The sequence below is a fragment of the Amycolatopsis vancoresmycina genome (assembly GCF_000716785.1).
GTDB classification, from domain to species: domain Bacteria; phylum Actinomycetota; class Actinomycetes; order Mycobacteriales; family Pseudonocardiaceae; genus Amycolatopsis; species Amycolatopsis vancoresmycina.
The window spans coordinates 393,089-440,492 of sequence record NZ_JNYY01000014.1 but is presented as its reverse complement, the minus strand read 5'-3'; the positions used below and the strand labels follow the sequence as shown (position 1 = coordinate 440,492).

The 47,404-nt window shown below is 71.5% G+C and carries 47 protein-coding genes and 1 rRNA gene (1 of these 48 only partly in view); 17 read left to right on the top strand and 31 right to left on the bottom strand.

Going from position 1 to position 47,404, the window contains the following annotated elements:
* From OO60_RS47515 to OO60_RS31240, 3 genes are all read right to left on the bottom strand, one after another.
* Nucleotides 1–76: ribosomal RNA gene (locus OO60_RS47515) — 16S ribosomal RNA — on the bottom strand; the annotation flags it as partial.
* Between the two features lie 346 nt (nt 77–422).
* Nucleotides 423–1,697, bottom strand: coding sequence for a tyrosine--tRNA ligase (tyrS, locus tag OO60_RS31245; RefSeq protein ID WP_003099613.1), 1,275 nt, complete (start codon nt 1,695–1,697; stop codon nt 423–425).
* Between the two features lie 32 nt (nt 1,698–1,729).
* A complete protein-coding gene (locus OO60_RS31240; protein ID WP_003099610.1) occupies nt 1,730–2,368 on the bottom strand; it encodes a DNA-3-methyladenine glycosylase in 639 nt (212 codons plus the stop codon).
* A 112-nt stretch (nt 2,369–2,480) separates the two neighbouring features.
* Here OO60_RS31240 and OO60_RS31235 point away from each other — a divergent pair, with 112 nt between their 5' ends.
* Both OO60_RS31235 and OO60_RS31230 read left to right on the top strand, forming a co-directional pair.
* A complete protein-coding gene (locus OO60_RS31235; protein ID WP_003099607.1) occupies nt 2,481–3,026 on the top strand; it encodes a hypothetical protein in 546 nt (181 codons plus the stop codon).
* Between the two features lie 79 nt (nt 3,027–3,105).
* Entirely contained in the window at nt 3,106–3,756 is a 651-nt protein-coding gene (locus tag OO60_RS31230) for a TetR/AcrR family transcriptional regulator (RefSeq protein WP_003099597.1), read from the top strand.
* Here the strand turns inward: OO60_RS31230 and argH are convergent.
* From argH to argC, 8 genes are read right to left on the bottom strand one after another with little or no spacing between them, the layout of a single operon-like run.
* On the bottom strand, nt 3,749–5,164 hold the full coding sequence (gene argH / locus OO60_RS31225; protein ID WP_003099595.1) for an argininosuccinate lyase: 1,416 nt from the start codon (nt 5,162–5,164) through the stop codon (nt 3,749–3,751). The two genes, OO60_RS31230 and argH, sit on opposite strands and share 8 nt — an antisense overlap.
* A 30-nt stretch (nt 5,165–5,194) precedes the next feature.
* Nucleotides 5,195–5,452, bottom strand: coding sequence for an argininosuccinate synthase (locus tag OO60_RS44710; protein ID WP_003099593.1), 258 nt, complete (start codon nt 5,450–5,452; stop codon nt 5,195–5,197).
* Complete coding sequence (locus OO60_RS31215) at nt 5,449–5,949, bottom strand: arginine repressor (RefSeq protein WP_003099591.1); 501 nt, start codon at nt 5,947–5,949, stop codon at nt 5,449–5,451. Before OO60_RS31215 ends, OO60_RS44710 begins: the two co-directional genes overlap by 4 nt.
* Nucleotides 5,946–6,872 carry an ornithine carbamoyltransferase gene (gene argF / locus OO60_RS31210; protein WP_003099588.1) on the bottom strand — a complete coding sequence of 309 codons (927 nt, stop codon included), beginning with the start codon at nt 6,870–6,872 and terminating at the stop codon, nt 5,946–5,948. The genes OO60_RS31215 and argF overlap by 4 nt, the downstream gene beginning before the upstream one ends.
* On the bottom strand, nt 6,872–8,074 hold the full coding sequence (locus tag OO60_RS31205) for an acetylornithine transaminase (RefSeq protein WP_003099586.1): 1,203 nt from the start codon (nt 8,072–8,074) through the stop codon (nt 6,872–6,874). Before OO60_RS31205 ends, argF begins: the two co-directional genes overlap by 1 nt.
* Nucleotides 8,071–8,988 carry an acetylglutamate kinase gene (gene argB / locus OO60_RS31200; RefSeq protein ID WP_003099583.1) on the bottom strand — a complete coding sequence of 306 codons (918 nt, stop codon included), beginning with the start codon at nt 8,986–8,988 and terminating at the stop codon, nt 8,071–8,073. The genes OO60_RS31205 and argB overlap by 4 nt, the downstream gene beginning before the upstream one ends.
* Entirely contained in the window at nt 8,985–10,145 is a 1,161-nt protein-coding gene (argJ, locus tag OO60_RS31195) for a bifunctional glutamate N-acetyltransferase/amino-acid acetyltransferase ArgJ (RefSeq protein WP_003099580.1), read from the bottom strand. Before argJ ends, argB begins: the two co-directional genes overlap by 4 nt.
* Nucleotides 10,142–11,170 carry an N-acetyl-gamma-glutamyl-phosphate reductase gene (gene argC / locus OO60_RS31190; protein WP_003099576.1) on the bottom strand — a complete coding sequence of 343 codons (1,029 nt, stop codon included), beginning with the start codon at nt 11,168–11,170 and terminating at the stop codon, nt 10,142–10,144. Before argC ends, argJ begins: the two co-directional genes overlap by 4 nt.
* An 83-nt stretch (nt 11,171–11,253) precedes the next feature.
* On the opposite strand from argC, the gene OO60_RS31185 reads away from it, so the two are divergent.
* Nucleotides 11,254–12,228, top strand: coding sequence for a helix-turn-helix transcriptional regulator (locus OO60_RS31185; RefSeq protein ID WP_003099574.1), 975 nt, complete (start codon nt 11,254–11,256; stop codon nt 12,226–12,228).
* A 367-nt stretch (nt 12,229–12,595) separates the two neighbouring features.
* On the opposite strand, the gene OO60_RS31180 is transcribed toward OO60_RS31185, so the two are convergent.
* Nucleotides 12,596–13,093: a hypothetical protein gene (locus OO60_RS31180; protein ID WP_003099571.1), complete on the bottom strand. Its 498-nt coding sequence runs from the start codon at nt 13,091–13,093 to the stop codon at nt 12,596–12,598.
* A 203-nt stretch (nt 13,094–13,296) separates the two neighbouring features.
* Nucleotides 13,297–14,880, bottom strand: a complete 1,584-nt coding sequence (locus OO60_RS31175; protein ID WP_003099565.1) for an alpha/beta hydrolase — start codon at nt 14,878–14,880, stop codon at nt 13,297–13,299.
* Nucleotides 14,881–15,073: 193 nt separating this feature from the next.
* Between OO60_RS31175 and OO60_RS31170 the strand changes: the two genes are divergently transcribed.
* Entirely contained in the window at nt 15,074–15,763 is a 690-nt protein-coding gene (locus OO60_RS31170) for a DNA alkylation repair protein (protein WP_003099562.1), read from the top strand.
* A gap of 408 nt (nt 15,764–16,171) precedes the next feature.
* Here OO60_RS31170 and pheT read toward each other — a convergent pair whose 3' ends face one another.
* From pheT to infC, 7 genes are all read right to left on the bottom strand, one after another.
* Nucleotides 16,172–18,736 (bottom strand): phenylalanine--tRNA ligase subunit beta, encoded by a 2,565-nt coding sequence (gene pheT, locus OO60_RS31165; RefSeq protein ID WP_033262653.1) that lies wholly within the window; start codon nt 18,734–18,736, stop codon nt 16,172–16,174.
* Nucleotides 18,736–19,797, bottom strand: a complete 1,062-nt coding sequence (gene pheS / locus OO60_RS31160) for a phenylalanine--tRNA ligase subunit alpha (RefSeq protein ID WP_004559053.1) — start codon at nt 19,795–19,797, stop codon at nt 18,736–18,738. The genes pheT and pheS overlap by 1 nt, the downstream gene beginning before the upstream one ends.
* 133 nt (nt 19,798–19,930) lie before the next feature.
* On the bottom strand, nt 19,931–20,761 hold the full coding sequence (locus OO60_RS31155; RefSeq protein ID WP_033262652.1) for a DUF6159 family protein: 831 nt from the start codon (nt 20,759–20,761) through the stop codon (nt 19,931–19,933).
* 49 nt (nt 20,762–20,810) lie between these two features.
* On the bottom strand, nt 20,811–21,626 hold the full coding sequence (locus OO60_RS31150; RefSeq protein WP_276204625.1) for a TrmH family RNA methyltransferase: 816 nt from the start codon (nt 21,624–21,626) through the stop codon (nt 20,811–20,813).
* On the bottom strand, nt 21,623–22,000 hold the full coding sequence (gene rplT / locus OO60_RS31145) for a 50S ribosomal protein L20 (RefSeq protein WP_004559056.1): 378 nt from the start codon (nt 21,998–22,000) through the stop codon (nt 21,623–21,625). Before rplT ends, OO60_RS31150 begins: the two co-directional genes overlap by 4 nt.
* 69 nt (nt 22,001–22,069) lie before the next feature.
* Nucleotides 22,070–22,264 carry a 50S ribosomal protein L35 gene (rpmI, locus tag OO60_RS31140; RefSeq protein ID WP_004559057.1) on the bottom strand — a complete coding sequence of 65 codons (195 nt, stop codon included), beginning with the start codon at nt 22,262–22,264 and terminating at the stop codon, nt 22,070–22,072.
* A 69-nt stretch (nt 22,265–22,333) separates the two neighbouring features.
* The gene (gene infC / locus OO60_RS31135; protein ID WP_063749428.1) at nt 22,334–22,942 is read right to left on the bottom strand and encodes a translation initiation factor IF-3; all 609 of its coding nucleotides are present in this window, start codon (nt 22,940–22,942) and stop codon (nt 22,334–22,336) included.
* Nucleotides 22,943–23,140: 198 nt separating this feature from the next.
* On the opposite strand from infC, the gene OO60_RS31130 reads away from it, so the two are divergent.
* The 3 genes from OO60_RS31130 (at nt 23,141) to OO60_RS31120 (ending at nt 25,367) form a co-directional block, all read left to right on the top strand.
* The gene (locus OO60_RS31130; RefSeq protein WP_039912127.1) at nt 23,141–23,500 is read left to right on the top strand and encodes a DUF1844 domain-containing protein; all 360 of its coding nucleotides are present in this window, start codon (nt 23,141–23,143) and stop codon (nt 23,498–23,500) included.
* Between the two features lie 239 nt (nt 23,501–23,739).
* Nucleotides 23,740–24,375, top strand: coding sequence for a GntR family transcriptional regulator (locus tag OO60_RS31125; protein ID WP_004558800.1), 636 nt, complete (start codon nt 23,740–23,742; stop codon nt 24,373–24,375).
* The gene (locus tag OO60_RS31120) at nt 24,372–25,367 is read left to right on the top strand and encodes a 1-aminocyclopropane-1-carboxylate deaminase (protein ID WP_004558799.1); all 996 of its coding nucleotides are present in this window, start codon (nt 24,372–24,374) and stop codon (nt 25,365–25,367) included. Before OO60_RS31125 ends, OO60_RS31120 begins: the two co-directional genes overlap by 4 nt.
* Nucleotides 25,368–25,382: 15 nt before the next feature.
* Here the strand turns inward: OO60_RS31120 and OO60_RS31115 are convergent, their stop codons facing one another.
* The 3 genes from OO60_RS31115 to OO60_RS31105 are packed head-to-tail and all read right to left on the bottom strand — an operon-like array spanning nt 25,383 to nt 27,456.
* A complete protein-coding gene (locus OO60_RS31115) occupies nt 25,383–25,766 on the bottom strand; it encodes a RidA family protein (protein WP_004558798.1) in 384 nt (127 codons plus the stop codon).
* Nucleotides 25,766–26,524, bottom strand: coding sequence for an IclR family transcriptional regulator (locus OO60_RS31110; RefSeq protein WP_004558797.1), 759 nt, complete (start codon nt 26,522–26,524; stop codon nt 25,766–25,768). Before OO60_RS31110 ends, OO60_RS31115 begins: the two co-directional genes overlap by 1 nt.
* Nucleotides 26,521–27,456 (bottom strand): sugar kinase, encoded by a 936-nt coding sequence (locus OO60_RS31105; RefSeq protein ID WP_240490820.1) that lies wholly within the window; start codon nt 27,454–27,456, stop codon nt 26,521–26,523. Before OO60_RS31105 ends, OO60_RS31110 begins: the two co-directional genes overlap by 4 nt.
* A gap of 151 nt (nt 27,457–27,607) precedes the next feature.
* Between OO60_RS31105 and OO60_RS31100 the strand changes: the two genes are divergently transcribed.
* From OO60_RS31100 to OO60_RS31065, 8 genes are read left to right on the top strand one after another with little or no spacing between them, the layout of a single operon-like run.
* The gene (locus OO60_RS31100; RefSeq protein WP_033262651.1) at nt 27,608–28,906 is read left to right on the top strand and encodes an amino acid deaminase; all 1,299 of its coding nucleotides are present in this window, start codon (nt 27,608–27,610) and stop codon (nt 28,904–28,906) included.
* Nucleotides 28,906–30,501 carry an N-acyl-D-amino-acid deacylase family protein gene (locus OO60_RS31095; RefSeq protein WP_033262650.1) on the top strand — a complete coding sequence of 532 codons (1,596 nt, stop codon included), beginning with the start codon at nt 28,906–28,908 and terminating at the stop codon, nt 30,499–30,501. Before OO60_RS31100 ends, OO60_RS31095 begins: the two co-directional genes overlap by 1 nt.
* A complete protein-coding gene (locus tag OO60_RS31090) occupies nt 30,498–31,886 on the top strand; it encodes a GntP family permease (RefSeq protein ID WP_004558792.1) in 1,389 nt (462 codons plus the stop codon). Before OO60_RS31095 ends, OO60_RS31090 begins: the two co-directional genes overlap by 4 nt.
* A 48-nt stretch (nt 31,887–31,934) precedes the next feature.
* A complete protein-coding gene (locus tag OO60_RS31085; RefSeq protein WP_004558791.1) occupies nt 31,935–33,059 on the top strand; it encodes a lactonase family protein in 1,125 nt (374 codons plus the stop codon).
* 59 nt (nt 33,060–33,118) lie between these two features.
* A complete protein-coding gene (locus OO60_RS31080) occupies nt 33,119–34,402 on the top strand; it encodes an extracellular solute-binding protein (protein ID WP_004558790.1) in 1,284 nt (427 codons plus the stop codon).
* Nucleotides 34,402–35,334 (top strand): carbohydrate ABC transporter permease, encoded by a 933-nt coding sequence (locus tag OO60_RS31075; protein WP_004558789.1) that lies wholly within the window; start codon nt 34,402–34,404, stop codon nt 35,332–35,334. The genes OO60_RS31080 and OO60_RS31075 overlap by 1 nt, the downstream gene beginning before the upstream one ends.
* A complete protein-coding gene (locus tag OO60_RS31070) occupies nt 35,325–36,173 on the top strand; it encodes a carbohydrate ABC transporter permease (RefSeq protein WP_081655997.1) in 849 nt (282 codons plus the stop codon). Before OO60_RS31075 ends, OO60_RS31070 begins: the two co-directional genes overlap by 10 nt.
* Nucleotide 36,174: 1 nt before the next feature.
* On the top strand, nt 36,175–37,542 hold the full coding sequence (locus OO60_RS31065) for a beta-N-acetylhexosaminidase (protein ID WP_081655996.1): 1,368 nt from the start codon (nt 36,175–36,177) through the stop codon (nt 37,540–37,542).
* On the opposite strand, the gene OO60_RS31060 is transcribed toward OO60_RS31065, so the two are convergent.
* From OO60_RS31060 to OO60_RS31050, 3 genes are all read right to left on the bottom strand, one after another.
* Nucleotides 37,543–39,285, bottom strand: coding sequence for a M64 family metallopeptidase (locus OO60_RS31060; RefSeq protein WP_033262683.1), 1,743 nt, complete (start codon nt 39,283–39,285; stop codon nt 37,543–37,545).
* 93 nt (nt 39,286–39,378) lie between these two features.
* Entirely contained in the window at nt 39,379–40,047 is a 669-nt protein-coding gene (locus OO60_RS31055; protein ID WP_004558785.1) for a response regulator, read from the bottom strand.
* Nucleotides 40,044–41,684, bottom strand: coding sequence for an ATP-binding protein (locus tag OO60_RS31050; protein WP_004558784.1), 1,641 nt, complete (start codon nt 41,682–41,684; stop codon nt 40,044–40,046). The genes OO60_RS31055 and OO60_RS31050 overlap by 4 nt, the downstream gene beginning before the upstream one ends.
* Before the next feature lie 89 nt (nt 41,685–41,773).
* On the opposite strand from OO60_RS31050, the gene OO60_RS31045 reads away from it, so the two are divergent.
* Nucleotides 41,774–43,117 (top strand): C4-dicarboxylate transporter DctA, encoded by a 1,344-nt coding sequence (locus tag OO60_RS31045; RefSeq protein WP_004558783.1) that lies wholly within the window; start codon nt 41,774–41,776, stop codon nt 43,115–43,117.
* A 100-nt stretch (nt 43,118–43,217) separates the two neighbouring features.
* On the opposite strand, the gene OO60_RS31040 is transcribed toward OO60_RS31045, so the two are convergent.
* Nucleotides 43,218–43,613: a winged helix-turn-helix transcriptional regulator gene (locus OO60_RS31040; protein ID WP_004558782.1), complete on the bottom strand. Its 396-nt coding sequence runs from the start codon at nt 43,611–43,613 to the stop codon at nt 43,218–43,220.
* A gap of 103 nt (nt 43,614–43,716) precedes the next feature.
* Here OO60_RS31040 and OO60_RS31035 point away from each other — a divergent pair, with 103 nt between their 5' ends.
* Nucleotides 43,717–45,150 carry a DHA2 family efflux MFS transporter permease subunit gene (locus OO60_RS31035; protein ID WP_004558781.1) on the top strand — a complete coding sequence of 478 codons (1,434 nt, stop codon included), beginning with the start codon at nt 43,717–43,719 and terminating at the stop codon, nt 45,148–45,150.
* Here OO60_RS31035 and OO60_RS31030 read toward each other — a convergent pair.
* The 4 genes from OO60_RS31030 to OO60_RS31015 form a co-directional block, all read right to left on the bottom strand.
* Nucleotides 45,138–45,581 (bottom strand): SRPBCC family protein, encoded by a 444-nt coding sequence (locus OO60_RS31030; RefSeq protein WP_004558780.1) that lies wholly within the window; start codon nt 45,579–45,581, stop codon nt 45,138–45,140. The genes OO60_RS31035 and OO60_RS31030 overlap by 13 nt on opposite strands.
* Nucleotide 45,582: 1 nt before the next feature.
* Complete coding sequence (locus OO60_RS31025) at nt 45,583–46,299, bottom strand: anti-sigma factor family protein (RefSeq protein WP_004558779.1); 717 nt, start codon at nt 46,297–46,299, stop codon at nt 45,583–45,585.
* Nucleotides 46,296–46,847: a sigma-70 family RNA polymerase sigma factor gene (locus tag OO60_RS31020; RefSeq protein ID WP_026469270.1), complete on the bottom strand. Its 552-nt coding sequence runs from the start codon at nt 46,845–46,847 to the stop codon at nt 46,296–46,298. The genes OO60_RS31025 and OO60_RS31020 overlap by 4 nt, the downstream gene beginning before the upstream one ends.
* A gap of 145 nt (nt 46,848–46,992) precedes the next feature.
* Nucleotides 46,993–47,404 carry the 3' portion of a lipoprotein gene (locus OO60_RS31015; protein ID WP_004558777.1) on the bottom strand. The gene runs 92 nt beyond the window's last position, so the window shows 412 of its 504 coding nt (coding positions 93–504); its start codon lies off the right edge, out of view — the gene reads right to left on this strand; it ends in the stop codon at nt 46,993–46,995.

The window sequence follows — 47,404 nt, the reverse complement described above, 5'->3', positions numbered from 1 at the left end:
CGCCACTCATCCCCACTTGCATGTGTTAAGCACGCCGCCAGCGTTCGTCCTGAGCCAGGATCAAACTCTCCAACAATGAACAGTTTAATCGAGGCAAATGTATTGCTCTCAAAGCAAACCCCGACGAGGGGGTTTCATATAAGCTCTACTGGCTTAGTTCACTAGCACACTGTTGAGTTCTCAAGCAACACACCCCGAGTTCACCGCACTCAAGCGGCTCGCTCGAAGCGAGTCATTCCTAGCAGTTTTTGGTGGGACACCCACTCAATCGCGATCCGCGAGAGCTTGGTTCGTGTCCCGGTGGCCACCCGGTTTCCCTGGCGACTTGGAGAACTTTACACCCCCGGAGGAGGCCCGAAACAGGGGGGTCCCTTAACCGCGTTCCCGCAGGTCAGGGCCCTGTTTCGGGCCGTCGGAGCCGCTCAGCCGCCGAGCGCGACGCCGGCGACGTTGCGCTTGCCCTTGCGGACGACGAGCCACTTGCCGTGGAGGGCGTCCTCGCGGGCCGGCTTCCATTCCTCGTCCGCGATCTTCACGTTGTTGACGTACGCGCCGCCCTCCTTGAGGGTGCGCCGCGCGGCGCCCTTGCTGTCCACCAGTCCCCCGGCGAGCAGCAGGTCGACGATCGTCGGCTCGCCCGCCGGGTCGACCTTGCCGTTCGGCACCTCGGCCATCGCCGCGTCGAGGGTGCGTTCGTCCAGTTCGCCGAGCTCGCCGCGGCCGAACAGCGCCTGGCTGGCGTTGATCACCTGCCGCGTCTGCTCCTCGCCGTGCACCAGCGTGGTGAACTCCTCCGCCAGCCGCTTCTGCGCGGCCCGCAGGTGGGGACGCTGTTCGGTGTCCTCCGCCAGCGCGGCGATCTCCTCCTGGTCGAGGAAGGTGAACATCCGCAGGTAACGGACCACGTCGGCGTCACCCACATTGACGAAGTACTGGTACCAGGCGTACGGCGAGGTCATCTCCGGGTCGAGCCAGAGGTTGCCGCCGCCGGTGGACTTGCCGAACTTGCGCCCCTCGGCGTCGGTGACCAGCGGCGCGGTCAGCGCGTGCACGCTCGCGCCCTCGGTCCGGCGGATCAGGTCGACCCCGCCGACGAGGTTGCCCCACTGGTCGGACCCGCCGACCTGCAGCTTGCAGCCGTACTGCCGGTAGAGCTGCTGGTAGTCCTGCGACTGCAGCAGCAGGTAGCTGAACTCGGTGTACGACATGCCGTCGCCCTCGAGCCGTCGCTTCACCGTCTCCCGGTTCAGCATGACGTTGATCGAGAAGTGCTTCCCGACGTCGCGCAGGAACTCCAGCGCGGTCTGCTGCCCGGTCCAGTTGAGGTTGTTCTCCACGATCGCGCCGGTCGGCGAGTCGTCGAAGTCGACGAACCGTTCGAGCTGGCCGCGGATGCGCCCGGCCCACTCGGCGACGACGTCGAGGGTGTTCAGCGTGCGTTCCCCGGTGTCGCGCGGGTCGCCGATCATCCCGGTCGCGCCGCCGGCCAGCACGATCGGCCGGTGCCCGGCGCGCTGGAAGCGCTTGAGCATGAGCAGCGGGACGAGGTTGCCGGCGTGCAGGCTGGGCGCGGTGGGGTCGAAACCGCAATAGAGCGTCACGGGACCCTGGTCGAGCTCGCGCCGGAGGGCGTCGATGTCGGTGGACTGCGCGATCAGGCCGCGCCAGGACAGCTCGTCGAGGATGTGTTCGCTCACGCCTGTAGATCCTCCCGCACCTGGTCAACCGACTAACTGGCGGGTCGGACCCGCCGCTTCCCACCGCGGCGGTAGGTCGACACGGCCGCGGACGCGCCGTCCCAGAAGCGCCAGGGCGTGTCCATGGCCATCGCGACGCCGACGCGGGGCCCGGAGCGGATCCGCTCCACCGGCACGCGCTCGCCGGCGCGCAGCCGGACCGGTGAGGCGGGGTCGGTGAGGTCGACGCCGTTCTGCGCGCGGTCGATGCGCAGCACCGACGTCAGGATGGCCGGGCCCTTCGCGAGCTCGCCGGTCCCCCGCGCGGACGGCCGCCGCTTGCGGACGACGTCGAGGCCTTCGACGACTTCGCCGGCGCGCAGCAGCACCGCGCCGGCCACGCCGTCGTGCGAGCCGACGATGTTCGCGCAGAAGTGCATGCCGTAGACGAAGTAGACGTACAGGTGCCCCGCCGGCCCCCACATGACGGCGTTGCGCGGGGTCCGGCCGCGGTAGCAGTGCGACGCCGGGTCGTCCTCGCCGCGGTAGGCCTCGACCTCGACCAGCCGGACGCCGACCGTGCCGTCGGGCCCGTCGGCCTCCAGGACCGAGCCGAGCAGCAGGTGGGCCAGGTCGACCGGGTCCAGTGCGAGTTCGTCGCGGGTGAACAACCGGCCTGCGTCGCCGCTCAAACGGGGTCCTCTCTTCGGCTGTCTGGCGCGACCACCCTAACCCTTGAGCGATCGCTCAAACATCTCTACAGTCTTTTTGAGCAGTCGCTCAAACCTCGGAGGGGAGCCGGAGATGCGACCGAAGGCGCTCTACGTCGAGACCGTGATCCGCACGGACCTCGACACGCTGTGGCGGCACACCCAGGACCCGGCCCTGCACCAGCGCTGGGACCTGCGGTTGGCCGGGATCACCCCGGTCGACGGCCACTTCCGCTACACCTCGCGGTTCCTGGGTGTCACGGTCGACGGGGTCGGGGTGCGGGCGGCGTCACGGGACTGGCCGGACGGCTCCCGCACGTCGGTGCTGCGGTTCGCCTCCGCCGACCCGCTGTCGCTGATCAGCGCGGGCGCGGGGTTCTGCCGCTGCACCCCGGTCCCCGGCGGCGTCCGCCTCGTCACCGGCTTCGACTACGGCACCCGGTGGGGCCGCTTCGGACGACTGGCCGACCGGGTGTTCCGGCCGGTGTTCGGCTGGATGACGGCGTGGTCGTTCGACCGGCTGCGGCTCTGGCTGGAGACCGGCGTGGCGCCGGAGGACCAGCCGCTGACCGCGCCTTCGGCCGCCCGCTGCGGCCGGACGCGGCTACGCGACCAAGTGGCTGCCGGAACGTCTTCGTGACCGGCGTCTTCGGCGCGGGGCGCCGGCTCGCCGTGTCGGTCCGGCTCGACAGCGGGCTTCGTGAGAAGGTCATGGCCTGATGGGCACCGGCCGGAACTCCAGTTCGCAGGACACGAAGCAGCGGCTCGTGGACGGCGTGCTGGAAGTCGTCCGGCGGCAGGGCATCACCGCCGTCTCCGCGCGGTCGGTCGCCACGGCCGCGGGCGCGAACCAGGCGCTGGTCTTCTACCACTTCGGCAGCGTCGAAGAGCTCGTCGCGCAGGCGTGCATCTCCGCGACGGAGTCCCGCGTCGCCCTTTACCGGGACCGGTTCGCCGCCGTGACCACGGTCGGCGAGCTGCTGTCGCTCGGCCGGGAGATCCGGACCGCGGAACGCGCGGAAGGCAACCTGGCCCTGCTGGCCCAGACGCTGGCTGGAGCGCAGGGCAGCGAACGGCTCGCCGAAGCGACCCGCGAGGGCCTCGACAAGTGGATCACCGAGGTCCGGACGGCCCTCGAGCGCGTGCTCGCCGGTTCGCCGCTGGCCGAGCTCGCCGACCCCGACGGACTGGCCCACGCCGTCTCCACCGGGTTCCTCGGCCTGACCCTGTTCGACACGGTCGACCCCGACGGCGCCGAACAGGCCGTGGCCGCACTGGAGCAGCTGGCCGTGCTGGTCGACGTGCTGGACGGGCTCGGCCCGGTGGCCACCCGGGCCGTCCGGGCCAAGCTCCGCAAGTCCCTCAGTTGAGCCACTGGCGCGCCGCGGTGACGCGCTCCTCGAGCCGCGCGCGCTGCTCGGCCACGCGCGCCGGCGCCGTGCCGCCCCGCCCGTCGCGGGACTGCACCGAGCCTTCGACGGTGAGGACTTCGCGCACCGCCGGGGTGAGCGCCGGGTTGATCTTCTCGAACTCCTCGTCGGTCAGCTCGTCCAGGCCGACGCCGCGGGCCTCGGCGACGCGGACGCTTTCGCCCGCCGCCTCGTGCGCGACGCGGAACGGGACGCCCTGGCGGACCAGCCACTCCGCGATGTCGGTGGCCAGGGTGAAGCCGGCCGGAGCCAGCTCGGCGAGCCGGTCGGTGTGGAAGGTCAGCGTGGCGAGCATGCCGGCGATCGCCGGGAACAGGAGCTCGAGCTGCTCGACCGAGTCGAACACCGGCTCCTTGTCCTCCTGCAGGTCGCGGTTGTAGGCCAGCGGCTGCGCCTTGAGGGTGGCCAGCAGGCCGGTGAGGTTGCCGATCAGCCGGCCCGCCTTGCCGCGCGTCAGCTCCGCGACGTCCGGGTTCTTCTTCTGCGGCATGATCGAGCTGCCGGTGGCCCAGGCGTCGTCCAGCGTCACGTAGCCGAACTCGGCGGTGTTCCAGATGATCACCTCTTCGGCGATCCGGGACAGGTTCACCGCGAGCATCGCGACGGCGAAGGCGAACTCGGCGACGAAGTCACGCGAAGCGGTGCCGTCGATGGAGTTCTCGACGCTGGTGGCGAAGCCCAGCTCCTCGGCGACGGCCTCGGGGTCGAGACCCAGCGACGAGCCGGCGAGCGCGCCCGAGCCGTACGGCGACTCGGCCGTGCGGGCGTCCCAGTCCTGCAGGCGCGAGACGTCCCGCAGGAGCGCCTGGCCGTGGGCCATCAGGTGGTGGGCGAGCAGCACCGGCTGCGCGTGCTGCAGGTGTGTGCGGCCGGGCAGGATCGCGTCCGGGTGCCGCTTCGCCTGCGACACCAGCGCGTCGACGACCTCCAGGGTGCCCGCGACGACCCGGCGGGCGGCGTCGCGCAGCCACATCCGGAACAGCGTGGCCACCTGGTCGTTGCGGGACCGGCCGGCACGCAGCTTGCCGCCGAGTTCCGTGCCCGCGCGCTCGAGGAGGCCGCGTTCGAGGGCCGTGTGCACGTCTTCGTCGGCGACCGTCGGGGTGAACTCCCCCGACGCGACGTCCTGGGCGAGCGCGTCCAGGGCGGCCAGCATGCCGGTCAGCTCGTCGTCGGTGAGCAGCCCCGCCTTGCGCAGCACGCGGGCGTGCGCGCGCGACCCGGCGATGTCGTAGGGCGCCAGTCGCCAGTCGAAGTGCGTCGACGCGCTCAGCGCGGCCATGGCCTCCGCCGGACCGCCGGCGAACCGGCCGCCCCAGAGCTGCACCGGCTGCTCGTTCCCGCTCACTGTTCTCGCTTCTCCTCGGTGTTCGTGTGTTCAGGCGACCGTGATCCGGCCGTCGTACAGGACCAGGCGGACACTGGCACATCCGCGGCCGGTCCGCCGTTCGAGTGCGGCGCACGCTTCGCCGCGCCCGATTCTCTGCGCTTCGCCACGCGCGCTCAACATCCGGCGCGCTTCGGCGACGGAGACGGTCTCGCCGTCGATCGCCACCGGGATCCCGTGGTCGAAGGTGATCACGACCTCGTCCGGCGCCAGGAACTCGCCCTCGGCCGGGAAGATGTCGGCGATCATGGCGATCCTTCGTCCGCCGATCGCTGCGCGAGGGTGGCGAAGCGCTCCGCCAGTTCCTTGCCCGTCAACGGTTCCCGGGCGATCACGGCGACGGTGTCGTCCCCGGCGATCGAGCCGACGACCTCTTCGAGCGCGGCCCGGTCGATCGCGCTGGCGAGGAACTGCGCCGCGCCCGGCGGCGTCCGCAGCACCATCAGGTTGCCCGACGAGTCGGCCGAGACCATCAGCTCCGCGAGCAGCCGGGAGAGCCGGGACGTGCCACCCTGCACCCCGCGGACGGGACTGCCGTCCTCGGGGATGACGTAGACCGGCGCCCCCGAGTCCGGGCCGCGCAGCTTGACCGCGCCCAGCTCGTCGAGGTCGCGAGACAGCGTCGCCTGCGTGACCTCGATGCCTTCGGCGGCCAGCAGCTTGGCCAGCTCGGTCTGGCTGCGGATCGTCATGGTCGACACCAGCTCGGTGATCCGCGCCTGCCGCCCCACCCGGCTGCCGGTCATCGCCTGCTCTCCTCGAACAGCCAGACCAGCAGGGCCTTCTGCGCGTGCAGGCGGTTCTCGGCCTCGTCCCACACCGCGCTGGCCGGGCCGTCGAGTACCTCGTCGGTGATTTCCCAGCCGCGGTGGGCGGGCAGGCAGTGCAGCACGATCGCGTCGTCCGCGGCCTTCTTCAGCAGCTCGGCGTTGACCTGGAGGGCGCGGAACGGGCCCACCCGGTCGAGGCCGTCGTTCTCCTGGCCCATCGACGTCCACGTGTCGGTGACGAGCACGTCCGCGCCGTCGACCGCCGCGTACGGGTCGGTGTAGGCGGTGGCGCTGCCCCCGGTGTCGGTCGCGCGCTTCTTCGCGTCCAGCATGACGCCCTGGTCCGGCTGGAAGCCGACCGGCGAGACGACCCGGACGTGCATCCCCGCGGTGACCCCGCCGAGCAGCAGCGAGTGCGCCATGTTGTTGGCGCCGTCGCCGAGGTAGACGAGAGTCAGCCCTTCGAGCTTGCCCTTGCGCTCGCGGATCGTCATCAGGTCGGTGAGCACCTGGCACGGGTGGAACTCGTCGGTGAGCGCGTTGACCACCGGGATCGACGCGGCCGAAGCCATCGCCTCGATGCGCTTCTGCGCGAACGTGCGCCACACGATCCCGTCGACGTACCGCGACAGGACCCGCGAAGTGTCCTCGATGGTCTCTTCGCGGCCGAGCTGCATCGAACGGCCGTCGACGATCACCGGGTGGCCGCCGAGCTGGCTGATCCCGACCTCGAACGAGAACCGCGTCCGCGTCGAGTTCTTCTCGAAGATCGCCGTGATGGACTTGCCGGCGAGGATCTTGTTGCCCAGCGGATCGGCCTTGAGCGCGTCGGCGAGGTCGAGGATGGCCTTCTGCTCGGCCGGACTGACGTCGTCGTCGCGGAGGAAGTGGCGCAGCATCAGTCGGAGTCCTTCGTGGTGGAGTCGAGCGCGTTCGGGAGGGCGGCCAGGAAGCCTTCGGCCTGCTCGGCGTCGAGCACGAGCGGCGGCGCGAGCCGGACGGTGTCCGGAGCGACCGGGTTGACGAGGTAGCCGGCCGCCTGGGCGGCTTGGGCGACCGCCGCCGAGACGGGCTTCTTCAAGGCGATGCCGAGCAGCAGCCCGGTCCCGCGCACCCCGGCGACGAGCGGGTGGCCCAGCGCCTCGACCCCCGCCGCGATGTCCTTGCCCAGCGTGGCGACGTGGTCGAGGAGACCGTCGGCGGCGATGGTCTTCAGCACGGCCAGGCCGGCCGCGCAGCAGACCGGGTTGCCGCCGAAGGTGGTGCCGTGCTGGCCGGGCTTGAGCAGGTCGCCCGCCGCGCCGACGCCGATCACCGCACCCAGCGGCAGCCCGCCGCCGAGGCCCTTGGCCAGGGTGATGACGTCCGGCACGATGCCGGCCTGCTGGTAGCCGAACCAGGTGCCGAGCCGGCCGAGACCGGTCTGCACCTCGTCGAGCACCAGCAGCGTGCCGGTGGCCTTGGTGATCTCCCGGGCGGCGTGCAGGTAGCCGTCCGGCGCCGGGAACACCCCGGCCTCGCCGAGCACCGGCTCCAGGAAGACCGCCGCGGTGTCGGTGTCGACGGCGGCTTTCAGCGCCTCGACGTCCCCGAACGGCACGTGCTCCACGCCGGGCACCAGCGGCTTGAACGGGTCGCGCTTGCCGGGCTGGCCGGTGAGCGTCAGCGCGCCCATGGTCCGGCCGTGGAACGCGCCTTCGACCGCGACCACCTTGGTGCGCCCGGTCAGCCGGCTGATCTTCAGCGCGGCTTCGTTGGCCTCGGCGCCGGAGTTGACGAACAGCACCTTGCCGTGGCCGGTGAGGCCGGCGACGTCCAGCAGCGCCTCGGCGAGTTCGACCGCGACCGGGTTGACGTACAGGTTCGACGTGTGGCCGAGCTGCTTGATCTGCGCGGTGACGGCTTCGACGACCGCCGGGTGCGCGTGGCCGAGCGCGTTGACGGCGATGCCGCCGACCAGGTCAAGGTACTCCCGGCCGCCGGCGTCCCACACCTTCGCGCCCTCGCCGCGGACGAGCGTCAGCTTGGGCGTGCCGTAGTTGTCCATCAGGGCGGACTGCCAGTGCTGCTGGCCGTCCTCATTGGACTGCAGGTCGGTCACGGGAGCTCCGTTTCGGGGAAGACCATGGTGCCGATGCCGCGCGAGGTGAAGACCTCCAGCAGCACCGAATGGGCGAGACGGCCGTCGATCACGTGCGCCCGGCGCACGCCGCCGCGGATGGCGCGCACGCACGCCTCCATCTTCGGGATCATGCCGCTGGCCAGGGTGGGCAGCATCGGCTCGAGGTGGTCGACGCGGATGCGATCGATCAGCGACGACCGGTCGGGCCACTTCGCGTAGAGCCCTTCGACGTCGGTGAGCACCACGAGCTTCTCGGCGCCCAGCGCGGCCGCGAGCGCCCCCGCGGCCGTGTCGGCGTTGACGTTGTGCACCACGCCGTCGACGTCCGGGGCGACGGTGGACACGACCGGGATGCGCCCGGCGTTGACGATGTCGAGCACCGCGTCCGGGTTGACCTCGGCGACCTCGCCGACCAGCCCGATGTCGACCGCCTCACCGTCCACAGTGGCCTGTTTGCGCTCGGCGGTGAAGAGGCGGGCGTCCTCGCCGGAGATGCCGACCGCGTACGGCCCGTGTGCGTTGATCAGCCCGACGAGTTCCCGGCTGACCTGGCCGACGAGCACCATCCGGACGATGTCCATCGTCTCCGGCGTGGTGACCCGCAGGCCGCCCTTGAACTCGCCCTCGACGCCCAGCCGGTTGAGCATCGCGGTGATCTGCGGGCCGCCGCCGTGCACGACCACCGGGCGCAGGCCGGCCAGCCGGAGGAACACCATGTCCTCGGCGAAGGCCGCCTTCAGCTCGTCGTCGATCATGGCGTTGCCGCCGTACTTCACCACCACCGTGGCACCGTGGAACCGCTGCAGCCAGGGCAGCGCCTCGATGAGCACTCCGGCCTTCTCGGCCGCCGTCGCGAGTCGTTCGTCCGCGGAAATCAGAGCCTCCTGGGTCATGAGGAGTACGCGCTGTTCTCTTCGACGTAACCGTGCGATAGATCCGTGGTGTAGATGGTCGCCGCGCCCGCGCCGACACCGAGGTCGACGACGATTTCGATGGCCCGGCCGGTGAGGTCCGCTTCCGACCGGTCCGCGGCCGGCACGCCGCGGGCGAACAAGGTGACGCCGTTGATCGCGATCGACACCGTCTCCGGGTCGATGCGGGCGGGGACGCGGCCGAGCGCCATGGCGATCCGGCCCCAGTTCGGGTCCGAGCCGAACAGCGCCGTCTTGACCAGGTTGTCCTCGGCGATCGTGCGGGCGACGGCGATCGCGTCGGCTTCGGTGTCCGCGCCCCGCACGGTGACGTCGACGTCCTTGGTGGCGCCCTCGGAGTCCGCGCGCAGCTGGAGCACCAGGTCGTGGCTCACCGCGGTGAGCAGTTCGGTGAGCTCGGCCTCGGTCGGCTCGACCCCGCTCGCGCCGGACGCCAAGACCAGGACGGTGTCATTGGTGGACGTGCCGCCGTCGACGTCGAGCCGGTCGAAGGTCACGCGGGTCGCCGCGCGCAGGGCGCGGTCGAGCGTTTCCTTGTCCACCACCGCGTCGGTGGTCAGGACCGAGAGCATGGTGGCGAGGTTCGGCGCGAGCATGCCCGCGCCCTTGGCGAAGCCGCCGGCGCTCCAGCCGCTGTCGTGCTTCGCGAAGGCCTGCTTCGGTTGGGTGTCGGTGGTCATCACGCCCTTGGCGGCGTTGAGGCTCGCCTCGGGGCTTGCGTCGAGCGCCTTGAAGGCGGTGTCCACTCCGGACAGGACCGCGTCCATCGGGAGCCGCTCGCCGATCAGGCCGGTGGAGCAGACGGCGACCTCGATCGCGCCCGCCTGCAGGACTTCGGCGACCTTTTCGGCCGTGGCGTGGGTGTCCTGGAAGCCGCCGGGGCCGGTGGCCGCGTTGGCGCCGCCGGAGTTGAGGACGACGGCCTTCAGCCGCTGCTGCTTCAGCACCTCCTGCGACCACAGCACCGGCGCGGCCTTGATGACGTTGCGGGTGAACACGCCGGCGGCGACGTCGAGCGGGCCGTCGTTGACGACCAGGGTGAGGTCGAGCGCGCCGGAGGCCTTGATCCCGGCGGCGACGCCGGCGGCGCGGAAGCCCTGGGGGCCGGTGACGGTCACGGTGCCACTCCTGTGGTGGGAAGCCCGGTGGTTTCCGGGAGGCCGAGGGCCAGGTTCATCGACTGGACGGCACCGCCGGCGGTGCCCTTCGTGAGGTTGTCGATCGCGGTGACGACGACCAGGCGCCGCGCGCCCTCGTCGACCGCGACCTGCAGCTGGGTGTTGTTCGAGCCGAGCGTCGACGCGGTCGTCGGCCAGGCGCCCGCGGGCAGCAGCTGGACGAACGGTTCGGCGTCGTAGGCCTTTTCGTAGGCCGCCCGGGCGGCGGCCTCGTCGACGCCGTCCTTCAGCGGGGCGCTCGCGGTGGTCAGGATGCCGCGGGGCATCGGCGCGAGCACGGGCGTGAAGGACACGGTGACCTTCTCTCCCGCGACGGCCGAGAGGTTCTGCGCGAATTCGGGGGTGTGCCGGTGGGCGCCGCCGACGCCGTACGCGCTCGCCGAGCCCATCACTTCCGAGCCGAGCAGGTGCGGTTTGAGGCTCTTGCCGGCGCCGGAGGTCCCGGTGACCGCGACGACCGTGACGTCGGGCTCGACCAGCCCGGCGGCGAACGCCGGGGCCAGGGCCAGCGACCCGCCGGTCGGGAAGCAGCCGGGCACGGCGATGCGCTTGGTGCCGGCGAGCTTCTCGCGAGCGCCGGGTAGCTCGGGCAGGCCGTACGGCCATTGGCCGGCGTGGTCGCCGCCGTACCAGCGCTGCCAGTCGCCCGCGTTGGCCAGCCGGTGGTCGGCGCCGAGGTCGACCACCAGGACGTCCGGGCCGAGCTGGGCCGCGATCGCCGCGGAGTGCCCGTGGGGCAGCGCGAGGAAGACGACGTCGTGGCCGGCGAGGGTCTCCGGCGTCGTCTCGGCCAGCACACGGTCGGCGAGCGGGACGAGGTGGGGCTGGTGGACGCCGAGCTTCGTGCCCGCGCTGCTGGCGGCCGTGAGCGCGCCGATCTCGACCTCGGGATGGGTCAGGAGCAGGCGCAGCAGCTCACCGCCCGCGTACCCGCTGGCTCCGGCCACCGCGATGTTCACCGTCATACGCATGATTATGCACGCCCTTGCAAGTCTAAACAAACAGGTTTGCCGGGAAGTGGCGGCCGCCACCTTGGGATGCTGGGCGGATGACGGACACCCCGGCCCGGCTGCTCGGCCTGCTCTCGCTGCTCCAGACGCCCCGGGAGTGGCCGGGCAGCGAGCTCGCCGGACGGCTGGGGGTCAGCCCGCGCACGATCCGCCGCGACATCGACCGGCTGCGCGACCTCGGTTACCCGGTCGAGGCCAGCCGCGGCGTCGCGGGCGGGTACCGGCTGGTCGCCGGCACCGCGATGCCGCCCCTGGTCCTCGACGACGAAGAAGCCGTCGCGATCGCCGTGGGGCTGCGGACGGCCGCGGGGCAGTCCGTGTCCGGGATCGAGGAGGCGTCGGTGCGGGCGCTGGCCAAGCTGGAGCAGGTCCTGCCGGCCCGGCTGCGCCGCCGGGTGGGCACGATCGGCACGGCGACGGTCGCCGTGCCGGCCACCGGGCCGGTGGTCGACCCGGCGCAGCTGACGGTGTTCGCGGGCGCGATCGCCAACCACGAAACGGTCCGGTTCCGCTACCGCGCGAACGACGGCACCGAGACCCGGCGCCGCGCCGAGCCGCTCCGCCTGGTCGCGGCCGGCCGCCGCTGGTACCTGGTGGCCTACGACCTCGACCGGGCGGACTGGCGCACGTTCCGCGCCGACCGCATCCACGACGCCCAGGCCACCGGCGGCCGGGCCGTGCGCCGCGAGCCGCCCGCCACGGACCTGGCGGCCTACGTCATCGACCGGATCTACGACCTGATGCCGACGTACCGCGCGGTGGCCGTGCTCGCGGAACCGGCAGCGGAGGTGGCCCCGCGACTCGGCGCGGCCGCAGGTGAGCTGACCGACCTCGGCGGCGGCCGGTGCCGGTGGTCCAGCCACGCGGACACGCTGGACTGGCTGGCGTTCCGGCTGCTCGGGCTCGGGTGTGCGTTCACGGTCGAGGAGCCTCCGGAGCTGGTGGCGCACCTCAAGGTGCTCGCGGCTCGCGCCGGCGCCGCGGCCGGGGATCGGCCGGTCGCCGGGTCCTGAGGCCGGCGGGTCACCGGGAACCCGGCCGAGCGGTGCGGCCGGTGGCCGATACCTGACACGACCCGGCCGGAGAAACGAGCGCCACCCCGCCCCGCCGAACGGTTCAGCCCGCGGCCGACACCGGACACGACCCAGCCCGAGAAACGAGCGCCACCCCGCCCCGCCGAGCAGTTCAGCCCGCCGCCGACACCGGACACGACCCAGCAACCCCACCCGGCCGCGGGCCACCGCGGCAGGCACCGCACGCGCCTGCCGCACAAGAACGATGAGTAGCCGACCCATGGCTGCCCCCTCCTGGTTGTTCACCCGATCGTCGAGATCCGGCGGCGGCAGGCCGGTCCACTGTGGACCGGCCTGCCGCCGTCACTCAGGTGGGTTCGCCCTCGTCCAGGTCCGTCCGCCTGCTCGGCGGGACCGGCAGGTAGCAGCCCGGGTTCTCCGGGTCGCAGCCCACGCGCGGGAGGCGGGCGCGGATGCCGCCGGGGGTGCGCTCGAAGTGCGCCGCGATCTGCGCGACGCTCTCCCCCGCGATCCACCGGTGCTCCAGCTCCGCGTCCATCTCCTCGCTCCACGGGCGGCCCTGCTGCGCAGGACGGCCCGCGGATCTTCGCCGCGGCGCCCGGCCCTCGCCGGTTGCGGAGAGCAACTCCTCCGCGACGAGATCGGCGACCGTGGCCGCCACCGCCACGTCCAGGTCGAGGCTGCCCTCGGCGACCGCTTCGCCGTCGGGGCCGCCGGCTTCCAGGGTGATCATCACCCGGGGCGTGGGTTCGGCGCGGTCGACGTCCGTCCTGGTCGCGACCACGATGTTGTAGGTGTTCTCCTGTGCCCGGAGCTCGGTCCGGCGCTGTTCGATGATCGACATGCCACGAAGGTAGCGCGCACCCCCGACAATTTTCGGGCACGCGCTGCTCACGGCCGGTTTCGCTCCGAAATTGTCGGACCCCTCCTCTAACGTCCCCGACGACCACGAACCGTCACGAGGAGGCGACGATGGAACACCGGCGGACAAGACGCTGCCCCGGTCCGGGCGAGCCGGGCCGGGGCAGCGCTATGAGGCTGTTCCGCTCAGAAGTGCAGCAGCTGGGCCAGCGTGCTCTGCTTCTCCTGGGCGGCCTTCGCGGAGTTGTCCGACTTCTGCGCCGCGGCGCCGTCGGGCACCGGCGGCGGCACCGGGCTGCACTGGACGTCCGAGTGGTTGCCGGGCTGGCGCTTCGGCAGGGCGCCGGTGGCCAGGTAGTCGGCGATCTTGTCGTCCACACAGGACACCCCGGACAGCGAACCGGCGTGCGTGGTCCCGCCCGGCGCGCTGATCAGGCTGGAGTTCGGGAACCGCTTCCGGACCTCGAGGCTGCCGGCGTACGGCGTGGCCGCGTCGAGCTCCTCGCTGATCAGCAGGGCGCCGGCGACCTTGCGGCCGTCGATGTCCACCGGCTTGCCCGCCTTCGCCGGCCAGTACACGCAGGGCGCGTTGAACCAGGCGTTGCCCCAGGTTTCGAACGGGGCCTTGAAGTAGGTCAGCCAGTTGTCGACTCGCCACTTGTTCCAGCTGGTCGGCCACTGCACGTCGGTGCACTGCACGCCCAGGTACACGGCGAAGCCGTTGTCGTTGCCCGGCGGGTTCGAGGCGTCGTAGAGGTCCTTCAGCGTCTGCCAGTCACCCTTGTGCACGTAGCCGTCGAAGGCCTTGGCCATGTCGACCCAGCCGAAGACGTAGTAGCCGGCCTGCAGGAAGATGTCGGTCCACTCGTCGCCGCCGATGACGCCGCCCGCGGGGTCCTTGGCGAGCTTGCGCTGGGTGTCGTACCAGAGCTTCTCGACGGCGTCGCCGGTCTTGCCCAGGTGGTAGACGTCGTCGTACTTGGCCAGCCAGGCGAAGTAGATCTTGATGTTCTTGTCGAAGGCGACGTCCTGGTCGAGGTTGGCCTCGTACCAGACCTTCCGCGGGTCGACGTTGCCGTCGAGCACCATCCGCCGGACGTTCTTCGGGTACAGCGTGCTGTACACCTGGCCGAGGTAGGTGCCGTAGGAGAAGCCGTAGTAGTTGATCTGCTTCTCGCCGAGGGCCTTGCGCAGGCTGTCCATGTCCTGCGCGACGTCGGTCGTCTTGAGGTGGTCGAGGATCGCGCCGTTCTTGCGGCACGCGTCGGCGTAGCCCTTCGAGCGGGCGAGCCAGGTCTTCTCCAGCTGCACCGTGGTCGGCACGTAGGCGGGCCGGTTGTAGCTGAAGTAGTTCCCGTCGCAGCTGATCGCGGGCTTGCTGGACCCGACGCCCCGCGGGTCGAAGCCGATCCAGTCGTAGTTGTCACCCGCGTGGTTCGGCACGTACTTGCCGAGCACCGACAGGCCGAGGCCGGAGCCACCGGGGCCGCCCGGGTTCACCAGCATGATGCCCTGGGACTGCGCGGTCTTGTGCTTGATCCGCGACACCGCGACGGAGACCTTCGCCCCGCCCGGCTTCGCGTAGTCCATCGGCACTTCGAGGAAGCCGCACTCGGCGCCGTTGGCCTTGAGGCTCGCCGACGCGCAGGGGCCCCAGGCGATCGGCGCGGGGCTGAACTGCGCCCCGGGATCCGCCGACGCGGCGGGCGCGGCGGCCATCAACCCGGCCGCGAGCCCCGCGGCGGCAACGGCGGCAACGATTCTTTTCACAGTCGTCCTTTTCGTCCGCATTCGACAGCGTTCGCCAGATTTCGACGAAACTACCGGCAACCCTGGACAATCTCGCTGACCGACGCGGCTTCCGCCATCCGCCTTTCGTCGGTACCTGCGCGGTCGGCCGCGCACCGGAACTGTCGGTGGCCGGAAGTACGCTGCGGACCGCCGGTGGCCGACGGGAGGACGGATGAGCGCGGACGAAAAGCTGGTCAGGGCGATCCGCGACGGGCTCGCGGAGCTGGCGGACGCGGCGAAGGCGCCGGCGATGCAGGCGTACATGAAGTCGGCCATGCCCTTCCGCGGAGTGCCGAAACCGCAGCGCAGCGCACTCCTCAAGCAGGTGCTGGCCGACCACATACTGCCCGATCGGGTGACATATTCGGCAACGGTCCTGGAGCTGTGGCGGACCGCCGAATATCGGGAGGAACGCTACGCGGCGATCGACCTTTCCGGATACCGGGCGTACCGGCGGTGGCAGGATCCGGAGCTGCTCGCGATGTACGAGGAAATGCTCGTCACCGGGGCGTGGTGGGACTACGTGGACGAGCTCGCGATCCGCCGCATCGGGCCGATCCTGCGCGCCGACCGGGCACGGGTGACACCGGGCATGCGGGCATGGGCAGCCGACACCGACCTCTGGCGCCGGCGCACGGCGATCATCTGCCAGGTCGGGGCGCGGGAGGAAACGGACACGGACCTGCTCCGCCACGCGATCGAGCCAGCAATCGCGGAACCGGAATTCTTCCTGCGGAAGGGGATCGGCTGGGCGCTACGGGACTACGCGAAGACGGCGCCGGATTGGGTTCGGTCGTTCGTGGACGAGCACCCCGGGTTGTCCGGGTTGTCGAGGAGGGAGGCGCTCAAGCACATCGGCTGAGGCGGAGGTCCGGGGCGCGGCTGGCTGGCCGGGCTGGAGCCTGGACGGTCGGGGCGCGGCCCCGAACGGCGGGGCCGAGTACCTCGGCGGTCGGCTGGCGTACCGGGAGGGTCGGCTCGCGCACCCAGGCGGTCGGGCCGCGTTCCTCGGCGGTCGGCTGGCGTACCGGGAGGGTCGGCTCACGCACCCAAACGGTCGGGCGGCGTACCTAGAGACAGTCGGGTCGCGCACCTCGACAGTCGGGGCGCGTGCCTGGACGGTCGGGGCGCGCACCCAGAGGGTCGGGCGGCGTACCTCAGCGGTCGGCTCGGGCGGCCAGGCCGTCGTCGGGTCGTGGACCTGGTGGGGCGGGTGGGCTCCGGTGAGGGGCCGGTTGCCCGGCCCCTCACCCAGCGTCTTGCCGGGGCGTCAGGCGCGCAGCGTTGCGCCGAAGCGCTCGCCGGCCGCGGCCACTGCTGCGTCGCGGGCCTTGGTGGCCTCGTCGACCGTCAGCGTCCGGTCCGGGGCTCGGAAACGGAGCTTGTACGCCAGCGATCGCTTGCCTTCGCCCACCTGCTCGCCCGCGTACACGTCGAACAGGGTGATCTCCTCCAGGAGCTCGCCTGCGCCCGTGCGCAGGACCTCGGCCAGGTCTGCCGACGGGACGTCCGCCGCGGCCACCAGGGCCACGTCCAGGAGCACCGGCGGGTAGCCCGACACGCTCGGGGCCGGGCGGGTGTCCGGGAGCGGGATCGCGTCCAGGTCCAGCTCCATCGCCACCGTGCGCGGCGGCAGGCCCAGGGCCTCGACCACCTTCGGGTGCAACTCGCCCGCGTGGCCGACCGGCCAGTCGCCCACCCGGAGCTGGGCGCAGCGGCCCGGGTGCCACGGCGGCAGGTCGGTCGCCTGGACCGTCAGCTCGACGCCCGCCGCCTCCGCGACCGTGCGGGCCGCCTGGACCGCGTCGGCCCAGTTCGCCTGCTCGCCTTCGCCCCACCAGCCCGCTCGGCGCCGGTTGCCCGCCAGGACCACCGCCACGTGCAGCGGCTGCTGGGGCACCGCCGCCTCCAGCAGGGCCAGCTCCTCGTCCGTCGGGCGCCGGTCGACGCCGAGGTCCGGGATCTTCAGGGGGTTCGGGGCCGGGAGGACCACCTGGCCGATGTGGTACAGCGAGACGTCCTTCATCCCGCGCGACACGTTGCGCTGCAGCGTGTCCAGCAGGCCCGGCAGCAACGTCGTCGCCAGGCGGTTGCGGTCGGCCTCCAGCGGGTTGCGGACCACCACCGTGTTGCGGCGGATGTCGTCGGCCGGCAGGCCGAACGCGTCCCACACCGCGTCGCCGACGAACGGGAACGGCCGCACCTCGACGTAGCCCGCCTCGGCCAGCGCCCGGGCCACACCGCGGACCCGCCGCTGCGCGTCGGTCAGGCCGCGGCCGGCCGGGGCCGCCGGCAGCGTCGACGGGATGCTGTCGTAACCCTCCAGGCGCAGCACCTCTTCGACCAGGTCCGCCGGCTGGCGGAGGTCGCCGCGCCAGGACGGCGGGATCGCCGTGACCAGGCCCGTTCCGTCGTCGCCCGTGCTGACCGCGACCTTGCAGCCGATCTGGGTCAGGCGCCGGACCGTCACGCCGCGCTGGTAGCTCACGCCCGCGACCTTGTCCGGCAGGTTGATCGGCATCACGACCGGCGGGTTCGGCTCGACCGTGCCCTCGTCGGTGCGGCCGGGCTGGATCGCGGCGTCGCCGTACTGGCGCAGCAGCCGGGCCGCCAGCTCGACCGCGGCCGCGCACAGCTGCGGGTCGGTGAAACGCTCGAACCGCTTGGCCGCTTCGGAGAACAGCTTGTGCCGGCGGGCCGTGCGGCTGATCGCCGCCGGGTTCCAGTGCGCCGCCTCGAGCAGGACGTCGGTGCTCTCCGCCGTGATCTCGGTGCTCGCGCCGCCCATCGTGCCCGCCAGCGAGATGGCCCCGCTGTCGTCGGCGATGACGATGTCGTCCGGGTCGAGCGCGCGCTCGACGTCGTCCAAAGTGGTCAGCTTCTCGCCCGGCTTCGCCCGGCGCACCACCAGGTCGCCCTGGATGGCCTTGGTGGCGAACGCGTGCAGCGGGTGCCCGAGCTCGAGCATCACGTAGTTCGTGACGTCCACGGCCAGGGAGATCGACCGGATGCCGGCCAGCATCAGCCGCCGCCGCATCCACCACGGGGTCGGCGCCGTCGCGTCCAGGCCGGTGACCCGGCGCAGCACGAACCGCGGGCAGCCGTCGGTGTCCTCGACGTGGACCGGCCAGGCGTCGCCCTCGGCCGCCGGGACCTCCAGCAGGGCCGGGTCGCCGAAGGGCACGTCGAGCGCGTTCGACAGCTCGCGGGCCAGCCCGCGGATCGACAGCGCGTAGCCGCGGTCCGGGGTCGGCGCCAGCTCGATCACCGAGTCGTTCAGGCCGAGCAGCTCGCTCGCGTCGTCGCCCGGGCTGGCCGTGCCCGGCGGCAGCACCAGGATGCCGGTGTGGTCGTCGCCGAGGCCCAGCTCGCGCGCCGAGCAGATCATGCCGTCGCTGATCCGGCCGTAGGTCTTGCGGGCGGCGATGGCGAAGTCGCCCGGCAGGACGGCGCCGGGCAGCGCGACGACGACCAGGTCGCCCTCGGCGAAGTTGCGCGCGCCGCAGATGATGCCGCGGGTCCTGATGCCGTGCGGGCCCTCGTCGAGCTCGCCGGATTCGTCGTCCTCGTCGTCGAGTTCCTCGTCGTCGAGCTCGTCGGCTTCGTCGGCGGGCTCGCCGACGTCGACGCGGCAGAAGCGCACCGGCTTCTTGAACTCGGTGAGCTCCTCGACCTCGGCGACCCGGCCGACGACCAGCGGGCCGGTCACGGGGCCGAGCTCGCTCAGGTCGTCGACCTCGATGCCGATCCGGACGAACGCGTCGGCCAGGTCCTGCGGCGTGACCTCGTCCGCGAGATCGAGGTGTTCGGTCAGCCAGCTGACTGGGACTCGCACTACGCCTCCGTTCCGAAGGGAAGGGTGAAGCGGACGTCGCCCTCCACCATGTCGCGCATGTCCGGGATCCCGTTGCGGAACTGCAGGGTGCGCTCGATGCCCATGCCGAAGGCGAAGCCCGAGTACACCTCGGGGTCGACGCCGCAGGCGCGCAGCACGTTCGGGTTGACCATGCCGCAGCCGCCCCACTCGACCCAGCCGGGGCCGCCCTTCTTCTCCTCGAACCAGACGTCCACCTCCGCGGACGGCTCGGTGAACGGGAAGAAGTGCGGGCGCAGGCGCGTCTTCGAGTTCTCGCCGAACATCGCGCGGGCGAAGGCGTCCAGCGTGCCCTTGAGGTGCGCCATGGTGATGCCCTTGTCCACCGCCAGGCCCTCGACCTGGGTGAACACCGGGGTGTGGGTCGAGTCGAGCTCGTCGGTGCGGTACGTCCGGCCGGGGCACACGACGTACACCGGCAGGTCGCGGTGCAGCAGCGTGCGCGCCTGGACCGGCGAGGTGTGCGTGCGCAGCACCAGGCCGGAGTCCTCCTCGCCGACGTAGAAGGTGTCCTGCAGCTGGCGGGCCGGGTGGTCCTTGCCGAAGTTCAGCGCGTCGAAGTTGAACCACTCGGCTTCGAGCTCCGGCCCCTCGGCGACCTCGTAGCCCATCGCGACGAACGCGTCCGCGACGCGCTCGGAGATGGTGCTGATCGGGTGCCGGGCACCACGCGGGACACGGTCCCACGGAAGGGTGACGTCGACCGCCTCTTCGCGCAGCACGCGCTCGTCGCGCTCCACCTGCAGCTCCGCGCGGCGGTTGTCGAAGGCCGCCTGGATGGCCTGGCGGGCCTCGTTGACGCGCTTGCCGGCCTCGGCCTTCTCCTGCTTGGGCAGGGCGCCGATCGCCCGGCGGGCCAGGCCCACCGGCGACTGGTCGCCGAGGTGCGCCGGCTTGACCTCGGCCAGCGCTTCGAGCCCGGTCGCGGCGGCGAACGCCGCCTGGGCGGCCTCGACCGCCGCCTGCAGCGTCTCGGGGGCGAGTACCGCGCCCTGGGCTTCCTTCTCCGTGGCTCCGGACATAACTCCTCGGCGTCCGCTGGGACTGGTCGTTCGCGCTCCGCCGCACACGGCGCGCGAGAGGTCAAAGGCGGGAAAAGTCTATGGGATCGGGTCCGCGCGCCCCCGGTCGCCCCGGGACCGTGCGGACGCACGGTCAGCGGGCGCGGAACGCCTCCGCGAAGTCGACCGACGCGAACTCGCCGGGCACCACGCCGTCGGCCGCGTAGCGGTACAGCGCCGTCTGGTAGATGCCCGAAAGCGTCGAGGTGAAGACGGCGACGAGCACCGACCACACGATCGCCAGTGCGATGCAGACGAACAGGGTGGCCGTCCCGCCGAGCAGGAGGCCGGCGAGCAGCAGCACGGCGTAGCCGGCAAGGCTGAGCACCATGCCGACGAGGCCGATCCCGGCGCCGCCGGCGACGTTCTCGCCCCAGGTCCGGCGGAACAGGTCGACCGACCGCTTGACGCCGTCCTTCACCCCGGCGCCCTCCAGCAGGACGACCGGCAGCACCAGGAACGTCGTGAGCTGCCAGGCCAGGCCGACCAGCGAGCCGACGAGCCTGCCGAGGAACCCGAGCCGCTCTTCGATCGCCCGGAGGACGAGCCCGACCGACGCGGAAACCGCGGCCCAGCCGAGCAGCGCCGGCCACCGGCGCGCGGCCGCGGCCAGGCCCGCGCCGACTTCCGGGGTGCCGCCGCGCAGGGCGACGTCGGCCTGGGAGATCAGCGCGGCGTTGAAGAAGATCGAGACGAACGCCGCGACGAGGTAGAAGGCCGCGAGCAGCACCCACGAAATCGCGGTGATCCGGCCGTCGCGGGTGATCTCGGCGTGCGAGGCGAAGAACGCGGGCGTCAGGAACGCCCCCGCGACGAGGAGCCCGGCGACGCCCGCCAGCACGGTGAACCAGGTCAGGCCCTTGTGGGCGCGCAATACCTTGAACGAAGCGACGAACAACGCATAGGAACGAGCAAGCCTGCCCACGGATCCCCCCAAGTGGCCACAATGGATACCGCGGGAGCCTACTCGCAGGTCAGCGCCGCGCCGCCATCGCACTCGTGTAGACGCAGACGGCGGCCGCGGTGGCCAGGTTGAGGCTTTCCGCCCGGCCGTACAGGGGGATGCGGACGGCGAGGTCGGTCCGGTCGAGGACATCGGCGGGCAGGCCGTGGGCCTCGTTGCCGAACACCCACGCGGTCGGCTCGGTGAGATCCACCCGATCGAGTTCGGCGTCGGCGTAGCCGTGGGCGGCGAACGTCCGCAGGCCCGCGGCCGAGCAGGCTGCCAGCGCGTCCGTGACGTCGCGGACGCGCGCGATCGGCAGGTGGAACAGGCTGCCGGCGGCCGCGCGGACGCACTTGCCGTTGTGCGGGTCGACCGTGTCGCCCGCCAGGACCACCGCGTCGGCACCGGCCGCGTCGGCGACGCGGATGACCGTGCCCGCGTTGCCGGGGTCGGCGACGTCGACCAGCACCACCACGAGCTTGGCGACCGGGGTCACGGCCTCGCCGAGGGGCCGGTCCAGCAGCGCGCAGACGGCCACGATGCCCTGCGGTGTCACGGTTTCCGACAGCCCGTCGGCGGCGCGGTCGGTGATCGGCGAAACCGGGACGCCCGCCGCACGGGCGGCGTCGACCAGGCCGGGGTGCTGCGCGGCCGCCCGCGAGGTGACGAACAGCTCGTGCACCGTGCCCTCCGCCAGCGCGGCTTCGACGGCGTTGGCGCCTTCGGCCAGGAACCGGCCGGTCTTGTCGCGTTCCGCGCGCCGCGTCAGCTTGCGCGCAGCAACGACCCGGGGGGTCCGTTCGGTGAACGGATCCGCCCCGGGTCGGGGAAAGCTGCCGGTCAGGCCGACTTCGCTTCGCCGGTGTTCACGTTGGCCTTGGCGAGCTCGGCCAGCGCGGTGAAGGCGGCGGCGTCGTTGACGGCCAGGTCCGCGAGGATCTTGCGGTCGACCTCGACACCCGCGGCCTTGATGCCCTGGATGAACCGGTTGTAGGTCACGCCGTTGGCACGGGCGGCCGCGTTGATGCGGGTGATCCACAGCTGGCGGAAGTCACCCTTGCGGGCACGGCGGTCCCGGTAGGCGTAGTTGAGCGAGTGAAGCGTCTGCTCCTTGGCCTTGCGGTACAGCCGCGAACGCTGGCCGCGGTAGCCGCTGGCCAGTTCGAGAGTTGCGCGACGCTTCTTCTGGGCGTTGACCGCCCGCTTGACGCGTGCCACGGGTCCATCCTGTCGATCTCAGGGGGCGAAGGGGAGACGCCCCGGGTGGTTACTGCAAGTTCTGCGGGATCAGATGCCGAGCAGGCGCTTGACGCGGCCGGCCTCGGTCTTCGACACCTCGGTGGTGCCCTCGAGACGGCGGGTCACGCGGCTGGACTTCTTCTCCATGCGGTGGCGCCGGCCGGTCATCTGGCGGCGCAGCTTGCCCGTACCCGTCTTGCGGATGCGCTTGGACGTCCCGCTGTGGGTCTTCATCTTCGGCATTGGTGTCCTCTTTCGTGCGGCGGCTCACCGGAGATTCCGGTGAGCCGCTGGACTCGTGCTGGTCGGCGCTTACGCCTCGGGGGCCGTCTCGGCCTTCGCCTTCGGCTTCACGTTCTTGTGCGGGGCCAGCACCATGATCATGTTGCGACCGTCCTGCTTGGGCGACGACTCCACGAAGCCCAGCTCGGTCACGTCGTCGGCGAGCTTCTGCAGCAGCCGGAAGCCGAGCTCCGGCCGGGACTGCTCGCGACCACGGAACATGATCGTGACCTTGACCTTGTTGCCGGCCGCCAGGAAGCGCGACACGTGACCCTTCTTGGTCTCGTAGTCGTGCTGGTCGATCTTGGGGCGCAGCTTCTGTTCCTTGATGACGGTCAGCTGCTGGTTGCGGCGGGACTCGCGGGCCTTCTGCGCGCTCTCGTACTTGTACTTGCCGAAGTCCATGAGCTTGCAGACCGGCGGGCGGGCCTGCGGCGCGACCTCGACGAGGTCGAGGTCGTTCTCCTGCGCCAGGCGCAGCGCATCCTCGATCCGGACGATGCCGACCTGTTCGCCGGCGGGGCCGACGAGCCGGACCTCCGGCACCCGGATTCGGTCGTTGATGCGTGTCTCGGAGCTGATGGGGCCTCCTTGGTCCGAGGAATGTTTCCTGTTCTCGTTTCGACCTGGTGCCCACATAGCGAAGGCCCCGACACCGTTTCGGTGCGCGGGGCCCACTCTGTTTCCGATCGTGCCCCGGAGGGCACTGCTTCGCTTCGGACTTGCGTCCTGGCGAGACCGGACCCGGCCACCTGTACGGTGACGCGGGTGGGAGCGGGGCTCCACTTGCCGCCCCCGATCACTCGGGGGCTGGTCGCTCGTGGAAGGGTACCAGACGTGTCAGAACAACCCTCCGAACAGGCCCCCTATTCCCCGGACGACCGCCACCTGGCCGAGATCCCCAGCGTGGAGGTGATCAGCCGGGCGGCGGTGATGCTGCTGTCGGCCGGCGCCGAGCGGCTCGGGCTCGCCGACGCCGACCCCGCGACGTCCCCGCACCGCGACCTCGACGAAGCCCGCCGGCTGATCACCGCGCTCGCCGGCCTGGTGACGGCCTCCGCGGAGTACCTGGGCCTGCACGCGGGTCCGTTGCGCGATGGCCTGCAGTCGCTGCAGAAGGCGTTCCGGGAGGCTTCGGCCGTGCCGGACGCGCCCGGCCAGGGCCCGGGCGAGAAGTACACCGGCCCGGTTTACTGACCCGGCGGCTCGGACGGCGGCCGGGCGGCGCGACGCGCGCTGATCGGTCCGGTCGCCGGACCGGCCTGCCGGGCTCGCGACGCTCGGCCACGCCGGGATCGGCCCGGCGGCCGGGTCACCCTCTGCTCACGGCGCCCGTGACCACCGGCCGCGACGCGGTTCTGCCGGCCCGGCACACCACCCGGAAGTGACATCGCACCATCTTGCCGAGCCACCATCCGACATCTAACATGTTAGATGTGAGTCTCTCAAAGGTCGCCCGTCCGCTGCTCCGCGACGAGGCCTACGACCGCATCCGGCGCGCCATCGTCGACGGCACCCTGCCCCCCGGCGCCCCGCTGCGCGACGCCGACCTCGCGGACCAGCTCGGCCTGTCCAAGGCCCCCGTGCGCCAAGCCCTGCTGCGCCTGGCCGACGACGGCCTGGTCGACTCCAAGCCGCAGAGCTACACGCGGGTCTCCGAAGTCATGTCCCCCGACGTCCTCGACGCCCGCGAGATCGTCCGCCTGCTGCACGAGTTCGCCGTCCGCCAGGCCGCCGCGAGGTGCCGCCTGGCCGACATCGCCGCCATGCGCGCCGCCAACGACCGGTTCGCCGAAGCCATCAAAGCCCGGGACATCGCGGCCGCCGTGCAGGCGGACGACGAACTGCACGACGTCCCCGTACGCCTGGCCGGCAACGCCGCGGTCGCCGCGACCCTCGACCGTTACACACCACTGCTGCGCCGCCTCGAACACGCCCGGTTCAGCTCGGCACTGGCCTGGAACTCCGTCGAGCGCCACACGAGGCTCATCGACGCGCTCGAGAAACACGACGCCGACGAAGCCGTTTCCGTGATTTCCACCATCTGGACCGACCTCCTGGAGGACCGATGACCCTCGCCGCCTTCCCGCGCTTCCCGCTGCTGTTCGGGCCGTCGCCGGTGCACCCGCTCGACCGGCTCACCGAACACCTCGGCGGCGCGAAGGTCTGGGCCAAGCGCGAGGACGTCAACTCCGGCCTCGCGTTCGGCGGCAACAAGACCCGCAAGCTGGAGTACCTCGTCGCCGACGCGCTCGCCCAGGGCGCCGACACGCTCGTCTCCATCGGCGGCGTCCAGTCCAACCACACCCGCCAGGTCGCCGCGGCCGCCGCGCGGGCCGGGCTCAAGGCCGTGCTGGTGCAGGAAAGCTGGGTCGACTGGCACGATCCGCTCTACGACCAGGTCGGCAACATCCAGCTGTCGCGGATCCTCGGCGCGGACGTCCGGCTCGTCGAGGCCGGCTTCGGCATCGGTTTCAAGGAGGCGTGGGAAAACGCCGTCGCCGAGGTCGAAGCGCAAGGCGGGAAGCCGTACGCCATCCCCGCCGGCGCGTCGGACCACCGGCTCGGCGGGCTCGGCTTCGCGAACTGGATCGTCGAACTGGAGGAACAAGAGGAAGAACTGGGCGTCTTCTTCGACACCGTGATCGTCTGCTCGGTCACCGGCAGCACCCAGGGCGGGATGGTCGCGGGGACGACCATCGGCAAGAACCGGCGCATCCTGGGCATCGACGCCTCGGCGAAGCCGGCCGAGACCCGCGAGCAGGTCACGCGCATCGCGCGGAACACCGCGGAGCTGATCGGCGGCGGCGAGCTGCCCGACGTCGAGCTGGACGACCGCTACCACGCCGGGATCTACGGCGTCCCGGACAAGTCCACTGTGGACGCGATCGAGACGTGCGCCCGGCTGGAGGGGATGATCACCGACCCGGTGTACGAGGGCAAGTCGATGGCGGGACTCATCGACCTCGTCGGCCGCGGCGAGATCGCCCGCGACTCGAACGTCCTCTACGCCCACCTGGGCGGGCAGCCAGCCCTGAACGGCTACACGAGCGTCCTGGGCTGACCGCCCGGCTCCGGGTCAGTCCAGCACGCAGAGGACGTCGATCTCGACGAGCAGCTCGCCCGGCAGCCCGACGTACACCGTCGTGCGCGCCGCGTGCGGGGCGTCGCCGATCAGCTCGTTGTAGACCTCGTTGAACGGCGCGAAGTGCGCGGTGTCGGTCAGGTACACCCGGACCATGATCGCGTCCGCGAGGCTCGCGCCCGCCTCCGCCAGCACGGCCTCGATGTTCTTGAACGTCTGCCGGGTCTGGCCCACGACGTCGTCGCCGACGATCTCGTTCGTCGCCGGGTCGAACGCGACCTGGCCGGCGACCTGCAGCAGGTTCCCCTTGCGGACGGCCTGCGAGAACTTCGCCGGCGGCTTCGGCGCGTTCTCGGTGGAAACTGCCGTCTTGCTCATCAGTGCCCCTTTCCGTTCTCCGTCCATCCACTGTGGACGGAAGCTTCCCTGGTGGCGGCCCGCAGTTCGGGCACCAGCGCGAGCAGTCCTTCGTAGTCGAGCAGCACCTTCGGCACCGACATCGACGCGGCGGCCAGCACCTCGCCGCCGGTCCCCCGCACCGGTGCCGCGATGCAGTGGATGAAGTCCTCGTGTTCGGCGTTGTCGACCGCGTACCCGCGCTCGGCCACGCGCTCCAGCTCCGCCAGGTACTCCGCGGGTGTGGTGATCGTGTTCGGTGTCCGCACCGGGTACTCGATCGACCGCGCGATCTCCTCGCGGCGGGCCACGGGCATCGCCGCGACGAGCACCTTCCCCACCGCGGTGCAGTGCAGCGGCGCGCGTTTGCCGATGCGCGAGTACATCCGGACCGAGTGCCGGCCCTCGAACTTGTCGATGTAGACGACTTCGCCGTCCTCGTAGCTGGCCAGGTGCACGGTGTGCCCGGTGCGCGCGTTGAGCGCGGCGAGCGCGGGCTGGGCGCTGCGCCGGACGTCGAAGGAGTCCAGAGCCTGGTTGGCCAGGTCGAACATGGCGCTGCCGAGCCGGTAGTGGCGGGCACCTTCGCGGCGGACGAAGTGGTGCTGCTCCAGGGTGCGCAGCAGGCGCAGCACGGTCGACTTGTGCACGCCGATCTCGTCGGCGAGGTCGTCGAGGGTCCGCGCGTCCTGCGCGATCGAGGTCAGCAGCGTCAGCGCGCGGTCCAAGCTCTGGCTCATGTGAGCACCACGCCCTCTCCGGTCAGCCGCGCCGAACGCCACTCGTCCGGATCCGCGTGCAGCAGGGTATCCACGACCTCCGGTGGCAGCGGCACGCCGACGTCGTCGTGGGTGAGCAGGGTGACGGCGGCCTGCAGGTGCCCCTGCCGGAGCCGCTCCAGCGGGGTGGCGCCGCGCAGGGTCGCGGCGAGGAACCCGGCGGCGAAGGCGTCACCGGCGCCGACCGGCTCGACGACGTCGACCGCCAGTGCGGGCGCGAACAGCGGTTCGCCCTCGACCAGCGTCGCGCCGCGCTCGCCGTGCTTGACCACGAGCGTGCGCGGCCCCGGCAGGAGCGCCCGCAGCTCGGCCGGGTCACCGGTCCCCCACACGTGCCGGGCCTCGTCGTCGCCGGTCAGGACGATGTCGGCCTGTCCGGCCAGTTCGGCGAGCAGGCCGGGGTCGCGGCCCGTCCAGAGCGCGGGCCGCAGGTTGACGTCGAACGAGACCAGCCGGTCGCCGCGCGGCAACTCCAGCAGCGCGCGCACCAGCGCGAGACAGCTGTCGGAGAGCGCGGGCGTGATCCCCGACAGGTGCAGCACGCGGACGCCGCCGAGGTCCAGCCGGTCCAGCAGCGACGGCCCCATCCCGGACGCGGCCGAGCCCGACCGGTAGTAGCGCACCGGACTGCCACCGGCGCCGCTTTCCTTGACGTAGAGCCCGGTCGGGCGCGTCGGGTCGATGACGCAGGCACTGACGTCGACACCGTGGGACGCGACCTCGCGCAGCATGGCGCGCCCGAACGGGTCGTCGCCGACCGCGCTCACCCAGCCGCTGCGCACGCCCAGCGTCGGCAGGTTGCAGGCCACGTTCGACTCGGCGCCGCCGATGGTGCGCACCCAGCGCTTCACCTCGTCCGGCGGGCCGGGTTCGGCGGGCACGAACAGCGCCATCGTCTCGCCCACGCACAACACCTCGGGCCCGCTCGTCACTTTCCGTCTCCCTGCCCTTCACCCCGTTGACCTGTGGCGACCCGGATGCTACACCTATGGCACTCAAAATGCGCAACAGTCGTTGCAACATACGCAACAGAGGTCGCCGCCGATGAAGCCTTGCACGATGGATGCCGCCGCGCTCGCCGCTCTCCGCCAGGAGCGGATCGACTGGCGCTTCCGCTCCGCTGCCCCCGCACTGAGCGGGCTCACGCTGGAAGAAGCCGCGGACCGCCGGCTCAACCTGTTCACCGACGGGTTCTTCGCGCCCTTCGTCGTCCTGGACGAGGAGGCGCTCGAACACAACCTGCGGACGATGGCCGCCTGGTGCGCCGCCCGCGGCGTCGTGCTCGCCCCGCACGGCAAGACCACCATGGCGCCGCAGCTGTTCACCCGCCAGATCGAGCACGGCGCGTGGGGCGTGACCTGCGCGAACGCCGGTCACCTCCGGATCTACCGCGCGTTCGGCGTGTCCCGGATCCTGCTGGCCAACCAGCTGCTCGACCCGGCCGGCCTGCGCTGGCTGGCCGCCGAACTGGCCGCCGACCCGGACTTCGAGTTCGTCTGCTGGGCCGACTCGGTGCGCGGGGTCGAGCTGATGACCACGGCCCTCGAAGGCGCCGAGCGGCCGGTGGACGTCCTGGTCGAGGTGGGCGCCGACGGCGGCCGCACCGGGGTCCGCGACACCGCGACCGCACTGGCGGTCGCCGAAGCGGTCCACGCCAGCCCGGTGCTGCGGCTGCGCGGCACCGGCGGCTACGAAGGCGCGCTGTCCCACGGCACCGACGAAGCCGCGTTGCACAAGATCAGCTCCTATGTGGACGATCTGCGCGACCTGGCGATCTCGCTGGCGGACAAGGGACTCCTCGACGGGCAGATCATCGTCACCGCCGGCGGCAGCGCGTACTTCGACCAGGTCGCGAACGAGCTGACGAAGCCGTGGCCGGACGGCCTCGACGTGCTGCCGGTGCTGCGCAGCGGCGCCTACGTCACCCACGACGACGGCTTCTACCGCGAGATCTCCCCGCTGGGCGATCACCCGCGCATCGACGGTGTCGACTCCTTCCGGCCCGCGCTGCGGGCGTGGGCGCAGGTGACGTCGAAGCCGTCGGACGAGCTCGCGCTGCTCACCATCGGCAAGCGGGACGCCTCCTTCGACGAAGGCCTGCCGGAACCGCAGCTGCGGCGGACCCCGGACGGCCCCGCCGAACCCCTCGACGGCCACACGATCACCAAGCTGAACGACCAGCACGCCTTCCTCGCGCTGCCGCCGGGTTCCCCGGTCGAGGTCGGCGACTGGATCGGGCTCGGGATGTCCCACCCGTGCACGGTGTTCGACAAGTGGCCGCTGCTGCCGGTGACCGCGGCCGACGGCGAAACCGTCGTCGGCTACGTCCGGACGTGGTTCTGATGGACGTCGTCATCAGGGACGCGCTGGTCGCCGACGGCACCGGCGATCCGCTGTCCCGCCACGACGTCGGCATCGCCGGCGGGAAGATCGCGGAGGTCGCCGACGCCGGTTCGCTGACCGGCGGCCGGATCATCGACGCCGGCGGCCTGGTGCTCGCGCCCGGGTTCATCGACATGCATTCGCACTCCGACCTGCAGCTGCTGGTCAATCCGGACCACCCGGCCAAGATCACCCAGGGCGTGACGACCGAGGTGCTCGGGCAGGACGGCCTGTCGTACGCGCCGGTCGACGACACCGTGCTCGAACCGCTGCGGCAGCAGCTGGCGGGCTGGAACGACGACCCGGCCGGGTTCGACTGGAACTGGCGCTCGGTCGGCGAGTACCTCGACCGCCTGGACCGCGGCATCGCTGTCAACGCGGCTTACCTCGTGCCGCAGGGCACGGTCCGGATGCTCGCCGTCGGCTGGGACGACCGCCCGGCCACCGAGGCCGAGCTGAACCGGATGAAGGAGCTGGTCGCCACCGGGCTGGCCGAGGGCGCGATGGGGATGTCGTCCGGCCTCACCTACACGCCCGGGATGTACGCGGAAACCAGCGAGCTGGTCGAGCTGTGCCGGGTGGTCGGCGAGCACGGCGGGTTCTACAGCCCGCACCACCGCAGCTACGGCAAGGGCGCGCTGGACGCCTTCGCCGAGATGATCGACGTCTCGCGGCGGTCGGGCTGCCCGCTGCACCTCGCCCACGCCACGATGAACTTCTCGGTCAACAAGGGCAAGGCGCCCGACCTGCTGAAGCTGCTCGACGACGCCCTCGACGACGGCTGCGACATCTCCCTGGACACCTACCCGTACCTCCCGGGCGCGACCTACCTGAGCGCGCTGCTGCCGAGCTGGGCCACCGAAGGCGGGCTGGACGCCACCCTCGCCCGGCTGTCCGATGTGGACGAACGCGAGCGGATCCGCGCCGAGATCGAAGAGTCCGGTTCGGACGGTGCCCACGGCGTCCCGATCGACTGGGACGCCATCGAAATCAACGGTGTCCGCAACGAGCGCAACGCCCACCTGGTCGGGCACAGCGTGGCCGCGTCGGCGTCGAAACAAGGCACCGAGCCGGCGAAGCTGTACTTCGACACCCTCCTCGACGAGCGGCTCGGGACGTCGTGCCTGATGCACGTCGGGCACGAGGAGAACGTCCAGGCCATCATGCGGCACCGGACGCACACCGGCGGCAGCGACGGCCTCCTCGTCGGCGCCCGGCCGCACCCGCGCGCGTGGGGCACGTTCCCGCGCTACCTCGCCCGGTACGTCCGCGAGCTCGGCGTGCTGGACCTCGCCGAGTGCGTCGCCCACCTGACCGGGCGGGCCGCGCGGCGGCTGCGGCTGGCCGACCGCGGCCTGATCCGCGCCGGGTACGCCGCCGACCTGGTGCTGTTCGACCCCGAGGCGGTCACCGACACCGCCACCTTCGACGATCCCCGGCAGGCCGCCGCCGGGATCACCCACGTCTTCGTCAACGGCGTCGCCGCCCTCGACGACGGAACCCCCACCGGCGCCCTCGCCGGCCACTCCCTGCGCAACCCCCGGAGAGCCCGATGATCCACTGGCTGCAACACACCACGGGCGGGCTGCTGACGCTCGCCGCCGTCTCGATCGCCGTCCTGCTGGTGCTGATCATCAAGCTCAAGCTGGAACCGTTCATCGCGCTGATCGTCGTCGGCCTGCTGACGGCACTGGCCGCGGGCCTGCCGGTCGGCACGATCGTCGGGTCGGCCCAGAAGGCGTCGGATTCCCTGCTGGAAAAGGGGTTCGGCAGCATCCTCGGGCACATCACGGCGATCATCGGCCTCGGCACGATCCTCGGTTCGATCCTGGAACGCTCGGGTGGCGCGAAGGTGCTGACGGGCGCGCTGCTGCGGTCGTTCGGCGAGAAGCGGGCGCCGCTGGCGATGGGGGTCGCCGGGTTCGTCTTCGGCATCCCGGTGTTCTTCGACATCGGCATCTTCGTGCTGGCGCCGCTGGTCTACGTCGCCGCGCGCCAGGGCGGCCGGTCGCTGGTGCTGTACGCGATGCCGCTGCTGGCCGGCCTGTCGATCACGCACGCCTTCCTGCCGCCGCACCCGGGTCCGGTGGCCGCGGCCGGCCTGCTGCACGTCGAGCTCGGCTGGATCATCCTGATGGGCCTGGCCTGCGGGATCCCGGCGTTCCTGATCGGCGGCGTGCTGTACTCGACGTGGATCGGCAAGCGCATCACCGTCGACGTCCCCGAGGACATGGTGTTCGCCGAAGAAGACGGCGAGCGCGAGGAGAACCCGCCGTCGCTGGGGCTGGTCGCCGCGATCATCGCGGTGCCGCTGGTGCTGATCCTGGCCGGCACGTTCGGCAGCATCTGGCTGCCGAAGGGGTCCGCGCTCGCCGGGGTCGCCGCGTTCATCGGGACGCCCGCGGTCGCGCTGACCGTCGCCGTGCTCCTCGCGTCCTGGCTGCTGGGCCTGCGGCGCGGGTTCACCGGCAAGGACCTCAACGAGCTGGCCGCGAAGTCGCTGCGGCCGGTCGCGATGATCCTGCTGGTCGTCGGGGCGGGCGCGTTCTTCGGCGCGGTGCTCTCGGCCACCGGGATCGGCAAGGCCGTGGCCGACTCGCTGCACGACGCCGGGCTGCCGGTGCTGCTCGCGGCGTACGTGATCAGCTGTGGCATGCGGATCGCGCAGGGTTCGGCGACCGTGGCCATCGTGACCACGAGCGGGATCATCGCGCCGACCGTGGCCCAGCTCGGGTACACGCAGATCCAGCTGGCGCTGCTGGTGATGGCGATTTCGGCGGGCTCGATCATCGCTTCGCACGTCAACGACGGCGGCTTCTGGATCGTTTCGCGGTACTTCAACCTGACCGTGCCGCAGACGCTGAAGTCCTGGACCGCGCTGGAAACCGTGCTTTCCCTGTCCGGTTTCGGGGTTTCGGCATTGCTCATGGCCGTGGTCTAGACCATACTGGAGTCCGTCACCGCCGAAACCCGTTGGGAGACAAAGACGATGACCGGACTCACCCGTCGCACGTTCCTCGGCGCCGCGGCCGGCGCGGGCGCCGCCACCGTTCTCGGCAGCCGGCTCGCTTCGGCGGCCACCACGCCGAAAGGCTGTTTCGCCGGAGGAACCGTGTACCTCGGCAGTTACACCAGCGGGGCGACCGGACACGGGCTCGACGTCACGACCCGGTCCGGCGCCACGCTGAACCCCGTCCGCACGGTGCCGGGCATCACCGACACGTCGTGGTTCGACCGCAGCGCCGACGGCAAGACGCTGTACGTCACCAACGAAGGCGACCCGAACGGGTACGTCTCGGCACTGAACATCGCCGATCCCGCGAACCCGAAGCTGCTCAACAAGGTTTCGTCGAAGGGCGGTGCGCCGACGCACCTTTCGGTGCACTCGAGCGAGAAGTACGTGCTGGCCGCCAACTACAGCTCGGGCAGCGTCGTCGTGCTGCCGATCCTGGCCGGCGGCAAGCTCGGCGCGGCCACCGACCTGGTGACCCACCACGCCGACTCCGGGCAGGCGCACGCCCACCAGGTCGTCAACGACCCGACCGGCCGCTGGGTGCTGTCGGTCGACCTCGGCGCGGACTCGGTGTACGTCTACGGCTTCTCGGCCGGGAAGCTTTCGCTGCACCAGCAGCTGAAGCTGCCCGCCGGGGCCGGGCCGCGGCACCTCGCGTTCGACCGCACCGGGCAGTTCGCCTACATCCTGCAGGAACTGCGGCCGGAGGTGACGGTGGCGAGCTGGGACGCGGCCACCGGAACGCTGAAAGCGCTCTCGGTCGTCCCGGCCGTGCCCGCCGGGAGCACCGGCGAGCTGTACCCGGGCGAGATCGTCCTGTCGCGGGACGGGAAGTTCGCCTACGCCACCGTCCGCGGCCCCAACACGCTGGCCACCTTCTCCGTTTCCGGCGCCACGCTGAAGCTCGTGTCGACAGTGCCCACGGGTGGCAACTGGCCGCGGCACGTGGCCCTCGACCCGGCCGAAAACTGGTTCTACGTTTCGAACCAGCGCTCCGGCACCGTCACCTGGCTGCCGCGCGACCCGGCCACCGGCCTGCCCGGCGCGCCCGCCGGTTCGCTCGCCGTCGGCAGCGTCAACTCCGTCTACTTCGCCTCGTGAGTGGTAAGGCGAGTTCTAACTCGCCTTACCACTCACGACGGCCCCACGGGAGGTTCACCATGAGACTGCGCCGCACCCTGCCCGTCGTCGCCGGTTTGGCCCTGCTGGCCGGCTGCGCGCCCACCCAGTCCGCGCCCGCGGGCGGCGGCGGGGACGACAAGACCGGCACCGTCCGCGTCTGGCTGTTCGACGAAGCCAACCGCGCCCCGAAGGAAGCCGCGGTCAAGGAAGCGATCACCGAGTTCAAGGCCGCGCACTCCGGCGCCGAGGTCGACGTCCAGTGGGTGCCGGTCGAAGGCCGCGCCGACAAGTTCTCCGGTGCCTTCAACGACCCCGCCAACGCCCCCGACGTCGCCGAGTTCGGCAACACCGACGTCTCCAGCTACGCCGCCACCGGCGCGCTCGCCGACCTGACCGGCGACCTCGCGGCGTGGAGCGAGGGCAAAGACCTCATCCCGACCGTGCTGGACACCGCGAAGTCCGGCGGCAAGACCTACGGCCTGCCCTGGTACACCGGCATCCGCGCGTTGTACTACCGCACGGACGTGTTCACCGAACTCGGCCTGAAGCCGCCGGCCACGCTCGCCGAGCTGACCGACACCGCCCGCCGGATCCGCGCCGCCAAGCCGGACCTCTACGGCATCGCCGTCGGCGGCAAGTACACCTACGCGATGCTGCCGTTCCTGTGGGCCAACGGCGGCGAACTCGCGAAGGACGACGGCGGCAAGTGGACGTCGACCGTCACCGGTGACCAAGCCAAGGCGGGCGTGACCCAGTACGCGAGCCTGCTCAAGGACGACGTCTGCCCGCCCGCCCAGTGCGCGAACCTGACCGGCACGCAGAGCGTGACGGCGTTCGCCGGTGGCAAGGCCGGGATGACGATCGGCGGCGACTTCAACCGCAAGGCCGTCGAGCAGGGCGCGGTGAAGGGCAAGTACGCCGTCGTGCCGATCCCGGGTGCCACCGCGGGCACCATCGCGCCCGCGTTCGCCGGCGGGAACCTCCTGGGCGTGTTCAACGCGAGCAAGCACCGCAGCCTCGCGCTGGAGTTCGTCGAGCTCCTGGGCGGCGCGAAGTACCAGGAGAAGATGTACACCGCGATGGGCAACCTGCCCACGCTGAGCACGGTGCAGCAGAAGCTCGCGGCGAACGACCCGTTCCTCAAGCCGTTCGTCGACACGCTCAAGTCCGGCACCAAGTTCGTCCCGGCGACGCCGGCGTGGTCGAAGATCGACAGCCAGAACGTGCTGCCGACCGCCGTCCAGCAGATCGCGACCGGCGGGAAGGACCCGGCGGCGGCGCTCGCCGACGCGGCCGCCGCGATGAACAAGGCCTTCGGGTAGTGGTGGCCCAGGAAGTCCGTCCCGTCGCCCGGAAGGCGCGGCGGCGGGACGGCCGGGCCGCCGCGCTCTACCTCGCCCCGGCCGGGATCCTGCTCGCCGCGCTGCTGGCCTACCCGATCTACCAGCTGGTCCTGATCTCGTTCTACGATTACGGCCAGCCGCAGGCCGCGGGCAACGCACCCCTGGTGTTCCTCGGCTTCGCGAACTACGCCGACCTGCTGTCCCAGGCGCAGTTCTGGACCGTGCTGGGCAAGACGGTCGGGTTCGCCGCGGCCTGCGTCGCCGGCTCGCTCGTCGTCGGCACCGGGCTCGCCGTGCTGGCCGGCCGGGTGCGTTCGCTGCCGCGGATGCTGCTGTTCCTGGCCGCGCTGGGCGCGTGGTCGACGCCGGCGATCGCGGGCTCCTACGTCTGGCTGTTCCTCTTCGACACCGACTTCGGGCTGGTCAACGAGGTGCTGACCGGCCTCGGGCTGCCGTTCGAGCACCACTCGTGGACCTTCGGCACGCTCGGCGCGTTCGGGCTGGTCGCGGCCGAGGTCATCTGGTGCTCGTTCCCGTTCGTGCTGGTCACGATGTACGCCGGGATCAAGGGCGTGCCGGACGAGGTCCTGGAGGCCGCGTCGCTCGACGGCGCGTCGGCGTGGCGCACGACGTGGACCATCGTGCTGCCGATGGTGCGGCCGCTGCTGATGATCGCGACCGTCCAGTCGATCATCTGGGACTTCAAGGTGTTCACCCAGATCTACGTGATGACCAACGGCGGCGGCGTGGCCGGGCGCAACCTCGTGCTCAACGTCTACGCCTACCAGCAAGCCTTCGCCGGGCAGGAGTACGGCCTCGGCTCGGCGATCGGAGTCGTGATGACGCTGTTGCTGCTGTCGGTCACCGGGCTGTACGTCCGGTCGCAACGCCGGAGCGCGGCATGGCTGTGAAACGTCCGGGGCGGCTGCTCGCCGAGGTCGTCACCGTGGTGATCGCCGGGGTGGTCGCGTTCCCGCTGTACTGGATGCTGCTGTCGGCGGTGAAACCGCCGGGCGAAATCCAGTCGGCGAACCCGAAGCCGTGGACGTTCAGCCCGTCGTTCGACAGCTTCTCGCGCGTGCTCACGGTGTCGGGCTTCGGGCGGTACTTCGTCAACAGCCTGGTCGTGGCCCTGGTCGTCGTGGCCCTGTCGCTGCTGCTGTCGTTCCTCTCGGCGGTGGCGCTGACGCGGTTCTCCTTCAAGGGCCGGACCGTGCTGCTGGTGATGACGCTGGTCGCCCAGATGGTGCCGGTGGAGGCGCTGACCATCCCGCTGTTCTTCCTGATGCGCCAGCTCGGCGGGGTCGTACCGGCTTTCGGCTTGAACGAGCTGGGTTCGCTGGTGCTGGTGCACCTGGCGTTCAGCCTGCCGTTCGCGATCTGGATGCTGCGGGGGTTCGTCGCCGCGGTGCCGGTGGAACTCGAAGAGGCCGCCAAGCTCGACGGTGCGTCGCGGGTGCGGTTCACCTGGCAGATCCTGTTCCCGCTGGTGGCGCCCGGGCTGGTCGCGGTCAGCGTGCTGGCGTTCATCCACGCCTGGAACGACTTCCTGTTCGCCAAGACGTTCATCATTTCCAAGACGGAGAACCAGACGCTGCCGCAGGCGATCCTGGTGTTCTTCAAGCCGGAGGACACCGACTGGGGCGCGGTGATGGCGTCCTCGACGCTGATGACGATCCCGGTGCTCGTGTTCTTCGTCCTGGTCCAACGACGGCTGGTGTCCGGCATGGCCGGCGCCGTGAAGGGCTGACATGGCTTTCGACACCCTGCTCCCCCGCCCGGTCTCGGTGACTCCCGCGCCGGGAACGTGCCCGTGGCCGTCCACAGTGGACGTCCGGACGGCTTCCCTGCCGCCGGAGGGCTACCGCCTCACCATCTCGCCCACCGGTGTGGTTCTGGAGGTGGCGGACGCCGCCGGGGAGGTCTACGGGCGGGAGACATTGCGGCAGCTGGCAGGGCCGGCCGCGTTCCGGGTGGCCGGGTTCGCGCCCGCGTCAGTGCCGTGCGGGGTCGTCGAGGACCACCCGCGGTTCGGGTGGCGCGGGTGCCTGCTCGACGTCGCCCGGCACTTCCGGACGAAGGCCGAGGTGCTCCGGTTCGTCGACCTGCTGGCCGCGCACAAGCTGAACGTGCTGAACCTGCACCTCACCGACGACCAGGGCTGGCGCTTCGAGGTCCCGGAGTACCCCCGGCTGACGTCGGTGGGCGGCTGGCGGCCGTCGTCGATGGTGGGCAGCGGTGGCGAACAGGACGGCCGTCCGCACGGCGGGTGCTACACCGGCGACGACCTGCGGGAAATCGTGGCGTACGCGTCGGCGCGCGCGATCACGGTGGTGCCGGAGATCGACATCCCCGGCCACGCACGGGCGGCGCTGGCGGCCTATCCTTCGCTGGGAACGTCGTCGTCCTACGAAGTCTGGACTTCCTGGGGTATCAGCACTTCGCTGCTTTCGCCGACGGCGTCCACTTTGGACTTCTTCCGCACGGTGTTCGACCACCTGCTGGAGATCTTCCCGTCCCCGGTCATCGCACTCGGCGGCGACGAGACGCCGGGCGCGACCGACGAACACCGCGCGTTCGTCCGGCAGCTGGCCGAGCACCTGGTGGCCCGCGGCCGGACGCCGATGGGCTGGGACGAGGTCCTCGACATCGACGGCCTCCCCCCGATGGTGATCGGCTCGTGGCAGAACGAGGAGGCGGGTGTCCGGGCGGCTTCGGCCGGGCACGACGTGGTGATGTGCCCGGAGCAGCACGTGTACCTGGACCACCGGCAGTCTCCTGATCCCGGCGAACCGATCCCGGTCGGCTGGGTCCACACCCTGGAGGACGTGTACACGTACGAACCGGCGCTCACCGGCCCGCGGCTGCGCGGTGTCCAGGCGCAGGTGTGGAGCGAGCACCTGGACAGCGTCCGGCGGGTGGACTACATGGCGTTCCCGCGGCTGTCGGCGTTCGCGGAGGTGGCGTGGAGCAGCGGGTCGCGGGACTACGCGGAGTTCCTGCCGCGGTTGCGGGACCACCACCTGCCGCGGCTGGACGCGCTGGGCGTGGAGTACCGGCCGCTGGACGGGCCGCACCCCTGGCAGACGCGGCCGGGCGTGCCGGGGCGGCCGCGCTGATCACGGCAGCAGCGTCACCGTCACCGCCTTCGCCGGACCCACGTTGCCGGCCGCGTCGATCGAGCGGTACTCGATGCGGTGGGTGCCGTACCCCGGCGTCCGCTCGGCGAACGGGGACACCGTCAGGCCGCCCGAGCCCAGGTTTCCGTACGCCAGGCCGTCGATCTCCGTGCCGCGGGGCGTGAACACGTACGGTGCGTCCGGGTCCGTCGGCCAGCCGTAGTACTTGTGCCAGCCGTCGCCGTCCACGCGGAACTCCGGCATACCGTCCGGTGACGTCAGCCGCATCGTGAACGAGCCGTGGTACACCCCGCCCGGCGGCAGCTCCGCCGTCGTCGCCGGGCCGGTGGCGTCCACCGTCCAGGTCACCGTCGTGCCCCCGGTGGTCGCCGTCAGGGTGTGCGTGCCGCGGGAGAGGTTGAGCGCGTGGTCGGTGCCGGTTCCGGCGTAGCGGCCGTCGAGGGACCAGAAGACCTCCGGGATCGAACCGGTCGGCTCGCCCGTCTCGACGTACACCACGTCGTGCCCGCCCACCGGCAACGAGGTCGACGCCACGACCGCCGGTCCTCCGGACGGCGGGGTGGTCACCGCCGTGTCGACCGTCCACGTCCGGGTGGCCGTCGGGCGGGCCGCCGGGTCGCGGACGAACGAGGTCGGGTCGGTCACCGTGGCCGTCAGCGTGTGGCGGCCGGGCTTCACGTGCGCGGCACGCAGGTCCACCGCGTCACGACCGGGCAGCCTCTTGCCGTCCAGGGTCCACGTCACGTCCAGGCGGTGGTCGACCGGGTGCATCGGGCGCACCCAGACCACCCGGTCCGCGCCGATCGTGCCCGCCGGGGTGCCGCCGCCGACGAGCGGGACCTTCGCCGAGATCCGCTGGGTCATCCGCTCGCGGCCGACCTGGTCGAACGCGTAGCCGAGGGTCTTCATCATCGAGTGCGCGCTCGGCCGCCACACGCCGGTCTGGGTGTACAAGCCGCCTTCGAAGCGGCCGATCGTGCCGCCGGCCTCGCTCGGCTCGCCCAGCCAGCGCCACCACTTCGCGTGCTGGGCGCGCATCTGCTGTTCGGTCAGCAGCGTGTGGTGGATCGAGTCCGGCTCGCCGCCCTCGTAGGCGCCACCCGGGACGTTGCGCGCGTAGTAGTCGTACTCGTCGTCGAGGCCGCCGAGCGAGTGGCCCAGCTCGTGCGGCGAGATGAGCGCGGACAACGCGTTTCCGCCGGACGCCGTCGCGTACGTACCGCCCGCGCCGCCGTAGGTGCTGCTGTTGCCCAGCGCGAGGATCTGGCGGTTCGCCTGGGTCGTGCCGGGCACGAGATCGGCGTACCGCTGCGCGGCCGCGTCGTCGACGGTCAGCAGCCGCTGCACGCTCTGCGGGTTGCAGCCGCCCCAGAAACCCATGTCCAGCGGGGTGTTCCGGCGTGGCGCGCCGAGCGAAGGGTCACAGTCCACACCGGACTCGGGCGAGGCGATCGACACCGCGTAGACGTTGAAGTAGCTGCGGTAGGACTTGAACGGCTCGAGCGACCACAGCGTGCTGACGTGCCGCTGGACGTCGGCGAAGAACTTCGGCTGCTCGGCGGCGGTGTAGCCGTCCCCGAGGACGACGAGGTTGAACCGCTGCGCGACCGGCCCGGTCACCTGCACCTCGGTCACGGTCCCCGCCGGCTCGCCGGCGTACGCGGGGACGGCGACCCCGAACGACAGCACGAGCGCTGCGACGAACCCGGCCCACTTCCGCATGGCGGCACTCCCCTGGTCGGTGATCTTCCCGGTGTACCGCACGGGAAGCGCCGCCGGAACCGCCGGAAGTCGCAGACGCGGAGGTGTAGACCGTTATACGCGGGTCAGGCGGTACCAGACCTCCGGCCGGCCGACCTGGCCGTAGTGCGGCTCGCGGTGGGCCATGCCGTTGTCCGCCAAGTACTCCAGATACCGCCGGGCGGTGACGCGGGACGCGCCGATCGCACTCGCCGCCGCGCCCGCCGAAAGCCCGTCCGCCGCGCCGGAAAGGGCGTCGGTGATCGCCTCCAGGGTCTGGACGCTCATGCCCTTCGGCAGCGGGGGCTGCTCGGTCGTGCGCAGCGCGCCGAGGGCGCGGTCGATCTCCGCCTGGCCGGTGACCTCGCCGGACGCGTCGCGGAATTCCGCGTAGCGCTCCAGTTTTTCCCGCAGGGTCGCGAAGGTGAACGGCTTGAGCAGGTACTGCACCACGCCGACCGACACCGCCGCCTTGACCAGGCCGAGGTCGCGCGCCGACGTCACGGCGATGACGTCGATCGGCAGGCCGGCCGCGCGCAGCGAGCGGCAGACCGCCAGGCCGTGCGTGTCCGGCAGGTAGAAGTCGAGCAGCACCAGGTCGACCGGCTCGCGTTCGCAGAAGCGCAGCGCGTCGCCGCCGGAGTGGACGACCCCCGCCACCGAGAAGCCCGGGAGCCGTTCCACGTACACGCGGTGCGCCTCGGCGGCCACCGGCTCGTCCTCCACCACCAGGACCCGGATCACCGGTCCGCCTCCTGCCGCGGCAGCCGCACGGTGAACACCGCGCCCCCGTCCCGGCCGACGTCGACCGTGCCGCCGTAGCGGCGCACCGCCTGCCCGACGAGGGCCAGGCCGAGGCCGTGGCCGTCTTCCGCCTTCGTCGACCAGCCGCGGCGGAACACGTCGGCGCCCTCGGGCACGCCGGGCCCGGTGTCGGCGACGCGCAGCAGCAGCCCGTCGTCGCCGGTGCGGGCGGTGACCACGACCTTCGGGTGACCGGTGCCGCGCACGGCCGCGTCGAGGCCGTTGTCGATCAGGTTGCCGAGGATCGTCACCAGGTCGCGGGCCTCGACGCCGAGCGAGACGTCGTCGATCACGGTGTCCGGGGTGACCGTCAGCTCGACCCCGCGTTCGCTCGCCTCCGCGGCCTTGCCCAGCAGCAGCGCGGCGAGCACCGGTTCGGCGACGGCACCGACGACCCGGTCGGTCAGCTCCTGCGCCAGGGCCAGCTCGGCGGTGGCGAACTCGACGGCCTGCTCGGGTTTGCCGATCTCCACCAGGGAAACCACCGTGTGCAGCCGGTTCGCCGCCTCGTGCGCCTGCGACCGCAGGGCCTCCGCGAGCCCGCGGGCGGTGGTCAGCTCGCCGGTGAGCGTCTGCAGTTCGGTGTGGTCGCGCAGGACGACGACGGTGCCCTGCGCGCGGCCGCCCGAGCGGACGGCGGACGTGCTCACCAGCAGCACGCGCGAGTCCGTCAGGTGCAGTTCCTCGGCGCGGTTTTCCGCCGACGTGAACGCTTCGGCGAGCCCGTCGGGCAGGCCCAGCGAAGCCAGTTCACGCCCGACCGGGTCGGCGTCGAGCCCGAGGAGCGTGCGGGCGCCGTCGTTGCAGAGGCCGATCCGCCCGTCGCGGCCGACGAGCAGCACGCCTTCGCGCACGGAATGCAGCACGGCTTCGTGGTACTCGAACAGGTTGCTCAGCTCGTCCGGCGCGACGCCGCGGGTCTGGCGCCGCAGCCGGGCGCTGATCAGCCAGCCGCCCAGCGCCCCGACCAGCAGCACCGCGCCGGCGACGCCGAACAGCGGCCACAGCCGTTCGCGCAGCTCGGCCGAGATGGCGGCGACGGTGATCCCGACCGCGACCAGCGCGACCACCCGGTGGCCGGCGTCGAATACCGGGACGACCGTGCGCACCGACGGGCCGAGCGAGCCGGTGTAGGTCTCGGTGAACTCCTCGCCGTGCTGCGGCTTGGCGATGTTGCCGATGTAGTGCTGCCCGATCAGCGCCGGATTCGGGTGGGTGTAGCGGATCCCGGCCGGGCTCATGATCGTGATGAAGTCGACGTGGGTGTGGTCCTTCACGCGCTGCGCCAGCGGCTGGAGCACCGCGCTCGGGTCCGGCGTCCCCACCGCCGCCACGACACCCGGCTCGTCGGCGACCGTCACGGCGACCACGCGGACCTGGTCGCGCGCGTTCTCGCCCACCGCCCGCTGCGCGTCGAGGTAGGCGAAGGTGATCCCGGCGCCGGCCAGCACGCAGAGCACCGCGAGCTGCAGCACGAGCAGCTGGCGGGCCAGGCTCCAGCGGGACCGCAACGTCGGGGGCACCTCCTCATACCAGCACACGCGCCCGCCGGTGTCCGAACGGGACGGTGCGATCATCACACGAACTCAATGAACACAAGTGAGCCGGATCACCGAACTGCGCCTACAGTGTGCCGCAACCTGGACACCCCTAGCTGGAGGCAACGGTGCCTACACCGACCCCCGACGCGGCGCCGCGCCGCCGCGACAAGACTCACTACCTGTACCTGGCCGTGATCGTCGCGGTCCTGCTCGGGATCCTGGTGGGTTTTCTCTTCCCCGGTTTCGCCAAGGGCCTCAAGCCGCTGGGCGACGGGTTCGTCAACCTGATCAAGATGATGATCTCGCCGATCATCTTCTGCACCATCGTGATCGGTGTCGGCTCGGTCGCCAAGGCGGCGAAGGTCGGCAAGGTCGGCATCATGGCGCTGGTCTACTTCATCGTGATGTCGACGTTCGCGCTCGCCATCGGCCTGGTCGTCGGCAACCTGCTGCACCCGGGCGAGGGCCTGCACCTGAACCCCGCCGACGTGAAGAGCGTCCAGAAGTCCGCCACCGGCTCCGAGGGCCCGGTCGACTTCCTGCTCCACATCATCCCGAAGACGTTCGTGTCCGCCTTCACCGAAGGCCAGGTCCTGCAGACGCTGCTCGTCGCCCTGCTCGTCGGCTTCGCGCTGCAGAAGCTGGGCCCGAAGGGCGCGCCGATCCTGCGCGGCGTCGAGCACATCCAGCGCCTGGTCTTCCGGGTGCTGGCGATGATCATGTGGGCCGCCCCGATCGGTGCGTTCGGCGCGATCGCCGCCGTGGTCGGCGCGACCGGCTGGGCCGCGCTGAAGAGCCTCGCCGTGATCATGATCGGCTTCTACGCGACCTGCCTGGTGTTCGTGTTCGTCGTCCTCGGCCTGGTGCTGTGGCTCGGTGCCCGGGTCAACATCTGGCACCTGCTGCGCTACCTCGGCCGCGAGTTCCTGCTGATCCTGTCGACGTCGTCGTCGGAGTCGGCGCTGCCGCGGCTGATCGCGAAGATGGAGCACCTCGGCGTCGGCAAGTCGGTCGTCGGCATCACCGTGCCCACCGGGTACTCGTTCAACCTGGACGGCACGGCGATCTACCTGACCATGGCGACGCTGTTCATCGCCGCGGCCCAGGACGAGCCGCTCTCGATCGGCGCGCAGATCGGCCTGCTGGTGTTCATGATCATCGCGTCGAAGGGCGCCGCCGGCGTCAGCGGCTCCGGCATCGCGACCCTGGCCAGCGGCCTGCAGTCGCACCGGCCGGAACTGGTCAACGGCGTCGGCTTCATCCTCGGCATCGACCGGTTCATGTCCGAGGCCCGCGCGCTGACGAACTTCGCGGGCAACGCCGTCGCGACCGTCCTCATCGGGAACTGGACGAAGGAGTTCGACCGGGAGCAGGCGGAACGGGTGTTCGCCGGTACCGCGCCGTTCGACGAGGCCACCTTGATCGACGAGGAGCGCGAACCCGAACCCGAGGAAGCCTTGGCGAGGTGATCCCCTGAACGTTCGTGCTCACTGCCCCCGCTGAGCACGAGCCACCGCGGGCCGCGGTGCGAGTCCCCCCCGACCTCGCACCGCGGCCCGTTCCACGTCTTCAGGAGGCGGCGTCGTAGGCGACGCGCGCGGCCGCGATGTCGTCGCGGTGCTGCTCCGCCCAGCCGAGCAGGCCGTTCAGCGACTGGTACAGCTCCTTCGCCATCGCCGTGGCCTCGTACTCCACGCGCGGCGGGACGGTCGGGTAGATCGTGCGGCGCAGGAGGCCGTCCCGCTCGAGGTTGCGCAGGGTCAGCGTCAGCATCCGGCGGCTGATCCCCTCGACCGCGCGTTCCAGCTCGGTGAACCGCACGGGGCCGCGGATGGCCTCCAGGAGGATGCCGATCGCCCACTTGCCGCTGATCCGGTTGATGACCTCCAGCACGGTGCAGACGTCGAGTTTCTCCGGGTCGATCTCGGTGACCTGGACGGGTACACCGATGTTCCCCTGGGACATGGAAGTGCCTCCTTACGCGGGAACCCATGGTCACACATGATGGGCACTGTTACAAGAAGTGCCCTGGCGACGACCAGGGGAATCTCGACTGGAGGGGCCTGACATGGCCGAGAACCACCCCACCCGCTCCCGCGGCCTCGCGCTGGCGGTGCTGTGCGCCGCGTCGCTGATGGTCGTGCTGGACAGCAGCATCGTCGCGGTGGCGCTGCCCGCCATCCAGGCCGACCTCGGCTTCACGGCCGCCGGGCTGTCCTGGGTCTTCACCGCCTACCTGGTCGCCTTCGGCGGGCTGCTCCTGATCTCCGGCCGGCTCGGCGACCTGATCGGCCGCCGTCGCGTCTTCCTCGGCGGGCTGAGCCTGTTCACGCTGGCGTCGCTGGTCGCCGGGCTGGCCGCGGACGCGGGTGTCCTGGTCGTGGCGCGGTTCGCGCAGGGTGTCGGCGGCGCGCTCGCGTCCGCCGTGGTGCTGGGGATGATCGTCACGATGTACCCCGAGCCGCGGGCCCGGGCGAAGGCGATCGGCGTCTACAGCTTCACGCAGGCGGCGGGCGCGTCGATCGGGCTCATCGCGGGCGGCGCGCTGACGCAGGCGCTGAACTGGCACTGGACGTTCTACGTCAACCTGCCGATCGGCGTGGCCGCGCTACTGCTGGCCGTCCGGGTGGTCTCGCCGGACCGCGGAACGGGTCTGCGGGCGGGCCTGGACGTGCTCGGCGCCGTGCTGGTCACCGCGGCCGTGATGCTCGGCGTGTACGGCATTTCGGCGTCGTCGTGGGGCGCGGTGGCCGCGGCCGTCGTGCTGCTCGTGGCGTTCGCGGTGCGGCAGGCGAAGGCGCGCACGCCGCTGCTGCCGCTGCGGCTGTTCCGGATCCGCGCGGTGACCGGCGCCAACGTCGTGATGGTGCTGATGGTCGCCGGGATGCTGGGCTTCCAGTTCGTCACGGCGTTGTACCTGCAGCAGGTGCTGGGCCTGGACGCGCTGCGCACCGGCGTCGCGTTCCTGCCGGTGCCGCTGGTGATCGCGGTCGCGTCGCTCGGGTTCGCGGACCGGCTCGCGACGCGGTTCGGGCCGCGGGCCGTGCTGCTGTCGGGCCTCGGCCTGGTGGTCGCCGGCCTGCTGCTGCTCACCCGGGTGTCAGGCTCGTACTTCGCCGGCGTACTGCCGCCGCTGCTGCTGATGGGCCTCGGCGCCGGCGTGGCCATCCCGGCGCTGATGGGCCTGGCGATGGCGGACGTCCCGGCCGCGGACGCGGGGGTGGCGTCGGGACTGATTAACACGACCCAGCAGGTGGGAGCGGCGATCGGGACGGCGGTGCTGGCCGCGGTGGCGGCGTCCCGGACGGAAAGCTCGAGCGGGCTGGACCACCGCGAAGCTCTGGCGGCCGGTTTCCGGCTCGCCTACGGGGTGAGCGCGGGCTTCCTGATCGCGGCGGTCGTACTGGGCGGAGTGGTTCTGGCCCGCCGAGCCCGCGCTGCTGATGCTGGTTCCGTCGCGGTCACCGAGCCGGAGGTCTGCACCGCCGGTCAGGCCAAGTAGGAGGAAAGCCCACGGTGGCCCCGCCGCATCATCAGCGCGTGGTTCGCGCGGAACAGCGGCCGGGCCACCGTGTCGAAGCGCCGCAGCAACTCCTTGCGGGCCTGGACGTCCTGGGTGATCTCCAGCAGTGTGCCCGCGCCCGCCGCGCGGACCGCACCGGCCAGTACCCCGTCGAGGTCGCCGCTGAGCCTGACCCGCATCAGGCCCGTGCGCTCGTCCTGGTGGTCCCGGTGCATCCGGACGGTGATCCGGAACGGCAGCCGGGACCGGCAAATGAGCTCGGCGGTGTCGTCGTCCACGCGGCGCACCACGCGGACGTCCGACCACCACCTCGGGTAGCCGGCGAGGTCGGTGACCACGCCGAACACCCGCTCGGGCGCGGTTCCCGGCAGCAGCCACGTGCTGCGGAACCGGTAGCGCGCACCCGTCACGTCACACCTGGGCCGAGACCAGCTTCCGGCCGTCCACCGTGACGATGTCGACCGACTTCACGTCGTCCGGCGCCACCAGAGCGGACCCGTCGAGCGAGAAGCCCGAACTCTCCCACTTCTCGGACACCTTCCAGCTGCCCGCGGTGACCGCCTGGCCTTCCTTCGTGACGACCTGCAGCAGGCACTGTTCCCCGGCCTTGACGCCCTTCACGGCGACGTTGACCCGGACCCAGCCCTGGAACGGGCTCACCGAGGCCGCCAGCTGCACGCCGGTGGTCGGATCGCGCCCTTCGACGCTCTTCGTACCGGGAACGTCGGTCGGCGGCGCGGGGATCGCGAGGGGCTCGCTGCCCCCGCCGGTCTGCCGTCCCACCAGGATCCCGCCGCCGAGCGCGGCCACCACCAGCACCGCCGCCGCGACCAGGGCCAGGCCCCGGCGTCCGCCGGAGCGGGCCGGAGCCACGCGTTCTTCCTCGTCGCGCACCCGGCGCAGGGTCTTCTGCAGCAGCAGGTCCCCACCCTCGGGCGGCCCGTCGAGGAACGCCTCGGGCGGTACCTCGTCGAGCGAGTCGCGCAGGGCCACGAGCTCGTTGAGGTCGAACCGGCACTGCGCGCAGGTCTGCAGGTGCCGCCGCTCGAAGTCGGCTGCCTCGTTCGGGTCGAGCGCGCCGAGGGCGTACGCGCCGAGCTGCGTGTGACTCTCGTCCACCGAGTTCATCGCGCCACCTCCGTTCCGCTCGAAATCATCGCTGCTCTGAGTGCTCTTAGTGCGTAGTACGACCTTGATTTCACGGTACCGGGTGCGACGCCCAGTGTTCTCGCCGCTTCGGCCACCGTCCGTCCCCGGTAGTAGATCTCCACCAGGACCTCTCGATGCTCGTTGGACAACCCGTCCATCGCCCCGAGCACGGTCATCGAGTCGACCACGCCCTGGGCGTGGTCCCGCTCGACGGCCGGGGTCGGCACGCCTTCGGCCGGTTCGGCCACCTCTTGTGGCCGCGCCGCCCGCGCCCGTGCCCGGTCGGTGACCAGGTTGCGCGCGACGGTCAGCAACCAGCCGCGCACCGAGCCTTTTCCGTCGTTCTGCAAGTCGTCCGCGTGTTTCCACGCACGGACGAGCGTCTCCTGGACCACGTCCTCGGCCGCCGCCCGATCCCCGGTCAGCCTCGTCGCGTAGGCCAGCAGGCTTCGCCCGTGTTCGGCGTACAGCTGCCGAATCAGGTCTTCGCCTTTGGCCTTCTTAGGCCGCCTGCCTCCTATGGCCACCCTCGTCCTCCCGACGGTGTTCTGAGTCGGCGAGGACAGTACTGCAACCCTCAGCTCCACCGGCGGTGCGTGCGCCGAGCGCAGCGCGACCATGGTGTTCATCGGCTGCCCGTCCTTCCTCGTTCTGCCCGGAAACCGTCGTCCGTCAGGACCCTGCCCCGCCGGCCTTGCCGCCCGCGGTGATCTTGCTGCCGTCCGGGGCGACGGCGAACCACGTGCCGTTCGCGCCCTGGCCGTTCATGTCGCCCGCCGCCTTGTCGCCCGCGTACTCGTACAGGGGCCAGCCGTTGAGCGTGATCTGCTTGCTGCCGTCCTTGCGGGTCGCGGTGCCCACCTGGGTGTCCTGGATGCCCTTGAGCATCGGCGTGGCCACCCCGGCGAGCATCGGCAGCCACGACTTGGTGCAGTCGCCGTCGCAGTTGGAGGTCGGCGGCGAGGAGACGTCCTTGTCGAACCGGTAGAGCGTCTTGCCGTCGGCGTCGGTGACCACCGCGCCCACGCCGTTGACCGTGGCGACCTGGAGCATCTTGTGCCCCGGCTGGCCGTGTTGCGGCCCT

Excerpts from the sequence above, each read along its gene's own strand:
- OO60_RS31025 (WP_004558779.1), bottom strand. The coding sequence starts at position 46,299 with ATGAACTCGGTGGACGAGAGTCACACGCAGCTCGGCGCGTACGCCCTC.
- OO60_RS31110 (WP_004558797.1), bottom strand. The coding sequence starts at position 26,524 with ATGAGCCAGAGCTTGGACCGCGCGCTGACGCTGCTGACCTCGATCGCG.
- OO60_RS31230 (WP_003099597.1), top strand. The coding sequence starts at position 3,106 with ATGGGCACCGGCCGGAACTCCAGTTCGCAGGACACGAAGCAGCGGCTC.
- OO60_RS31115 (WP_004558798.1), bottom strand. The coding sequence starts at position 25,766 with ATGAGCAAGACGGCAGTTTCCACCGAGAACGCGCCGAAGCCGCCGGCG.
- argB (WP_003099583.1), bottom strand. The coding sequence starts at position 8,988 with ATGACCCAGGAGGCTCTGATTTCCGCGGACGAACGACTCGCGACGGCG.
- argF (WP_003099588.1), bottom strand. The coding sequence starts at position 6,872 with ATGCTGCGCCACTTCCTCCGCGACGACGACGTCAGTCCGGCCGAGCAG.
- OO60_RS31090 (WP_004558792.1), top strand. The coding sequence starts at position 30,498 with ATGATCCACTGGCTGCAACACACCACGGGCGGGCTGCTGACGCTCGCC.
- OO60_RS31180 (WP_003099571.1), bottom strand. The coding sequence starts at position 13,093 with ATGTCGATCATCGAACAGCGCCGGACCGAGCTCCGGGCACAGGAGAAC.
- OO60_RS31100 (WP_033262651.1), top strand. The coding sequence starts at position 27,608 with ATGAAGCCTTGCACGATGGATGCCGCCGCGCTCGCCGCTCTCCGCCAG.
- OO60_RS31095 (WP_033262650.1), top strand. The coding sequence starts at position 28,906 with ATGGACGTCGTCATCAGGGACGCGCTGGTCGCCGACGGCACCGGCGAT.
- OO60_RS31070 (WP_081655997.1), top strand. The coding sequence starts at position 35,325 with ATGGCTGTGAAACGTCCGGGGCGGCTGCTCGCCGAGGTCGTCACCGTG.
- OO60_RS31120 (WP_004558799.1), top strand. The coding sequence starts at position 24,372 with ATGACCCTCGCCGCCTTCCCGCGCTTCCCGCTGCTGTTCGGGCCGTCG.
- OO60_RS31080 (WP_004558790.1), top strand. The coding sequence starts at position 33,119 with ATGAGACTGCGCCGCACCCTGCCCGTCGTCGCCGGTTTGGCCCTGCTG.
- infC (WP_063749428.1), bottom strand. The coding sequence starts at position 22,942 with ATGTGGGCACCAGGTCGAAACGAGAACAGGAAACATTCCTCGGACCAA.
- OO60_RS31035 (WP_004558781.1), top strand. The coding sequence starts at position 43,717 with ATGGCCGAGAACCACCCCACCCGCTCCCGCGGCCTCGCGCTGGCGGTG.
- OO60_RS31215 (WP_003099591.1), bottom strand. The coding sequence starts at position 5,949 with ATGACCGGCAGCCGGGTGGGGCGGCAGGCGCGGATCACCGAGCTGGTG.
- pheS (WP_004559053.1), bottom strand. The coding sequence starts at position 19,797 with ATGTCCGGAGCCACGGAGAAGGAAGCCCAGGGCGCGGTACTCGCCCCC.
- OO60_RS31105 (WP_240490820.1), bottom strand. The coding sequence starts at position 27,456 with ATGGCGCTGTTCGTGCCCGCCGAACCCGGCCCGCCGGACGAGGTGAAG.
- OO60_RS31185 (WP_003099574.1), top strand. The coding sequence starts at position 11,254 with ATGACGGACACCCCGGCCCGGCTGCTCGGCCTGCTCTCGCTGCTCCAG.
- OO60_RS31170 (WP_003099562.1), top strand. The coding sequence starts at position 15,074 with ATGAGCGCGGACGAAAAGCTGGTCAGGGCGATCCGCGACGGGCTCGCG.
- OO60_RS31040 (WP_004558782.1), bottom strand. The coding sequence starts at position 43,613 with ATGTCCCAGGGGAACATCGGTGTACCCGTCCAGGTCACCGAGATCGAC.
- OO60_RS31065 (WP_081655996.1), top strand. The coding sequence starts at position 36,175 with ATGGCTTTCGACACCCTGCTCCCCCGCCCGGTCTCGGTGACTCCCGCG.
- rpmI (WP_004559057.1), bottom strand. The coding sequence starts at position 22,264 with ATGCCGAAGATGAAGACCCACAGCGGGACGTCCAAGCGCATCCGCAAG.
- OO60_RS31235 (WP_003099607.1), top strand. The coding sequence starts at position 2,481 with ATGCGACCGAAGGCGCTCTACGTCGAGACCGTGATCCGCACGGACCTC.
- argC (WP_003099576.1), bottom strand. The coding sequence starts at position 11,170 with ATGACGGTGAACATCGCGGTGGCCGGAGCCAGCGGGTACGCGGGCGGT.
- OO60_RS44710 (WP_003099593.1), bottom strand. The coding sequence starts at position 5,452 with ATGATCGCCGACATCTTCCCGGCCGAGGGCGAGTTCCTGGCGCCGGAC.
- OO60_RS31085 (WP_004558791.1), top strand. The coding sequence starts at position 31,935 with ATGACCGGACTCACCCGTCGCACGTTCCTCGGCGCCGCGGCCGGCGCG.
- OO60_RS31060 (WP_033262683.1), bottom strand. The coding sequence starts at position 39,285 with ATGCGGAAGTGGGCCGGGTTCGTCGCAGCGCTCGTGCTGTCGTTCGGG.
- OO60_RS31050 (WP_004558784.1), bottom strand. The coding sequence starts at position 41,684 with ATGATCGCACCGTCCCGTTCGGACACCGGCGGGCGCGTGTGCTGGTAT.